Here is a 57671-nt window from a genome sequence, read left to right as displayed (position 1 = left end):
CACTTTGCGGGTCTGCCGCTTCCTCGCCATACCCGAATGCTACTCCGGTATGCACATGCGATGGATGCCCTCGCTGCGATGTCCGGAAATCGGCCCCCTGTTCGAGAGAGTTATCCGGCGATAGCCCGACGGACAGGCGGCTTACCACGCACTTGCTCGCCCAAAGATCGGAGGAGGCTCTCCACGGCAAGCAGGTGTTCATCGGCCGCTTGCAGCACCTCGAGGTCATCGTCCCCCTCGACCGCAGCTACAAGATTCCGCAACTCGACGCGCAGGTCGAACGCTTTCTCCCGCAGCGCACCCGCGAGGTCGTCGTCATTCGCCAGTGTGGGCGGCTCCATCTCCTCAAGCTCCTCGCCTTCGTCGATGTCCAGAGGTTCCACGTCAAGGGTTTCGGAGGCGACCGGCTCTACGTAGCGCACCGACCGCAACTGTGGGCGTCGCGGGAAGACCGCGTAGGCCCGTGCCCAGTACAGCAGTGTGTGTAGTGCTGGCGCCGGGTCCATCCGGCGCATGACCTCCATGCACACTAGGCGGCGACTCGCGTCCGGCCGCTGGTGGTGCAGCTGCGCCATCAGCGTCAGTGCCGCCGTACGAACGTCATCGGGCCACTTATCACGACTCACGCGAGCTCCCTTCGTCCGGAGAGATTGTGCGCGACGATTCGAGCTGTGTAGCGGTCCCGCGCCGCCCTGCCTCAGCGTGAACCGCCAACCACCGCCAGACAGCGGCGTTCTTTACCGCGGTAAAGAACGCCGGTTCGCGGCGGCCGAGCGGTTCAGCGAGTTGCCTGGAGTGCCGATAGGAGCTGGGTGAGCTGCCCTGCGTCAAGGTAGTCGCTTAGCGCCTCGGCCAGGATCGCCGGTTCTGGTTCAAACCGGCTCAGTGCCTTGACGATGCGCGGGGCGCTTGCTGGGCGGAGTTTGGGCCCTGGCTTCGGGGCGTCAGCCCTCTCTTGGTTCTTCCCGGCGTTTTCCTGCTCAGCATGCCACCGAGCGACCTGTTCCTCCCAGGGAACCTGGGCGAGGCCTCGGGCAACTCGTACCGCAAGTTCACCGGCGCGCAGCGCCTCCTGCAGTTCGGGAGCGAGTTTCAGTAGCGAACGCGCGCTGATCGGCTTGGTGGCCGGGCTCTGGCTGAGTGGCCGCGCACCGCGCACCGATCGGCTGCGGGCGGGGTTGATCCTCTGGGGCGGTTGGTTGCTCGGTACCGGCCTGGTCTTCAGCTACATGAGCGGCATCATCCACCCGTATTACACGGTGGCCCTGGCGCCGGGCGTCGCCGGTGTCGCCGCGATCGCGGTGACGCAACTGTGGCGGCGGCGCGGGCACGTGGCGGCCAGGATCACCTTGGCACTGCTGTCGGCGGTCACCGGCGCCTGGGCCTTCGTTCTGCTGAACCGCACGCCGGACTGGCTGCCGTGGCTGCGCTGGACGGTAGTGGCCGCGACGGCGATCGCCGCGGTGGCGCTGCTGGTCGGCACGCACCGGTCGCGCCGGATCGCCGTCGCGATCGCGGCCACGGCGTTGCTCGCCGGATTCGCCGGGTCGACGGCCTACGCGGTCGAAACGGTCACCCACGCGCACAGCGGCGGCATCCCCACCTCCGGACCCGCGCAGGCGGGTTCCATGGGCGGGCCCGGTGCGGGCGGAGCCGGTGGCCCGGGCCGGGGAGCGGACGACGGCCGCGCCGAGGCCACCGGCGGAGCGTCCGGGGCCGGCCGCGCGACTCCCACCGGCAGCGAACTGCCCACCGGGGACATGGCCGCCGACGGCGGCGTGCCGACCGGTGCCGGGGCACCCGCGGGCGGCGCTCCCGGAGGCGGTGGACCGGGCGGCAGCGCCGACAACGCCGAGCTGAACGCTTTGCTGGAGAACACCGACAGCCGGTGGTCGGCGGCGAGCATCGGCTCGGGCACCGCGTCGAGCCTGGAATTGCGCACCGGCACGTCGGTGATCGCGATCGGCGGCTTCAGCGGCGGCGACGACGCGCCGACGTTGGCTCGGTTCCAGCAGTACGTGGCCGATGGGGAGGTGCACTGGTTCATCGCGCAGGGGCAGGGCATGCGGCCCGGCTCCGGGGACGAGAAGTCGGCCGCGGACGAGATCACCGAATGGGTGAAGGCGCACTACACCGCGAAGACGGTCGGCAACGTCACGGTCTACGACCTGACCGCACCCACCAGCTGACGATTCCGATCCCCGCCGACGGAGTATCGCCGCGTCGCACGACGCGGCGATACTCCGTTCGCGTGTCCGCGCCCGCGCGGCTCCCAGTAAATACCCAGCTTGCTCGCAGGTCGCTCCGTGCCTGCGGCGTAATCATGGGATCATGACCGGCACCGAACCCGAAGCCCGCGTCCTCATCGTGGACGACGAACCGATGATCATCGAGCTGCTCGCCGTGAGCCTGCGGTTCCAGGGCTTCGAGGTGGCCACCGCGGTCAGCGGAACCGACGCGCTGGACCGCGTGCGCACCTTCCGGCCGGACGCACTCGTCGTCGACGTGATGATGCCGGGCATGGACGGGTTCGGGATGCTGCGGCGACTGCGCGCCGACGGGGTCGACGCCCCCGTGCTCTTCCTGACCGCGCGCGACGACGTCGACGACAAGCTCACCGGCCTCACCCTCGGCGCGGACGACTACGTGACCAAGCCGTTCAGCCTCGAGGAGGTCATCGCTCGGCTCCGAGTCATCTTGCGCCGCAGCGGAATACAGTCCATCCAGGAGGACGCCAGCCGGATGACGGTCGGCGACCTGGTGCTCGACGACGACAGCCACGAGGTGTGGAAAGCGGGCGCGCCGGTGTCGCTGTCGCCGACCGAGTTCACCCTGCTGCGGTACTTCATGGTCAACGCGGGCAAGGTGCTGAGCAAGCCGAAGATCCTCGACCACGTCTGGCGCTACGACTTCGGCGGCGACGCGGGCGTGGTCGAGTCGTATGTGTCGTACCTGCGGCGCAAGATCGACACCTCCGAACCGAAGCTGCTGCACACGCTGCGTGGCGTGGGATACGTGCTGCGCGAACCGCAGGTGAGCCGGACGTGAGCGCACGGGAGAAACTCGCGCGGCGAGTGTCGGCGGTCCCGCTGCGGATAGGGCTGGTGATCGTGCTGCTGCTGTTGACCGCGGCGGCGTTGTTCGCGTCGGGCGCGGCGGTGACCTCGGCGCTGAGCCGATCGCTCACCCAGCGCACCGACGAGCAGCTCTACGACGCGGCACGGCAGTGGGCGGAGCCGCGTCCGATGCGCCAAGTGACCACCGGCGACGGTCGCGTGCAATGGCTTCCGGCCGATCTTCCGGCCCTGCCGGTGCAGCCGAGGTCGGCGGGCGAGCAGCCGCGCCGGTTCTTCGAACTGCGTACCGGCGCCGACGGGCAGGTGTATCAGGACCTACCGGGCGCCAACAGCGCCGCGGGCAACCCGGATCTCAGCGGCGCGAAAGCCCACACCCCGCAGACGGTGGGTTCCGCGGACGGTTCCTCGGTGCGCTGGCGCGTACTGACCACCACCAACCAGTACGGCTCGACCACCATCGGCCTGCCGCTCACCGACAACCAGGAGACGGTATCGCGGCTGATCTTCTTCGAGATCGGCACGGGGTCGGCGGCACTGCTTGCCCTCGGCGCCGTCGGCTACCTGGTCATCCGGCGCAGCCTGCGGCCCTTGCGCGAGGTGGAGCAGACCGCGGCGGCGATCGCAGGCGGCGACCTGCACCGGCGGGTCCCGGTGCGCGGCGTCGACACCGAGGTCGATCATCTGGCGCGGTCGTTGAACGAGATGCTCGCGCAGATCCAGCACGGCGTGGCCGCCACCGAGGCCTCGGAGGAAGCGGCCCGCCGCTCGGAGACGCGGATGCGCCGCTTCGTCGCGGACGCCAGCCACGAATTGCGCACGCCGCTGACCACGATCCGCGGTTTCGCCGAGCTGTACCGTCAGGGCGCCAGCAGCGACGCGGGGATGGTGGTCGGCCGGATCGAGGCCGAGGCCGAGCGGATGGGTCTGCTGGTCGAAGATCTGCTGTTGCTGGCGCGACTGGATGAGAAACGCCCGCTGGAGCGCAAACCCGTCGACCTGCTCGCCCTCGCCGGCGACGCCGTGCACAACGCCAGGGCCATCGCCGCCCGCCAGAAACCCTCGCCCGACGCGCCGGATCGCCCGATCACACTGGCAGTCGGCGACGGCGAGGGAACCATGGACGTCATCGGCGACGAGGCCCGCCTGCGCCAGATACTGAGCAACCTGCTCGGCAACGCCCTGACCCACACCCCGCGGGAAACGCCGATCACGGTGCGGCTCACGGCCGCCCCCGATCGTGTCCGGGTCGACGTGATCGATGCGGGCCCCGGCCTGTCTCCTGAGGCCGCCGCCCGGGCGTTCGAACGCTTCTATCGCGCGGACGCCTCACGCACTCGCACCAGCGGCGGCACCGGCCTCGGTCTGTCCATCGTCCAAGCCCTGGTGACGGCCCACGGCGGACGGGTGTCGGTCGACAGCGAACCGGGCAGCGGTGCGACCTTCACCGTGGTGTTGCCTCGGGAACCCGCCGATACGCGCTCCGTAGGTGAGCGCATGCCAGCGCAGTAGAGCCGCCGCGAAGGAGGCTTCCGCACCGAACCTCACCGCTCACCTGGCGTAACCGTCGAACACCGGTCGGCTTCCCGTGGACGCGCGGGCAGCCACCGGCTGGGAGAGCCCGGGTTCAACGCGTCCCAGCGGCGCTCGTCCGGATCGAGTCGGCACAGCCCGCGCAGCACGACCCGCGCCGGAATCGAATGCTGCTTGCTTCGAGAAATCTTGTCGGCGCAATCGCACAAAGTAACGCGGTGGGTCGCGAACCCGAGGGCACACCGCTCAGCGGGACGCGGGCCGGAAGATGTCGTCGAGCGGAGTTCCCGAGGTCGAGGTAGCGCCTTCTTCGGCGAACCACTCCCAGCGCATCACCCGGGCGAGCACCGGCGTCGGCATGCGGAGTAGCGCCTTCGCGATGGCCGCGAAGCGGCTGGAGCCCTCGATGATGGACCGGTGGGCGGCCAGAGCGGTCTTGCGGCGGGCGGCTTGGGCGGAGACGTCGATTCGATGGGTGATCGCCGAACGTGGACTGTAGAACGAGTCGAGCACCGATAAGTCGTAGCGGAAAGGAAGTCCCAGCCGCGTCAGCGAACGCACGAGACGTGCGTAACCATCGCGGGGCAGGGTGGCGTCCAGAACGCGCGCTACCCCGGCGAATTCGGCCGCGCGTTTACCCACTTCGTGCACGCGGATGTGGTCGCGGTGGCCGTACCCTCCGTTGCGGTCGTAGCTGAGCAGGATCTCCGTGTTCTCCTCGCGCAGGATCGCGGCCAGCCGACGCGCCGCGTCCTCGGGGTCCGCGCGGGCGAATCGCATCCGGTCGGGTGGGTCTGCGTACAGCACCGGGCCGTGCCCGCTGTCGGCGTAACCGAGGTGCGCTACGCGGTGCACGCCGAGGGCGGCGGCGCTCGCCTCCAACTCATCGAGCCGCAGCGCCTTCCGGCCGTCGAGATCGGCCATATGGCCGTCGGTGGCCACCACGATGACGGTCCGGTGCCCGGCGGCCGACAGTTCGGCCAGCGTCCCGCCGGTCAGCAGCGTCTCGTCGTCGGGATGCGCGTGGAATGCCACAACGGTCGCCATCGCACCAGTGTGCCAAAGACATTCACAGCAGATCCCTGGCCAGCCTGGTCGCGCCGACGAGCATGTACCCGCCGGTCAGGGCGACCAGTGCGACCGCGGTCGGCCGGGGAACGTCGCCACGCAGGACGCGCACCCCGCCGTGTGTCGTGTCGAGGATGTCCACCAGCAACGCCAAGCGCTGCCAGCGCGGCAGCTCCTCGGCGGGCGCGGTGAGATACCCGAGGCCGAGCGCGATCGCCCGCGCGCCGAAGATCCGGGTCATGTAGTCGAGTTCGGGCGTGGGCCGCACGCCGAGCGCCGTGGTCAGCGTCCGCGGGGCCACGAGCGCGGCCGAGCCGAGCGCGACCCGGCCGAGCGCCAAGCCGCGCAGCGCACCGGTCAGTGCGGAGCGGTTTCGCCGCGTGCTGTTCGTCACCATGCTCCCGAGCCTCGCCCACAACGCCGATCAGGTCGATTACCAGCGAGGTAATCGACCTGATCGGCGGCGTGTCGAAAGACTCAGGGCAGCGGGACCCACCGCGGCCTTCACCACCTTGGACTTCAACGCCTTCATACTCGTTCTCCTTGGTATCGGCCCGTGGGGCCATCGGCCGGACTTCGACCGCGAGAAAGATCCTCGGCCCGGGATCTCGAGGGAGCCCGATACTGCGCTGGGAAATAGCTGACAACCGGATCGACATCTCCAGCGAATTCACAGCTTCGACAGCGTTCCCCGGCCGGGCTCGGACGCGATGATGGTTCGGGACCCAGACCCGGCCAGCGGCGCCCTCGTCACGGCCTACTCTGAGATCTTCCGCCAGCCACCCCCAGGAGAGGACATTCGTGAAGCTTCTCGTTACCGGCGGCGCCGGCTACATCGGCAGCGTCGTCGCGCATCAACTCGTCGACACGGGCCATGAAGTGGTGATTCTCGACGACCTGTCCACCGGCTTCCCGGCGAACCTTCCGCCGCGCGCGACGTTCCACGAGCTGTCGATCCACCGCGTCGCCGACGTGCTCACCCCGGCGGCGGGCTTCGACGGCGTGCTGCACTTCGCCGCCAAGATCGAGGTCGCCGAATCGGTCGCGAATCCGGAGAAGTACTGGTGGAACAACATCGAAGGCTCGCTCGCCCTGTTGCGCGCCGTTCGCGCCGCGGGCACCCCGCGCCTGATCTTCTCCAGCACCGGGTCGATGTACACCGGCGACGGCAGCACACCCTTCGACGAAAGCGCCGAGGTGCGTCCGGCCAACCCGTACGCGGCGACCAAGGCGACGGTGGACCTGATGATCGCGGGCGAGTGCGGCGCGAGCGAACTCGGCGCGGCGTCGCTGCGCTACTTCAACGCATCCGGCGCCGTCGTCACCGGTGACACACACCTGGGCGAGCGGCACGAGCCGGAGTCGCACCTGATCCCGATCCTGCTGCAAGCCGCTGCGGGACAACGCGATTCGTTCACCCTCTACGGCACCGACCACCCGACGCCGGACGGCACCTGCATCCGCGACTATGTGCATGTGGCCGATCTGGCCGCCGCGCACCTGCTGGCGCTGGAGGCCATCCGTCCCGGCGAATACGAGGTGTACAACCTCGGCAACGGCAGCGGGTACTCCAACCGGCAGGTGCTCGACACGGTGCGCGAAGTCACCGGACGCGACTTCCCGGTCCACTACGGCCCGCGCAGGCCGGGTGACCCGGCCGTCTGCGTGGCCGCGAGCGGCAAGGCGGGGACCCGGCTCGGCTGGAAGCCACAGCGCCCCGACCTCGCCGACATCGTCTCCGACGCATGGGACTTCCACCGGTCGGTGCACGGCGACTGATCGACCGGGAGAACGATCCGGCGAATCTCCGTGATTCCCGGGCAACCCTCGTCGGCAGGCCCGGAAACACGAGCCGCTCAGAGGATGAGCAGGATCAGCGCCTTCTGCAGGGTGTCCACGATGCGGCCGATGGTGATCGCGATTTCGACGGTGCCCATGACAGGCCCCTTTCCTCGGACATGGCAAATCCTCGACACATCAATTCAAACGCGCGCGAACGGGATTCGCCAAGCTCACGCGGGAACGTATGTGGTCGAGGCGGCTTGATTCGCGTGTCCTCGCTCTTCGAATCATCTGTGTCGCGGCACCGGTCGCGACCGCGAGGCGGAACGTCGCCGCAGACCTTTCGATCGACCGTCAGGAGCACCTGTGACATCGTCGCAACCGTTGGCCCGGAGACACTCGCACGACTGTTCTCGGCGTGCGGCGGATACGGTCGGGCGAGCCGCGGCGATGCTCGACATGCTCCCCGTCGTTCCCGACGCGGTACACGCTCGGCTCTCGACACTCGCCGAGGACATCGCGTGCGAGCTGCCCGGCGAGCCGGACTGCGATCTCACCCGCGCCTTGCGCGATGTCGTGGTCCACCTCGCGACGACAGCCGAGCTCGCCCACCGGCACCGCGTGACGGCGCTCGCGGACGAACTCGCCGAGATCATCGGCATCGTCCAGGAATGCGGGCGGAACACGGCCCGATCGTTCGCGGCACCGTGGAATCCGGTCGGGGCGGCGCGCTATCGCGCCGAGATCCGGTGGCTCGCGAGCGACGCCGACGACGCGTTCCGCCGCTTGTTCGCACGGTGGTACTTCGACATCGACGATCTGACCGCGATCGCCGGGATGCGGGAGGTCGGCGACGAACTGGAGAACGTGATCAGAGCCTTCGAGTCGGTCGCCGACGCCGTGCTCGTCGTGCAGCCGCCGAACGAGCTGTCCGGGTGACTCGGCCGCACTACATCCCGACGACGTCGATGATCGGCGCCGGATAGTCCGCCGGATCGACGTTTTCCCGCCACGGTCGGTGGATGCGCGCGCCGGGTAGGTGCGCCAGCTCCGGAATCCAGCGCCGGACGTACGCGCCGTCCGGGTCGTAGCGCTGCGCCTGGCGCAGCGGATTGAGCACCCGGTTCGGCCTGGTGTCGGTCCCCGTACCCGCGACCCATTGCCAATTGAGCTGGTTGTTCGCCAGATCGCCGTCCACCAGCCAGCGCAGGAAGTGCTCCGCTCCGACCCGCCAGTCGACCCGCAGCGACTTGGTCAGGAAACTGGCCGTGATCAGGCGTGCCCGGTTGTGCATCCAGCCTTCCGCGCGCAACTGCCGCATGCCCGCGTCCACGACCGGGTGCCCCGTGTGCCCGTCCCGCCAGGCGTCGACCGCCTGCTGGTCGTCGCGCCAGCGGATCGGGCGGGGGCGGTAGTCCGACCAGGCCGCGGACGGGCGGGCGGCCAGCAACTGGTGGTAGAAGTCGCGCCAGGCCAGCTGCCTGGCGAACGCGTGGCCGCCCTCGGTCGACATGTCGACCCGGTGCGCCAGCTCCACCGGAGACAAGCAGCCGAAATGGAGGTAGGGCGACAGCCGTGAGGTGGCGTCGGCGGCGAGGTCGTCGTTGTCGCGCGCGTAGTGTTCCACCGGCCCGGACAACCAGTCGCGCAGGATCTTCCGGCCCGTCGTCTCACCGCCCACCGTGAGCTGCGGCGACATCGGAGCCGCGCACAGCTCAGCCGCGTCCGGCAGCGGCAGGCCGGACACCCGCGGCACCGTGAGGTTACGCGGCTTGCCCAGCGGCTTGCGCTGTGGCGCCTCGGACCAGCGCCGGAAATACGGGGTGAAGACCGCGAAGTGGTCGCGACCAGTGGCGGGCAACAGCGTCTCCGGATCGGCGGCGGTGACGGTGGCGGGATGCGTGTGCAGCAGGCAGTCGCGGCGGGAGAGAAGCTCGCGCAGCGCGCGTTCCCGCCGGCGGCTGTAGCCGCTGACGTCGGCGGCGACGTGCACGCGCGCGGCGCGCACCTGCGCCGCCAAGCGATCGACCTCCGCGGCCACGTCACCGCGGCGCAGGACCAGGCCGCCGCCGATGGCGCGCAGTTCGTCGTCCAACTCGGCGAGGGCGGCGGCGAGGAACCCGGCGCGGTTGGGCGCGGCGAAGCGGCCGGAGAGGATGGCGTCGTCGAGCACGAAAAGCGGCACCACCGCGGCGCTCTCCCGGTGCGCTGCGGTCAGCACCGGATTGTCTCGCACCCGCAGGTCGCGGGTGAACAAAGCGATCGTGACAGTCACCGCGCACGCTCCCGCCATGCGGCACGAATGGTCATTCTCGAGCCTCCTTCGGACGGTGCGGTCGTGCTCGGCGCCCATGAGGGCCGCGCCGGGACGGCATCGGGCGGCTCAGCCATACCGCGCGACGCGACCCTCGCGAGCGCCGAACACGCCGGTTCACCCCGCGCAGAGCGGGACGATGCGCGACTCACCGCCTGTCGTCGGTGAGGTCAGATACAGGCAGGTGTTCTGGCCCGCGGCGGTGATCGCCGCGCGCACCTGCTGCCACGCAACGGCCTCCAGCGACGCCGCGCGAGCCAGGACGAATCCGGACGCCCGGCTCGGGTCGGTGACCACCGCCCACGAATAGTCCGGGCCGAGCGCGGTGACGATGTAATTGGTCGGCCCGTCCAAGGCGTCTTGGGTCGGCACGCTGGGGAAGCTGACGTGCAGTTGCGCCCCGGTCTCCCGATCGTTGACCACCGCGGTGCCGTTGATCTCGTTCTGCGTGTTCGCCCACGTGGTGCAGGTGTTGCGCACCGCGATGTTCCCCTGCGGATCGAGTGCGTAGTTCGCTTGCGTGTCCCGCGCGCAGGCGAGGTTGAAGTACTGCGGGATGGCGGCGAGTTGACGCCACGTGCCCAGATACCGCTCCAGTTCGAGGCGCGGCACCGGCGCGGGCCCGGCGACCTGACCGGGCTCCCCGGAGGCGCCGCCCGCCGCCAGCGCCGTGACGGACAGGGCCGACACCGCCGCGACGAGCAGGCGGGTGGACGTACGCAGCAGATTGCGACGGTGCACGCTAACTCCTCGGAAATCGGCGACGCTAACCACACTAGCATAGAACGATGCATAATTGATGCAAACAGCTCTTCCCGGAGGATCGATGACACCGCGGACAGCGCCCCGTCTCCCGGCGACAGCCCGCCGGCTCACGCGCGACCGTCCGGCCCGGGATCGAGGCTGACGTGGCGCCACCGCGCGGACCCGTCGACCGGCCGGGTGGAACGAATGTCGCCGGCGGCGGGCAGAATAGTGCGATGCCCGCCGGTCCCGTCCCCGTGTCCGACGCGGCCGGATACACGGTGCGCGCGGTCGCCGAACGCCTCGGTATCCCGACCGCGACGCTGCGCAGCTGGAACCGCCGCTACGACATCGGCCCGCCGCAGCACCGCCCGGGCAAGCACCGCCTGTACACCGAGGCCGACATCGCCATGCTCGAGCGGATGCTGACCCTGATCCGCGCGGGCGCGAGCCCGGCGGGTGCGGCCGCCGCGGTGCGCGGGCCCGCGCCCACCCTCGGGCGCCGCGAATCGTTGCTGGAGGCGGCCTTCGCGTTGGACACCACCGCGGTCTCCGATCGGATCGAAGCGCATGTCCGCGCGTTCGGCGTGGTGGACACCTGGGATCTGCTGTGCCGACCGGCTTTCGCCGACATCGTCGACCGCCAGCTCAGCGGAGAGGGCTGCATCGATGTGGAGCACTTGCTGTCCTGGTGCGTGATCTCGGTGCTGCACCGGACGAACCCGCCGTCGGCGCCCGTCGGCACGACGCCAGTGGTACTCGCCTGCACCAGCGGGGAAACGCATTCGCTTCCGCTGGAGGTGCTGCGCGCGACCCTCGCCGAACGCGGCGTGGGGGCGCGGATGCTCGGCGCCGACGTGCCCGCCGCCGCGCTCGCCGACACCTTGGCCCGGTTCGAAAACCCCGCCGCCGTGCTGCTGTGGTCGCAGCAGGAGTCCACCGCGCTGACCTCCGCGGTGCGCGCGTGCCTCGACGCGGGGGCCCGAGTCCTGGTCGGCGGCCCCGGCTGGGAGGCGGTCTTCCTCCCCGACGGCGTGGAACGTGTCGGCAGCCTGCTCGACGCCGCCGACCTGCTCGCCTGAGGTGCGTCGAGATACGCCGGAACGGAACACTCGCTGCGAATCGTTCTCCGGCGCAGATCATGTGGGAGCCGATCGACGACTGACGCCACCGATCCTTCTCCCACTACTCGATGCAGAATTGATGCATTACCGAGGAGGCATATCGCTGTCGCAGCGCCACAGTAGGAAGACGGGCGATGATCGAGCACACGCACCGCCGTCCCAGCTGTCGCCACTCGTCGGCAGCGATGCGCCGTAACACCATTCGGCCCTCGTCTGCAACGCCTCGCGTCGGCTGCGGCCACCGACCGGAGGCGCACTCGCCCATGAACGACATCCGGCCGGACCCAGAACCGCCTCAGGCGTCCCCTCGGTGTCGCCGAGGTCAGTCCACGGGCCTGCCGAGCAGGTGCCGCAGCGCCGGTTCCAGGGCCGGGGTACGGAACGGGTGACCGGCTTCGGTCAGCCGCGCGGGCACGACACGCTGGCTGGCCGAAGCCACTTCCCGATTCCCTTCGCTCCCCAGTAGCAGCGCCGGACCGAACCCTGGCACCGGGAACAGTGCGGGCCGATGCAACACGCTCGCGAGGACCGCAGTGTACTCCGCGTTCCGAACGGGTTGCGGGGCAACCGCATTGACCGCGCCGGACAAGCTGGTGTCCCACAGCGCCCGGTGGTAGACGTCGATCAGGTCATCGATCCCGATCCACGACAGCCACTGCCGACCGTCACCGATGCGCCCGCCCAGCCCGGCCGTGAACAACGGGCGCAACAGCCGCAGCGTGCCGCCGCGCGGGGACTGCACGATTCCGGTGCGCACGCGCACCACCCGCACCCCCGCCTCCGCGGCGGGCGCCGTCGCCGCCTCCCAGCCTTCGACCACGTCGGCGAGGAAGCCCGCACCGCGCGCCGACTGCTCGGTCAGCGCCTCGTCGCCCCGGTCGGCGCCGTAGTAGCCGATCGCGGAAGCGCTCACGAACACCGGCACCGCCGCCCGGGCCGCCACTTCGGCGAGTGCGCGGGTCGGTCCGATCCGGCTGTCGGCGATGGCTCGCTTGTGCCCCTCGGTGAACCTGCCCGCGATGGAAGCGCCCGCCAGATGCACCACCGCGTCCACGCCGTCGAGCAGATCCGGCGCGGGATCGGCGGTGGCCCATTGTCTTTCGTCCGCGGCGCGTGGTGCATGCCGGACCAGCCGCACCACGCGATGCCCGCCGGCGGACAGGAACGCGGCCAGTGCCGAACCGACCGTGCCGGATGCTCCGGTCACCGCGACGGTCTTCGACACGAACCCCGCCCCCGCCGCCCGCGCGTGGGCCGCGAGATCGTCGGCGAGCTGCCGGTGACGGTAGGCGAACATGGGGCGCAGCACCGCGGCGGGCACCGGCGCGTCCACCCGGTCCACCACCCGGGTGCGCGTCTCGTCGACGACCTCGAAATCGTGGGTGTGCCGCCACGGCAGCAGGCCGGCGGGCAGCGACCCGATTCCGTCGACGGTCACCGCGTCGACGAATCGGCGCGGCGGGTCGTACTCACGAGGATCGTGCCGGGCCACCCAGCGCAGGCCGCCGGGCAGTCCGAGCACCGCCCGCCCGTCGCGGAGCGAGTCCGATTCGGCGCGGGGCGACACCGGCTGCCAGGGCGGCGCCAGACGGGTCATGGCGCCGGGGCGCGCGTGCCAGGCGAACACCTCGGACCGGGGTAGATCGATGACGCTCGCGTACTCGATACCCATGACCCGACTGTAGCCCGAAATCGCCCAGCCGCAGCGTTTTCGCATCGTTTTAGCCAAACTCTCCGAAAAAACACAGGACACTACCCGCAAGCAGTTGGTCCGATGCAGTCCAGCTGGCTCGATAGCTTCGCGAGCAGCGCAGGGCCCCGGTGGATCAGTCCATCGAGTTCCCTTGTCGTGCGGAGGCGACCGGCGCGGACACACCGTAACGCGACGCCAAAACTAGAACTTGTTCTACCATGTGTCGAGTCCCGCTCACGTCGACGGAGGTTCTGCCATGCCGCTGGATCACTCGAGCGCAGCGTTGCTGACGGCCGTCGAGGCTTCGCCGCTCGCGGTCGCCGCGCACGACAAGTCCGCGTGGGTCGGCCTGTTCGCCCAGGACGCGGAGGTCAACGACCCGGTGGGCTCGCGCCCGCACGTCGGCCGCGCCGCCATCGAACGCTTCTACGACACCTTCATCGGGCCGAACACCATCGCGTTCCGGGTCGACCGCGACCTGGTCCATCCGCCGACGGTGCTGCGCGACCTGACCATCGTCACCACCATGTCGACCGGCGCCACCGTCTCGGTCCCGATGCATCTGCGCTACCGGCTGGTGGAACAGGACGGCGTCTGGAAGATCGCCTACCTGGCCGCGCACTGGGAGCTGGCGGGCATGATCTGGCAGCTGTTGCGCACCGGGTTGCCCGGGCTCGCCGCCGCGTTGAAGCTCGGACCGCAGTTGATCGTCAACCAGGGCGTCGGCGGGGCGCTGGGCATGCTGCGAGCGCTCGGCGGCGTGGGTCGTCGCGGAAAGCGAGCTACCACAAGGCTTTTCGCCGCCGCGGCGAGCACCGACCTCAGCCGCGTGCGCGAGCTGCTCGGGCAGCGGGTCGACATCGAACTGCCCGCGGGCACACCGGTGTCGGTGGAGGAGTTCACGAATCGAGCGCGCAACATGCGCTGGAGCAAGGTGATCGCCGCCGGACGCACCGTCACGGCGAGTGTGCGGCTCGGCGCGGTACCGGGAGTCGCGGTCGTGGAGTTCGCGACCGATGGCGATGGCATCGCGAGTCTGCGGTTCTATCTCGATTCCGTCTGATCCGAGCTCACGTCATCCGCCGGTCTCGAGCGGCACCGATGACGCCGGTAGCCGGACGGCTCGTGCCGCCCGGCTACCCGCCACCGGTCGATCAGGACGCGAGCCGCACGGCTGGGACGTGCTCCTCGGCGCGGACCGGCGGCTCGATCGAGGCAGGCGGTGCGGGGTGCTCGGTCCAGCCGGGCGGGCCGAAGACGTACCCGAGCCGCCCGCGCCAGGTGCTCGCGCCGCGCACGTCGCGGATCAGCGCCGCCAGTTCGTGGTAGTTGACCTTCAACGGATTGTCGGTGCCGATGTTCTTGGTGAGGCCGTAGCGGACCGGTTCGGACTCGGCGGCGAAGCTGCCGAACATGCGATCCCAGATGATGAGGATGCCGCCGTAGTTCTTGTCGATGTAGGGCTTGTTCGACCCGTGGTGCACGCGGTGGTGCGACGGGGTGTTGAACAGGAACTCGATCGGGCGCGGCAGCGTCTCGACCCGCTGGGTGTGGATCGGGAACTGGTAGAGCAGCCCGATGCCCTGCAACAGGAAGATCATCCAGGCCGGGAAGCCGAGCAGCGCCGCGGGCACCCACGCCAGTCCACGCAGGATGTTGGGAATCGGATGCAGCCAGGAGAGGCGCAGCGCGGTGGAGAGGTTGAAGTGCTCGCTGGAGTGGTGCACGTTGTGCGCGGTCCACATCAGCCGGACCCGGTGATCGGCCCGGTGCGCCCAGTAGTAGCAGAGATCCGTCACAATCACGCCGAGCACCCAGACCCACCACGATCGCGGCGACAGGTGCAGCGGCGTGAGCGCCGCGGCGACTACGACCGCCGAGAACGGCACCAGATGCTGCATCAGCGGCCTGACCAGCCTGCCCAACGTGAACGTCGTCACGTTGGATGCGGTGTCGCGGGCCGATCCGCCGTTGCCGGATCGGTCGGGATCACGGCGGTAGGCGATCCACTCGATCAGCATGAGCGCCGCGAATGCTGGGATGGCGTAGGTCAGCAACTCGAACTCCACACGGCCCATGGGTACTCCTTCTTCGTCTGCCGTCGCTCCCCGACGCTACGGGCTCGGGCCTGGGAAAACATCGCGCCGACGAGGGACTTCGCGTCCCCCGCACGGGGGACGCGGGCGCGGCCGCACCGGGGCAGAGTTGTCGTCCGTGCGGCGTCTTCGGACGGGGCCCGATCATTAGGATCACTTTCAGGGCTCGGCACCGGAACCGAATGGAGGCGGTGACGAACTGGTGGACGTGAGCAGGTCGCTGGCTCGCCAGTCGGTGGTGGTCGCCGTGGTGGCCGCCGCCATCGACGCGGTGGTGCTCGGTCTGTGCGGCGTGTTCGCGGTGGCGCCGTGGCAGACGGTCGCCGCGGTCACGGCGATCGTCGCCGCCGATCTCGCCTTGGCCGCGCCGCCCCGGACGGCGGGCGTGGTCGCGGCGGTACAAGTGCTCGTCCGTCTCCTGGCCGCGCTGCTGCTGTACCGGCACGGATTCCCGGTGCGATTCGCCGACGTCGGGTTTCTGGTGGCCGGATATCGCGCGGGGGCATGGCTCGCCGGGCCGACTTCCGTGCTCACCATGCTGCTGCTGTGCGCGGGAGTCGCGGGAGCGCACCTGTTCACCGACAGCGCCGCGGCGCACGACTGGCGGCTGTTGCTCGCCGCGACCGTCTCCGCGGGCTGCGTACCGTGGCTGGTCGGCCGCTACACGGCGGCGCGCGGCGCCTACATCGCCGATCTGGAGCAGCGCGCCCGATTGCGGCAGCAGGAGCACCGGACGGCCGTTGAGCGAGCGGTCACCGAGGAGCGGGCAGCCATCGCCCGCGACCTGCACGACGTGATCTCGCATCACGTCAGCGCCATCGGCATCCACGCGGGCGCGGCGCGGCTGGCCCTCGGCGGCACGGCGAGCGAGGCCGCCGCCCGGTCGCTGTCCGCGGTGGAGTCCAGCAGCCGGGCCGCGATGGTCGATCTGCGCCGCCAGCTCGACCTGCTGCACGGCCACGAGGACGAGGGGCAGCGCCAGCCGGGACTGGCCGACATCGACGGGCTGATCGAGCACGTCCGCGCGGCCGGGCTGGACGTCGAGACAAGCGTGCGCGGCGAGGCGGTGCAACTGCCGGATTCGCTGAACATCACGCTGTACCGCATCGTGCAGGAGATGCTGACCAACGCGCTGCGGCACGGAGACGGTACGCACGCGCGACTGGAGGTGGAGTACCTGCCCAAGCGGGTGGTGCTGCGCGCGACCAATCCCCTCGCCCCCGAACCGGTCACCGCGGACACCTCGGTACCGCGTGGCCTCAACGGAATCCGCCGCCGCGCCGAGCTGTTCGACGGCGACCTGGACTGCGGCCGCGACGCCACGCACTGGCACACCACGGTGTCGGTGCCGATCGGAGGATCGTGAACCTGCCCATCCGCGTCCTGATCGCCGACGACCACAGCATGTTCCGCTCCGGCCTGCGCGCCGTCGTCGACAGTCAGCCGGATCTGGATTGCGTCGCCGAGGTGAGCGACGGCCGCGCCGCGATCAGCGAGACCGCCCGGGTACGACCGGATGTCGCGATCCTCGACGTCCGGATGCCGAAACTGGACGGGCTCGCCGCCACCGCCGCGATCGTGGCCGCGGGCGGCACGCACGTCCTTGTGCTCACCACCTACGACAGCGAAGCCAACCTGTATCGCGCCCTGCAGGCGGGCGCGAGCGGGTTCCTGCTGAAGAGCCTGCCGCCGGAAGAACTGGTCGCGGCCATCCGGATCGCGGCGCGCGGAGACGCGCTGATCGACCCGTCGATGACCCGCCGTCTGGTCTCCCGCTTCGCGAACACGCTCGCACCGCCGCGCACCCCACCGGAGGTCCATCAGCTCACCGCCCGCGAACTGGAGGTGCTGCTGTTGCTCGCCGACGCGCGCAGCAATGCCGAGATCGCCGCGCAGCTCGGCGTCGGCGAGGAGACGGTGAAGACCCACGTCTCCCGCATCCTGGCCAAACTCGGGGTCCGCGATCGCATCCACGCCGTGGTCTACGCCCATCAGCACGGTCTGGTGTCGCCCGAATCGGCGCGCACCGACTGACCCGGGTATACCGACCGTGGCCTGAACCTCGACGAATCGCCGCATCCGTCGGCACGAGCGTCGTTCACGAGTCGTGTCGACCGGGCCCTACGCTCCCTCGCCGCGAGCTGCGGAGCCCGTCGACACTCCCGCCGAAACCACGATTGCTGCGGCGGCGACAACCGAGCGCGGCGGCTCGGTTGTCGCCGCCGGACAACTCACGCGCCGGTCGGCGGCTCCCCGACGGTCGTCGTCGGATCGATGACGCCGAAGACTTCACCCTGTGGCCCCTGGACGAGGCCCATGCGGCCGAAAGGACTGTCGTCGGGTCCGGACATGACCGTGGCGCCGAGATCGCGCGCCTTGACGAGCGCGTCGTCGGTGTTGCCGACCTGGAACCAGACCAGCCAATACGACGGGTTGTCACCCGGCATCTTCGTCGAGTCGTTGATGCCGCCGACGGGGTCCCCGCCCTGCGGCAAGCTGAAGGTGGAGTAGACGAAATTCTCGCCGTCGCCGATTTCGGAGTACTGCCAGCCGAACACATCGGCGTAGAACTCCTGGGCCTTCTTGTAGTCGCTGGTGTGCAGTTCGTTCCAGCAGTAGGCGCCGTGCTCGTTGTACACCCCCGCGCCGCTGTGGGCCTTGGCCTCCCAGATCCCGAAGACCGCGCCGGTGGGGTCGGCGCCGACGACCATGCGGCCGACATCGAGCACGTCGAACGGTTGCATCATCAGCGAACCGCCCGCGGCGGTCACCTTCTCCGCGATGGCGTCGGCGCTGTCGGCGGCGAAGTAGGTGGTCCACACCGACGGCATCGGCATGCCTTCCGGCTTGGGTCCGATGCCCGCGGCCGCGCGGCCGTTGCGCATCGCCATCAGATATCCCCCCGCTTCGGGCGGGCTGTCCTGGATCTCCCAGCCGAAGAGTGCGCCATAGAATTCGCGGGCCCGCGCCGGGTCGTCGACCTGGCAGTCGACCCAGCACGGTGTTCCCTGCGGCCAGCTTCCGTCATGAGTGGGCATTGCGGGTGCCTCCTGATACGGGTTGCCGAGTGTGCGGCCGAGACAGCCGGCACACGGCTAGTCAACCATCAGCATTCCGTTGGAGTGGGCCGATTCAGCAGAGACTCCGGTCCTGTTCGCGAGCCTGAAACCAGGCGAAAGACCTCCTACACAGATCAGTCCCCGGTAGTCTCGTCGTTTCCGTGATCCTCAGTCGTCGCTGAGTCTCCGGTTTTTTCGACTGGCTTGCCGGGGGCCTAGCCGGATCCTGGGTCGGTGTCTTCACTGCCTACCGACGTCTCAGCTGACAGTGCGCTCACCTACCGGTGCTCCGGTGTAATGAATAGTTTCCTCCACATTTTCCGCTAGTCAAGAGGGTCGGCAGCGCCAATTCCAAGAGCCGGCGCGACCCTCTTCGCCGCGCCACAGGCATCCTTCAGCAAATCGATCTCGACGTGTACGCTCGGTATCCGAACCATGCGATTGTGACTGGGGTCACACCCCGTCGTCCGACTGCACCCGCCTGCTGGGCGGGCCGTCCCGTTGGAGTTTCCATGGCGCTCGTTCCCACTCCAGTTCCGACGAGGGAAGGCGTGCGCGAGCACACCCGCCGCAACCGCCCCGCCGTGGACCCCGGATCCGTCACTTCGGAGACATGATGAGCGCACCGAACCGATTCGACGAGTTGCAGCATCGCGTCGCGGACCTCGCACCGGTGTTTCGCGAGCCGCTGGACTCGCCCTACGAGATCTCGAACGCGTTGTTCGCCGCCCTCCGGCACGTTCTGCACGACGTAGGCGGCCAGCCGGACACTCCGGTCGAGTACCGGGAGAAGGAGGAAGAGGCCTGGGAGATGAGCACGTACGTCACCTGCGAATGCCTCGGCTGGCGCGGCGTATGGAACTCCGAGGAACGCAGGCGAGCGGAGAACGACCTCGGCGCGACGCTGTACTTCGGTCTCCCCTACTACGCACGCTGGGCGACCGTCGCGGCGAAGACGTTGGTCGCCAAGGGATTGATCACCCCCGACGAACTGTCGGACAAGCTGGACGAAGTACGCGCACGAATGGAGGCGCGCAGATGAGCAGGAGGTACCGGATCGGCGACCGCGTGCGCGTCCGCGACGCCACGTCGATGTTCCACACCCGCACCCAGGCCTACACCCGCGGGCACACCGGCGTCGTCGTCGAGTACCGGCCGGAGTGGATCATCCCGGAGGACGAGGCATGGGGACGGGACGACGGTCGCGTCGAGCCGTTCTACGTCGTGCGATTCCGCCAGAAGGATTTATGGCCCAAATACACCGGCTTCGACGTCGACACCTTGGAGACGGAGGTCTCCGAGCGCTGGCTCGAGCCCGCGGAGGAGGATGCCCAGTGAGCCGGACCCACGATCACGACGCACACGCGCCGATCCGGACCAGCGAGCAGATCAGCGAATTCGAGGTGCTCGAGACGGCGGTGCGGGAACTGGCCATCGAGAAGGGGCTGTTCTCCCGGGAAGACCACCGCAGGTTCGCCGAGTGGGCCGAATCGGTGGGTCCGCACGGCGGGTCGAAGCTGGTCGCCAAGGCGTGGACCGACCCCGAGTTCAAGGCCCGTCTGCTCGCCGACGGCACCGAGACGTGCAAGGAGATCGGCATCGACTGGCGCGATCCGACCGGATCGGGGACGCCGAGCGACTACACCTACTTCTACGTGCTGGAGAACACGCCCGAAGTGCACAACGTCATCGTGTGCACGCTGTGCTCGTGCTATCCGCGACCGGTGCTCGGGATGTCCCCGGACTGGTATCGCACGCCCAACTACCGTCGCCGCCTGGTGCGCTGGCCCCGCGAAGTGCTCGCCGAATTCGGCTTGCACTTCCCGCCTGACGTCGAGATCCGGGTGCACGACTCCAACCAGAAATCGCGCTTCATGGTGATGCCGATGCGCCCAGAGGGAACCGAGGGCTGGACCGAGGAACAGCTGGCCGCCATCGTCACCCGGGACACGATGATCGGCGTGGCGCTGCCCCAGGCCGACTGGACCGCACAGCAGCCACCGAACCGAGTCGACGCCGCCGCCGAGAAGGAGGGCCGCCCGTGACGAGCGGTCCGTACGAAGTCCTGCTGAAGACCTTGAACCCCGCGTCGCACCGAGAGACCTCGCTGCCCGAGCTCGACGGCAAACCCGACCCGTGGGAGTCCAGCATGCAGGCCACGTGCGAATGCCTCTCGTGGCGCGGCGCGTTCGACAACCTGGAACGCCGCCACGCCGAGGACGCACTGGGCGAGACGATCTATCGCGACTTCCCGGTACGCACCCGCTCGGTCGTCGTCACGGCGCACACCCTGATGGATCGCGGCGTGATCAGCCCGGACGAATTACGCGACCGCATGGACGCGGTCCGCGAGCGGTTGCACCGGCAGTAGACGCGCGCGCAGACCAGAACAACGTAAAACGGCTCCGGAACCACTGGTTCCGGAGCCGTTTCCCTAGTAGCGGGGACAGGATTTGAACCTGCGACCTCTGGGTTATGAGCCCAGCGAGCTACCGAGCTGCTCCACCCCGCGTCGGTGAACACAACATTACACATGGGTTCGCAGAGTCTGCAAATCGCCAGCTCAGAGGCGGTTTCGACGAGGTGAACAGACCGCACGACAGGGACATCCGCCCGCCACCGAACTCGGGAACCATCCCGCAGCAATCACGACGCCGCACATTTCCGCACCGCGCCCACAAGATTCACCACCGAAAACCCATTTCAAACGTGATCTACTTCACCATATCGGGGTGATCTCACTCACATAACGATGCGATAACTTCGCATGGAATCCGCGTGTTGACGACGTTTCCCACCTGGTAAAACTCGCATATTCGAGTTATTCGAATCATGCAATTCCGGCGTTATCAAGATGTGATCTGCTGAGAATTCTTCGTTACCGTCACTCCACGGCCCGGATCATCCGAGACGGGCTAGAACTCGAACCGCCGAACACCGGTGACCCTGTCCCGCGGCTCGAGGATCCCCGACGACCTGGGGACAGGGACACGGCAGAAAGCACGATCGCCGTGTCGGCGGGCGCAGGGAGGGAAACGACCATGACTGAGAACCGGAAGATCAGCACCCGCGCCATCGGCTTCGCCGCCATCACCGGCGCTCTTGTTGCCGTCCCGTTCGCATTCTCCACCGCTTCCGCCTCCGCGGCCACCCACGACTGGGACGGCGTCGCGCAGTGCGAGAGCGGTGGCAACTGGGGGATCAACACCGGAAACGGCTACTACGGTGGCCTGCAGTTCTCGCAGAGCACCTGGGCCGCCAACGGCGGCAAGGGCTCGGCCCACACCGCCAGCAAGGCGGAGCAGATTCGCGTGGCGGAGAACGTGCTCGCCACCCAGGGCCCCGGCGCGTGGCCGGTGTGCGGCCGGTACCTGCGCCAGGGCACCTCCGAGCCCGAGACGCTGGCCCCGGCGGAGGAACTTCCCGCCGTGCCCGAGCCCGCCCAGCCCGCCGTGAGCGCCACGCAGTCCGTGGTGGAGAAGGCCAAGTCCGCCGCGGACGAGCTGGCCGAGCAGTACGGCCTGAAGGGACAGTTCGAGCAGATCTTGAGCCAGAACAGCGCGCTGATCGACTCCCTCGGTCGCTGACACCTCCCGCGCCGAAAGAAAGACGCCGCCATCGCGATGATGGCGGCGTCTTTCTTCGTGCCGGTCCTATCCGGCGGCACTACTCAGCGACCGGCGTCCTGATACGCCTTGACCGCGGCGTCCAGCTCGTCCAGCGCACGGCCGAAGTCCTGGAAGTTCCCGCTGCGCATGGCGTTACGCACGTTCTCGATCTTGCGGTTGAGTTCGGCCGCCGCGGCGTCCTTGGCGGCGGCCGAGCCCGTCGCCGGTGGCGGAACCGAGGCCGGCGGCGGAGCCGAGGCGTTACTGGTCCCGTTGTTGCCCTGCTCGGCGGGGACCGGAGTGGTGCCAGGCTTGGGCCTGGTGCCCGAGTCACCGCCGAACGGCGTGGCCAGCGCGCCCGCACCGGGGATCACCTGGTTCAGCGCGTCCGCCAAGGTCGAGGCGTAGCCCACCTTGACGTTGCCCGCCTCGTCGCGATAGCTCACCAGCACCCGCAGCAGCTGCGGGAAGGTCGCCGTGTTCGGCCCGGTGTTGCGTTCGTTGTAGAACGGCTCCACATAGAGGATGCCGCCGTCCGCGACCGGCAAGGTCAGCAGATTGCCATATTTGATCTTGTTGGAATTGGACAGCAGCGTTTTCTCGCGGGACACCTCCGGCGAGGTCGTCATCCGGTTCTGCGTCTGCTGCGGACCCAATGTCTGTGTGTCCGTTGGCAATCGAAGAATCGTGAATTTCCCGTAGCCGTCCGGGTCGGAACGCACCGAGATATAGGCCGCGAGATAAGGCCGGTTGTAGCCGGTCATCGCACTGGTCAAATTGAACGTCGGCTTGTTCGTTTTCGGGTCGCCCAGCAGCACGTAATACGGCGGCTGGTTGGCGGTGGTCCCGCCCTCGGTGGTCGGGTCGGCGGGAACCGACCAGAAAGCGTTGTTGGTGAAGAATTCTCGAGGATCGTCCACGTGATACTTCGACAGCATCTCGCGCTGCACCTTGAACAGATCCTCCGGGTAGCGGAAGTGTGCCCGCAGTTCCGGCGAGATCTCGCTCTCCGGCTTCACCGCGCCCGGGAATACCCCGCGCCACGCCTTCAGCACCGGGTCCGAGGAGTCCACCTCGTAGAGCGTGACGCTGCCGTCGTACGCGTCGACGGTCGCCTTCACCGAGTTGCGGATATAGCTGACCGCCTTACGCGGCAGCAGCCGCCCGGTCTTCTTGTCGATGCTGTCCTCCAGCGCGCCCTCCAGCGAGGTGGTCTGCGCGTACGGGTAGTTGTCCAGCGTGGTGTAGGCGTCCACGATCCAGACGATCCGTCCGCCGACCACCGCGGGGTAGGCGTTGCCGTCGGTGGTCAGCCAGGGCGCGACCTTCTGCACCCGCTCGCGCGGGCTGCGGTTGAAGATGATCTTCGAGTCGTCGCCGATGGCCGAGGAGAAAAGGATGTTGCGCTCGGCGTACTTGGCCGCGAAGGCGAGGCGGTTGAACCAGTTGCTGATCGGCACGCCGCCCTTGCCGGTGTAGGTGTATTGGGCGGTGTCGGAGTCGTATTCGCGCGGACGCTGGCCGTCCATCGCGCCGACGATCGCGTAGTCCGGGTTCGCCTGCGAGATCAGCTCGCCGAAGTAGACGCGCGGCTGGTCCACCTTGATCCGCTGCTTGTCCGCCGGCGTGAACAGATCGCTCACCATGAAGATCGGATAACCGCCGTCGCCACTGCCCCCCGCGGCGTTCGGATCGTCCGACGGCGGCTTGTTGACCCGGTTGGCCGGGGCGGCGACGAAGCCGTTGCCGTGGGTGTACACGGTGTGGCGGTTGATCCAGTCGGTCTGGTTGCCGCTCAGCGCCGCGGGCGAGAGCTCCCTGGCGGCGACGATGTAGTCCTGGACGTCACCGTCGAGGTTGTAGCGGTCGATGTCCAGCGACTCCGGGAAGCCGTAGAAGTTCTTCAGCTGGCGCAGCTGCGTGAAGGTGGGCGAGAGGATGTTCGGGTCGAGCAGCCTGGCGTTGCCGATGGTCGCGGCGTCGACCGGCACCTCGAGCGGGCTCTTGCTGCTCTCGCCTTTGTAGTCCTTGTAATCGATCCTGTCGTCGGTGATGCCGAACGCCTGCCTGGTGGCGGCGATGTTGCGTTCGATGTACTCGCTCTCCTTGTCCGCGGCGTTCGGACGCACCGAGAACTGTTCGACCACCAGCGGCCACACCGCGCCGACCAGGATCGAGGACAGCACCAGCAGCGCGGCGGCCATCGCGGGCACCCGAAGATCGCGCAGCACGATGCCCGCAAAGAAGGCCAGCGCGCAGATCACCGCGATGGACAGCAGGATCAGCTTGGCGGGCAGCACCGCGTTGATGTCGGTGTACGAACCGCCGGTAAAGGTGGGTTCCTTGCGGCTGCTGGAAAGCAGTTCGTAGCGGTCGAACCAGTAGGCGATCGCCTTGAGCAGGACGAAGATCCCGGCCAGCAGGGCGAGCTGGATGCGCGCGGGGCGGGTGAGCGTGCCCTCGCGGCCGGTCAGCCGCAGGCCGCCGAAGACGTAGTGGGTGACCAGGCTGGCGAAGAACGCGATCACCACCGCGACGAACAGCCAGTTCAGCACCATCCGGTAGAAGGGCAGGTCGAAGGCGTAGAAGCCGACGTCGAGACCGAACTCCGGATCCTTCTCGCCGAACGATCCGCCGTTGAGGAACAGCTGCACCGTCACCCAGTTCGACTGCGCCACCAGACCCGACAGCAGGCCGAGCAGCACCGGGATGCCGACGCCGAACAGCCGCAGCCTGCTCATCACGGTGGTGCGGTAGCGCGCGATCGGATCGTTCGGGCCCGCCACCGGCACGAACACCGGCCTGGTGCGGTAGGCCAGCAGCAGCGCCAGCCAGACCACCAGGCCGACGAAGGCCGCCACGACGAGGAACAGCAGCACCCTGGTCCGCAGCACGGTGAGATACACGTTGCGGAAGCCGACCTCGCCGAACCACAGCCAATTCGTGTAGGTGTCCGTCAACCGCGGCCCGAGCAGCAGTAACGCCGCTAGGACGATGGCCGCCACCAGCAGCACACGGCTGCGTCGGGACAGCGAAGGTAAGCCGGTGGGGGGCCGCATGCCCACGATGCCACTCTCCAAGGTCCGGCGACGCTCGCACCGATACGCTCGGCCGATGCGCCGCAGTCCGATCTTGCGGGTGGTCCTTCCGGACCGTCTCGGCCCACTCTACGGAAATCGGACACCATGCAGCTGGCAGGGTTGCGCTTGCCGCGCCGGGGAATCGATCGCCCGGGGTTTCCGGCTGTCCGCGCCCGCGGTTTGATTGGATGTTCGCGTGACCCCAGACCTGCACGCCGAACTCGTCCTTGCCCGATCCGTCCGGGAGGTGGCGGAATTCGTCGATGCCGAGGGGTGGGGCCGTCCCCCGCAGATGTTCGCCCTGGTGCCGACCGCGGAGCTGGTCGCGGCGCAGCCGGAACTGGAGGATCAGCTCGACGAGGGCGACGAGCTGACGCCGGTCGCCCAGGAGGCTTTCCCGGACGACATCACCGGCGGCTCGATCGCCCTGGACGAATTCCTGGCCACCACCACCTGGCCCCCCGCCGTCCGCGGTTGCGTGCTGGTGCAGGAGATCGTGGTGCTCCCGCCCGACGCCGAATCGACGCTCGACGACGCGCTCGCCCCGCTGCTGGCCGACCACGATGCCGCCGACGCGGCCGCGCGCGCCGCCGCCGAGGCGCACCCGGAGCGCAGGGAGGCCCGGTTGTTCGCCGCCGTGCTGCGCGACGGCGCGTCGCTGTGCCTGTTGCAGCTGCGCCCCGAGGACGACGCGGACGATTTCGGCGACCTCGACCTGCGCACCTACCCCAATCTGGCGCCGAACCTCGTCGAAGCTCTGCATCACACGCTGGAGTGAAGCGCTGACGCTCCGGTGCGGCACGGCCCGGCCCGATCGCGGTTCAACGGTCGGGCGCGCGGCGTTCTTCGGTCGGGATCACCAGCCGCTGTGCAGTCCGGGCGAGTCGCGCAGCTTCCGTTGCGGGTTGTCGACCGGCCGAACGATCCGGCTCACCCGCAGCCGACCGGTTCCTTGCCGGTGTTGATCTCGTTGAGCGACTGCACCGCGCCGGTGAGGTTCTCCACGCGCACCAGCCGCAGGCCGTCGGGAATCCGCTGTTTGGCCTCGTCGCAGTTGGCCGCGGGAACCATAAAGGTCTCCGCGCCCGCGTCCCGCGCGGCCATCATCTTGTACTGGATGCCGCCGATCGGCCCCACCTTGCCGTCCTGATCGATGGTTCCGGTGCCCGCGACGAACTTGCCGCCGTCCAGTTCGCCGGGGGTGAGCTTGTCGATCAGGGCCAGGCTGAACATCAGGCCCGCCGAGGGGCCTCCGATGTCGGCGAGATTGAACGCGACCTCCAGCGGCGGCCGGGCGCCCTCGCCCGGCGTCACGCCGAGGTAGCCCTTGGCCGGATCGCCGGGGCGGGCGCCGAGCACGATCGACGCGGTCTGCTCGGCGTTGTCGCGCCGGAACACCACGGTGAGCGTGCTGCCGGGCGCCTGGGACGAGACCGCGGTCACGACATCCTTGGGTGTCGTCACAGGCGTGCCGTTGATGCTGATCAACTCGTCACCCGCACGCAGCGCGTCGTGAGCGGGCCCGTCGTCGGACACCTTGCGCAGCAGCACGACCGTGGGCAGGTTCAGGTAGTGCAGGGCGGCGACCTCGGCGTTGCCCTCCGAGTCCTTGAAGTCCTCCTGGTTGGACTTGTCGATCTCCTCGCGCGACACGCCGGGCGGGTAGACCTCCGAGCGCGGCACCAGGCCGTGCTTGCCGCTGGCCCAGAAGCCGAACGCCTCGAAGATGCTCAGCCCGTCGCGCACCGACACCGTGGTCATGTTGAGATGGCCCGTGGTCGGATCGACCTCGGTGCCCCGCACATCGACGACGTCCTTGCCGTCCACCGTGCCGAGGGTGTTGAAGGTGGGGCCGGGCCCGAGTGCGACGAACGGCACAGTCAGCACGCTGCCGACGACACCGAGCACGAGCACCGGGATCAGGGCGGCCACCAGGGTGAGGATCCGACGATTCACCTGGACCACAGTAATGACAGCCCGCGGCGTGAGTGGGCGGAGGCGGTCATTTCGCCCGGGCGCGCCGCCTCCGGTTTCGCGCCGCGCGAACACAGGGACGCTGTGCTACACGCGTAACGTGAAGAGCATGAACGACCTCCCCTTCGGATTCTCGAACCGCGACGACGACGATCGCGAGCGCGGTGACGAGCCGAGCGGTCCCGGCCCGAGCGACCCGTTCGGTTTCGGTATCGGTGGGTCCGGCGCGGGCGGATTCGACCCGGCGCAACTCGGCCAGATGCTGACCTCGCTCGGCCAGATGCTCAGCGGCATGGGACAACCGGGCTCGGCGCAGGCCGGGCCGGTGAACTACGACGTCGCCAAGCGGCTGGCCCGCCAGCAGCTCGGCCCGACCGTCGCCCCGGTGAGCTCGGGCGCCGCGAGCGCGGTGACCGACGCCGCGCGCCTCGCCGAACTCTGGCTCGACGGCGCAACCACCCTGCCCGCGGGCGCCGCCAAGACGGCCGCGTGGACCGCCAACGACTGGATCGAGCAGACCCTGCCCACCTGGCAGCGGCTGTGCGACCCGGTCGCCGAGCAGATTTCGGGCATGTGGACCGCGGCGCTGCCGGAAGAGGCCAGGCAGTTCGCCGCGCCGATGGTCGGCATGCTGGGACAGATGGGCGGCCTGGCCTTCGGATCGCAGCTCGGCCAAGCGCTCGGCCAGCTCGCCAAAGAGGTACTGACCTCCACCGACATCGGCCTTCCGCTCGGCCCCACCGGCACCGCGGCGCTGCTGCCCACGGCGATCTCGGAGTTCAGTGCCGGACTCGAGCAGCCGGAAAGCGAGATCCTGGTGTTCCTCGCCGCGCGGGAAGCCGCCCACCAGCGGCTGTTCGCGCACGTGCCGTGGCTGCGCCAGCAGGTACTCGGCGCGGTCGAGGACTACGCGCGCGGCATCCGGATGGACTTCTCCGCGATGGAGCAGGCCGCGCAGAACATCGACCCGATGTCGCTGACCGACCCGTCGAAGCTCGAGGAGATCCTGGCCCAGGGCACGTTCGAGCCGCAGACCACGCCCGAGCAGAAGCAGGCGCTGGAACGGCTGGAAACGCTGCTGGCGCTCATCGAGGGCTGGGTGCAGGTGGTCGTCGCCGACGCCGTGGGCGACCGCTTGCCCGGTGCGGGCGCGCTGGCTGAGACGCTGCGCAGGCGGCGCGCTACCGGCGGTCCCGCGGAGCAGACCTTCGCCACGCTGGTCGGCCTGGAATTGCGGCCGCGCAAGCTGCGCGAGGCGGCGGCGCGGTGGCGCAGGCTCACCACCGACGCGGGCATGACCGCCCGCGACCGCGTGTGGGCACACCCCGACCTGCTGCCGGACTCCGACGATCTGGACTCCCCCGCAGGCTTCATCGACTCGGTCATCGGCGGCGGCGCCACCGTGTTCGACGATCCGCTCGCGCAACTGGCCGAAACCGAGGCTCGTGAGCGAGCAGCACGCGAGCAAAAGGACGACGACACCGGGCCTGACCTGGGCAAAGAGGGCGGCGAATCCTCCTGATCCAGGCTGTGGATGACGCGAAATCCTGTGGATAACCGAGGATTTCGCCACGGGCCGTACCCCGCGGGGTTCACATACTGATGACATGACAACGATGTGTCGTGGTCCTCGATTGCGTCCGCGGGTTACCGTCCTGGTCCGCCCGACCGGCGTCGTCCAACTCGGGTGCGATCCGGAAACCGCCGTGGTGCTCGATCCGGAAGGCATGAACGCCGAGACCGTCGTCACCTTCCTCCGCCTGCTCGACGGTCTGCGCACCAAGCCGCAGATCATCTGGCGCGCCGGAGAATGCGGTATCGATGCCGAACGCGCCGTGGCATTGCTCACGCTGGTCGATGAAGCCGGACTGCTGGACCACCCGGAGGACCGGGCCGCTCACGTGCGAACAGTGCGAGTGCACGGCCTCGGGCCGCTGTCGGACGCGGTGTCGGCCGGCTTGCGGGCGCTCGGTATGCGGCCGAGCCGTTCCCGGGACTACCCCACCGGTACGGCGACGGCGCGGTCCTGGGGTGCGGACCTCGTGGTGCTCGCCGACACGCTGATGCCCGACCCCCGGCTGGTGAGTGATCTAGTGCTGCATCAGATCCCGCATCTTTCACTGCGCATCCGCGACAGCAAGGGCGTCATCGGTCCCTTGGTGTTGCCTGGCGTCACCAGCTGCCTGCGCTGCGCGGACCTGATCCGCGCACAGAACGACACCGACTGGCCACACCTCGCTGCCCAACTACTCGGCCGCATCGGCCACGCCTCCCCCGCCGGAATCGCCGCCACCACGGCAATAGCCCTCGCCGAACTCGAAACGATCATCGACTGCTCACCCCGACGAACCCCCGCCACCTTGAACGCCACGCTGGAACTGGACCTGGACTCCCACACCCTCGATCGCCGCCGATGGGACCGCCATCCCGACTGCGGGTGCGTGCACCTTTCCGCAGCGCACGGCGTCGGAATACAGCCGTGATGCCTCCGCCCAGGAACTCATCTGGCGACCTGAGCACGAACCGCATCGGTCCATCCCACCGACGGCGACGTCGGTCACTGACTCCGCACCGTGGGCGGGCGCGGGACAAGATCACCTTCGCCGCGCTGGACTGGCGGCCGGACACCTCGCTGAAGCTGATCTGCCTGGATGATCCCAGCCATCTCGAACGCGACTCTCGAACTGAATTCGGATTCACACCCTCGGTCGGCGCGGACGGGACCGGTACCCCGCTGCATGTGCGCACTCGTTTCCGCAGGTCATGGGCACTGAAGCCGATGGTGATCAAGATTGCCGTGGCCGACCGGCCGGTCCGTCCGCCATGATGGGTACGTGTCTGAGATCGTGCGCCGTCGCTCGTCCCGCAACGCCAAGTTGGCCAAGATTCCACTCGGCATAGCCGGGCGGGCGGCCGTGGGGTTCGGCAAGAAGCTCGCCGGAGGCGACAAGTCGGAGATCAACGCGCAGCTCAATCAGAAGGCCGCGGAGCAGCTGTTCACGGTGCTCGGCGAGCTCAAGGGCGGCGCGATGAAGTTCGGGCAGGCGCTCAGCGTGATGGAGGCCGCGGTCCCCGAGGAGTTCGGCGAGCACTATCGCGAGGCGCTCACCAAGCTGCAGGCCGCCGCGCCGCCGATGCCGGCCGCGACCGTCCACCGCGTGCTCGACCAGCAGCTCGGCACCCAGTGGCGGACCCGCTTCCGCGAGTTCGACGATGCCCCGGCCGCGTCGGCCAGCATCGGGCAGGTGCACCGGGCGGTGTGGTCGGACGGGCGCACCGTCGCGGTGAAGGTGCAGTACCCCGGCGCCGACGAGGCGCTACGCGCCGACCTCAAAACCCTGTCCCGCATGTCCGGCCTGGTCGCTTCCGTGATCCCCGGCGCGGACGTGAAGCCGATTCTCGCCGAGATCACCGAGCGCACCGAAGAGGAGCTGGACTACCGCAACGAAGCCGCCAACCAGCGCGCGTTCGCCAAGGGCTTCGACGGGCACGCCGAGATCGTGGTGCCGAAGGTGGTGGCGAGCGCGCCGAAGGTGATCGTCACCGAATGGCTCGACGGCGTCCCCGTCTCCACGATCATCAAGCAGGGCGCCGAGGATCCGGAGGGCACCCGTGCGCTGCGCAATCGCGTCGCGGGGTTGATGGGCCGGTTCCACTTCTCCTCCCCGGAGGTGGTCGGGCTCCTGCACGCCGACCCGCACCCGGGCAATTTCATGATGCTGCCCGACGGCAAGTTGGCGGTCATCGATTTCGGCGCGTGCGCGCCGATGCCCGAGGGTTTTCCCCCGGTTCTGGGCCGAATGCTGGCCCTTGCGGTCGAGGAGCGCTTCGCCGAACTCACCGAACTGCTGTACGACCACGGCTGGGTGATCCCCGGCCGAGTGGTCACCCACCAGGAGATCGCCGACTACCTGCGGCCGTTCACCGACCCGATCCAGGCCGACTCGTTCCATTTCACCCGCAGGTGGATGCAGCGGGTGGCGGGCAAGGCTTCGGAGATCTCCAGCCCGGAAATGAAAACCGCACGCGCACTGCAACTTCCGGCGCAATACGTGATGATCTTCCGGGTACTCGGCGGCTCGGTCGGCATCCTGGCGCAACTCGACGCCGAACTGCCGTTCATGCAATTGGTCCGCACCTGGATGCCCGGCTTCATCGAGGAACGCACCGCCTCCTGAGCAGAACCCCTCAGAATCGGTCGAATCGATAGCCCCCGGGGCTGAACCGCCCAACTAAAAAAGAAACTTCACGCCGCTCCCGCCCCCTCGGGTGCGAGTCTTACGAGCACCGTTCGCGGCCCGTCTCGCGGCCGAGTGACCGAAGCGCATGCGACGCAGTCGCGAGTCTCGGTCGCTCGGACGTGAGACTTCCCGGGGCCGCGAACACGCAGCGCCGCAGGCGCTGCAAAACCAACACAGCAGTCGCGAGTCTCGGTCGCTCGGCCGCGAGACTTCCCGGGGCCGCGAACACGCAGCGCCGCAGGCGCTGCAAAACCAACACAGCAGTCGCGAGTCTCGGTCGCTCGGCCGCGAGACTTCCCGGGGCCGCGAACACGCAGCGCCGCAGGCGCTGCAAATCAAACACAGCCGCCCACCAGACAACGGTGGGCGGCTGGTTTGCTTTCTCGTTCGTTGGCTCGGCCCGTGCCGGGACCGACCGAATCGAGCACATCGACCGGAGGGAGGGAAGTCACTCCCCGGCTCATGCCGGGACCGCGACCTTGCGCGGACGACCACGGGGACGCTTGCGGGCGATCACGACACCCTGGTCGAAGATCTCACCGCCCCAAACACCCCACGGCTCACGACGATCCATGGCGGCGCTCAGGCAGCCTTTGCGGATCGGGCAGGTCGCGCACAGCGCCTTGGCCTGCTCCAACTGGACCGGGCTCTCGGCGAACCAGAGGTCCGGGTCTCCAGCACGGCAGGGCAGGACCTTGGTGATCTCCTGGGTCCGAGTAGGCGACGCCACGGTTCGGCATGTCACGTCAGTAGTGGCCTGCGGCCAACCCTGTGCGGTGAACACGTCGTTCTCCTTCAGCTCGTTTGCAGCGGTTCGTTTGTTGTGGCGAAACCGGTGCCGGTCGGCTGAAGGGCCGGAGAATACTGGCCACGGTTTCGCTGTCTTGCGATCCGTGGCCAGGAGGTCGGGGAGGAGTTCCCTACCTAGGTCGACATCTGTGTCGAGTCCTGTTCACGGTCGCTGGGTGTGCGGTGCGGAGGCGTGCTGCCCGCGGATCCGCCGGCTCGAAGCCGACTTCGTCCGCGAAGACACCGACTGCTGCCTCGACAGCCGTCGGGTGCCAGCCCGCGCTGGGCTTGCCCTGAATCTGGGTGCGGTTCGACGCATGCATGGCAATGCAATTCACTTGCGTGCCGGACATGCCGAACGCACCGATTCCGGACAGACCGATCCCCTGCAAGGCGAGGATCCCCCGGGAGGCCGCCATGGGCGCATAGACCGCAACGCCACTGGCGCCGAAGTTCATGATGTTGTCCATTGCTCTGCCTCCCTCCTGTACTCGTGGTGTGTCGGTAACTGTGCGCGCCGAGATGCCCTCCCGGTGCGTGAAATCCACCATAGGCAAGATCGTCGAGCGGAACAACCTATTTTCTACCTGCGGTTTTGTGATGTGGATCGAAGCCGGGACGCCACGATCGCGAGCACATCGGCGCCGAACTGGTCGATCTTCTTCGCACCGATGCCCGCGATCGCGGCCAGCGCGGCGTCGTCGGCGGGCTGTTGTTCGGCGATCGCGGTGAGCGTGGTGTCGGTGAACACGACGAATTCGCGCACCCGCAGCGCCTCCGCCTTCTCCGCACGCCAATCCCGCAGTGCGGCAAGCAATTCCGCGTCCAGCTCGGCCGGGCAACGGCGGCAGCGGCCGAGCATGGTCGCGTAGGTGCCGATCAGCGGTTTCGCGCAGACCCGGCAGGTCGGGCGGACACCGTTCGGGGCCGACGGCGGTGCCGCGATCCGCGAGGCGGGCGAATCATCCGGCACGAGACCGTTGAGGAAGCGCGAACGCCGCCTGCTGCGCCTGCCGCCCTCGTTCCTGGCCAGCGCCCAGGACAGCCGCAGATGTTCGCGCGCCCTGGTGACCCCGACGTAGAGCAACCGCCGTTCCTCCTCGAGCGCCGCCTCGTCGGCGACCGAGCCGTCGTCGGCGAGGACGTGCGCGATCGGCATGGTTCCGTCCGACAGCCCGACGAGGAACACCGCGTCCCACTCCAAGCCCTTGGCGGCGTGCAGGGAGGCCAGCGTGACGCCCTGCACCGTGGGTGGATGCCTGGCCTCGGCGCGAGTCGCGAGTTCGCGCAGCAGCCCGGTGAGGTCGAGCCGGTCGTCGTGGCCGACGAGTTCCTCGGTCAGCCGCACCAGCGCGCCCAGCGAGGTCCAACGTTCACGCGCCTGGGCGCCCGCGGGTTCCGTGGCGGTCAGGCCGAGCGGGGCGAGCACCGCACGGACCAGCGAGACCAGGGAGTTGCCGCTGCGCGCCTGGTCGGGCAGGTCGTCGCGGGCGGCGGCTTGCCGCAGTGCCTGCACGGCCTGCCTGACCTCGGCGCGCGCGAAGAAGCCCTCGCCGCCGCGCACCTGGTAGGGGATACCGCGCTCGGTGAGCGCCTGCTCGTAGCTCTCCGAGTGGGCGTTGATCCGATAGAGCACGGCGATCTCGGCGGCCGGTGTGCCCGCCGCGACGAGCCGGCCGATCGCCTCGGCCACCGCCGCGGCCTCCGCCGGCGCGTCGTCGTATTCGGCGAACACCGGCTCAGGCCCGTCGGCGCGCTGGCCGATCAGTTGCAGCCTGGTGCCCGCGATGCGCCCGCGCGCCGCTCCGATCACCCGATTGGCCAGCGAGACCACCTGCGGAGTCGACCGATAGTCGCGTTCCAGCCGGACGATCGTGGCGTCGGGGAAGCGCCGGGAGAAGTCCAGCAGGTAGCTCGGCGTGGCGCCGGTGAACGAATAGATGGTCTGGTTGGCGTCGCCGACGACGGTCAGGTCGTCACGGTCGCCGAGCCAAGCGTCGAGCACGCGCTGTTGCAGCGGCGTGACGTCCTGGTACTCGTCGACGACGAAACTGCGGTAGCGGCCGCGGAATTCGTCGGCCACCGCCGGATAGTCCTCCAGCGCTGCGGCTGTGTGCAGCAGCAGGTCGTCGAAATCCAGCAGCAGCCCGTCGGGCGTCGCCTTGAGCTTCTCGTAACCCGCGTAGACGTCCGCGACACGCAGTGCCTCGTAGGGCGTCTCGCGCCGCTGCTTCGCGACCGCCGCCGTGTAATCCTCCGGGGCGATGAGCGAGGCTTTCGCCCACTCGATTTCGCTCAGCAGGTCGCGCACGCTGTCGGTGGCCGTGGACAGCCCGGCCCGGTGCGCCGCCTGCGCGACGATCGGGAACTTGGCATCGATCAGCCGCCACGGCACGTCACCGACGATCTGCGGCCAGAAGTACTTCAGCTGCCGCAACGCCGCCGCGTGGAACGTCCGCGCCTGCACCTGGGTCGCTTCCCCGCCGAGACCGAGGGCCCGCAGCCGGGTCCGCAGTTCCCCAGCGGCCCTGGCGGTGAACGTCACCGCGAGCACCTGATCGGCTTTGACGTGCCCCTGCGCGATCTGATGCGCGATGCGATAGGTGATGGTCCTGGTCTTTCCGGTGCCCGCGCCCGCGAGCACGCACACCGGGCCGCGCGGTGCTCGCACGGCGGCGGCCTGCTCGGGATCGAGGTCTGCGAGGTCGAGAGCGGGCACGCGATCCATCATGACAGCGCCCACCGACACACAACCGGTCGCGGTCGGGGCAGCCGCTCGCCAGCAGACCGGCGCCGAGGCAAGAGACGGCATCGGCGCCGTAGCCCTGCGCCGCGCGCGACCGCCCCGTTGCACGCCTCGTCGCCGCTTCGGGCGGCCGGGGGCGTGGCGTTCAGCGGTCGCTCAGCAACCGCAGGGAACGAGCGAAGGGGGCGCTGTCTTGCGAGCCGAGCGGCGCGAAGAACTCCGCGTCGCATTCCTCCACCGCGACGATGGCCCGGTTCACCAGCGCCACGCCCGCTTCGGTGGCGACGAGGGCCTTCGCCCTGCGGTCGCTGGGGTGGTCGCGGCGTTCGATCAGGCCCTTCTGCGCCAGGGCGCGCAATACCTGAGAGGTCATCATCGGATCGGTGGCGGCGTATTCCGCCAGGTCACGCTGCCGGACCGGATCCTCGCGGCCGGCGGCGAGGTAGGTGAGCGAAGCCAGCAGCACGAATTGCACGTGGGTCAGGTCGAATGGAGCGAGCGCCGCCCGCTGTGCCGCCTGCCAGCGGTTGGTCACTTGCCACAGCAACAGCCCGGGACTTTCCTCTGCTGTGCGAAATCTGGAACGCAGTCTGCCGTCCCCCGCCTCGTGCATCGGCCTCCCTCACTCGTCGGTCATCGACCGCGCGATCAGCGCGTAGTCGTGCGGGCTGAGTTCTATCAGGCCACGACGCAGGATCATCCCCCAGTTCGGCACGCTGGTGAGGTCCAGCTCGTCACGCAGCGTATCGATCGGCGCCTCCCGCGCTTCGGCTCGGTAGCTGACCGAACGGCGCCACGGCCGGAAGCAGCCGCCGTCCTGCGGGCCGGCCTGCCAGGCCGGGTGGTCGTCGACGGTGCCGATCGCGGTGAACGAGCGCACCGGCGCTCCGGCCCGCATGCCCTCGCGCGGCGAGTAGTACACCAATCCGTCGCCCGGCCGCATGCGTTCCACCGCCGCGCGCTTGCCGTGGTTCGCCTGGGCGATGCCCAGCTCCACACCGCGCCGGACATGTTCCCTGGACACGACGGCCAGCCAGTACTTCGCGCTCGAACCGGTAGCACTCATGCCGGGACCCTCTCGGCGACGGCCACCAGTGCGTCCAGGTCGGGCTGCACGGATTTCGCCAGGTCGGCGCCCAGGATCTTGGTCCACAACAAGCGCAGCGGTCCGTCTATCGAGACCGTGACGGTGACCGTGGTGCGGTTCTCCGCGACGGCGACCTCGTGGGCGAAGGTGAGCCGCGCGCCGAACAGCTTCGAGACGTCGACGAACTCGCGATCGGTCAGACGCGCGACGACGAACCGGATCTTCGGGCCGCCTTTCGGCCGCAACGTCCCAGTGGCGCCCTCGGCGAACGGTCCGTCCAAGCGCACCCACTCGGTGTCGGTGTTCCACTCCGGCCAGGTGGCCATGTCGGCCCAGCGGGCGAAGAAGGCGGTCGGCGGCGCGCTGGAGGTGGCGTGCGCGGTGGCGATGATCGTCATACATTTAGTATGCGCGCATACTAAATGCCACGCAAGCCGGGAAATGGTTCGAGTTGGAACAGTGCGCGGACGTCCGGCGTTGCAGTGTCCGTGACTGACGCGAACCCCACCCTGACGATGTACTCGACCACCTGGTGCGGCTACTGCCGCAGGCTCAAGAAGCAGCTGGACGAGGCGGGCATCGGCTACGTCGAGATCGACATCGAGCAAGACCCGGCGTCGGCCGAATTCGTCGGCAGCGTGAACGGGGGCAACCACGTCGTGCCCACCGTGAAGTTCGCCGACGGTTCCACCGCGACGAACCCGTCGCTGGCGGCGGTCAAGCAGGTCCTCGCCGGTCTGTCCTGATCAGCCGCCGCGCGCGGGTCGGATCGGCCCGCGCGCTAGTCGATCGCGGCCCAGGATTCGATGATGGTGCGCGCGATGGAGATGGAGCCGGGCAGCAGCAACCGGGCGCCCCCGTCCCGGTTCGACCAGTCGCCCACCGCCAACGCTTCGCGCACCTGCGCGCGGGTGAACCAGTCGGCCTCGGCGATCTCACCATCGGTGAAGGTCAGCGGCTGTGTGGGATCGGCCACCGCGGCGAACCCGAGCATCAACGAGCGCGGGAACGGCCACGGCTGGCTGCCCAGGTAGGTGATCTCGCGCACGTCGAGGCCGACTTCCTCGCGCATCTCACGCTCCACGCAGCGCTCCAGCGACTCGCCCGCCTCCACGAACCCGGCCAGCAGCGAGAACAGCGACTTCGGCCAGCTGGCCTGGCGGGCGAGCAGCACCCGCTCCCCGCCGTCGTGGATCAGGCAGATCACCGCCGGATCGATGCGCGGGAACTCCTCGTAACCGCTCTCGGTGACGCGCGACCAGCCCGCCTTGGCCGACATGGTGACGGTGCCGTCCGCGCCGTGGAACCCCGCCTTGTCGTGCCAGTTCAGCAACGCGATCGCGGTCGAGAGCAACGCGGCGGTGCGGTCGTCGACGACGCCGCCGGCCAGCGCGCGCAGGTCGGTCAGCGCGCCCTCCAGCTCCGGATCACGCACCGCCCACAGATGGACGCCCTCCTCCACACCGAGGAACACCGCGTCCGGGCTCGGCTCGGCGGAGAACTCCACGGCCGGGTCCAAGATCAAAGCGTTTTCGTTGAAGCGCACCTGCCCGCGCCGGTTGATCCGCAGGAGTCTGGCCTCGGCCCAGCCCTCCTTCAGGGCCTGGGCATCACCTCGGATGTGCTCGGCCCGGTCGACGACAGAACGGGAGAGCAACGGAACGCTGTTGAGCTGGAATGCCGACACGGTTCGAGACTATCGCGCCGAAGCTGTGCGCCCGGTTCGCGCCTGGGTCACTTGCCCGCTCGGCGGATGTACAACAGCTTGTCGCCCGCCTCGACCGCGTCGACTTCCGGCTCGCCCACGCGGTAGAGCACCCCGTTGCGCACCACGCCGAGGACGATATCGCTCAGATGCCGTGGCGAGCCGCCGATCTCGGACGGCTCCACCTCGCGTTCGGCGACGGCGAAGCCCTCCTCCGGGGTGAGCAGGTCTTCCATCATCTCCACGACCGTGGGCGTGGTGGTCGCGATGCCGAGCAACCGGCCCGCCGTCTCCGAGGACACCACCACCGAGTTCGCGCCGGACTGGCGGACCAGGTGGGTGTTCTCCGCCTCCCGGATCGACACCACGATCTTGGCGGCCTTGTTCAGCTCCCGGGCGGTCAGCGTGACCAGCACGGCGGTGTCGTCGCGATTGGTGGCGACCACCACCGAGTCGGCGTGCTGCACACCGGCCAGTCGCAGCACGTCGGATTGGGTCGCCGAGCCGTGCACCGTGACCAGCCCGGCGTTCGCGGCCGCCTCCAAAGCGACCACGTCGGTGTCGACCACGACGATGTCGGCGGGCTGCACCCCGTCGCCGAGCATGGCGTCGATCGCGGTCCGCCCCTTGGTGCCGTATCCGACGACCACGGTGTGATTGCGCACGGTGTGCCTCCATCGCTGAATCTTGAAAGCCTGCCGGGAACGTTCGGTCAGCACGCCCAGCGTGGTTCCGACCAGGACGATCAGGAACAGGATGCGCAGTGGGGTGATGATGACGATGTTCGCCAGCCGCGCCTCGGGCGTCACCGGGTGGATGTCGCCGTATCCGGTGGTCGACAGCGACACCGTCGCGTAATAGAACGCGTCCAGGAACGACAGTTCGTTGCCCGAGTTGTCGTGGTAGCCGTCGCGTCCGAGGTAGACCACCAGCGCGGCCAGGAACAGCAGCGCCGTCGCGAACAGCACCCGTCTGGTCAGCGAAATCCACGGGCTGGTCTGCACTTCCGGGATGCGCAGCAGTCCGACCAGGGCGAAATCTGGCCTGCTGGCCAAGCCCAGGCTGCGCGCTCGGTCACCGAACACCGGGCACACCCGTCGTTTCGTCGCTCGTGTCGGTCATACCCGGTAATCCTTGTCCCTCCGGCACACCGGGGAGCCTACTGTGTTTGTTTTTCCAGCGCCTGCGGCGCTGGGTGTTCCGCTGCCCCTTTGTGGCTCGCGTGTGCGCGGCCGGGCCGCGAACGGCGGATGCTCGGTCTCGCTTCGCTCGAAAGACGTGGTGGGGGTGCGCTGGGCACGTCGGCATCGAAGCTCGCTATCAGGTGTACGCGGTTCGTAGTGGTCGGCTACAGAATTCGTAGTGGTCGGCTACAGAATCGGCCGCGCTGCCCCCGTCTCCTTCGTCGCGGCCCATCCGACGCCAGCCCGGCCGCGGACGCCCACACGATCGGTGTCGTTTCAGCCGACCCTGGTGCCTACTCATTCGAGCCCGGCTCGGTTCGCGGGCGGCGGCGGCAGACCGTCGAGTGGACCACCGGAGGCAAGCGCGGCGTGGGCGGTCGCTCGGTGCGAGCCGGGCTGGCTCGGCTCCGCAGTCGCGCGGTGGGGTTCGCGGCGCATTGGCCGACGTCCGCGCCGATCACGCTTGCTCGATCTCGGTGAGGTCGAAGGACGTGCCCGAGGCAGGGGCGGCGGTTCGGAGGTGCGGACCGACGGGTCCGCATCCAAGTGACCCGGGGTCGACGCGGAACGGCGCGGATGTAAGGGTGCCTGCATGGCAGAAAATACGCTGACGTCCGTGTCCGACGGTGGGCGGCGACCCGCGCTGGCCCTGGCCGCCCTGCTGTTCGGCTCCGGGGTGCTGCATTTCGTCCGGCCGAAGCCCTTCGATTCGATCGTGCCGCGCTTCCTGCCCGGACGCGCCCGCGACTACACCTACGCCTCCGGCGCGGCCGAGATCGGTGTCGCCGCCGCGCTCGCGGTCCCGCGCACCCGCGGCTTCGGCGGACGGCTGGCGGCGCTGCTGTTCATCGCGGTGTTCCCGGCCAACGTACAGTTCGCCGCCGACATGCTCGCCAGCGAGAAGGCGCCGCGGCTGGTGAAGATCGGCTCGGCGCTGCGGCTGCCGCTGCAGATCCCGCTCGTCACTCAGTCGCTGGCGGTGAGCCGGCGGGCGCGGCGTTCCTGATCAGCTCGGCCAGTTCGTCCGGACCGGCCAGGTTCGGGGGCGCGATGGTGCGGCCGGTGCGCACGTAGTGGAATGCGGCGCCGATCCGGGGCAGCATCTCGTGCTCGGGCCGTCCCTCGCGGGCGGCCATCAACCGCGCCCAGGCCAGGCGATAAACCGCCAGCTGCATGGCGACCGCCGGTTCCTCGGCGGCGCTCGGCTCGGCGCCGGTCTTCCAGTCGACCACGATCCAGCCGCCGCCGGGTTCGGCGAATACCGCGTCCATCCGGCCGCGGATCACGGTGCCCGCGATCGATGTCTCGAACGGGATCTCGACTTCGATCGGACTGCGATCGGCCCAACGCGAGTTCAGGAACGCCTCCTGCATCGCGCTCAGCTCGGCGTCCAGCCCCGCGTCGGCCGCGCCGCCGTCGGCCGCGCCCGGCAGTTCGTCCAGACCGAGCAGGCGGGTGGAGCCGAACCACCGCTGCACCCAGGCATGGAACGCGGTGCCCCGGCGAGCCAGTGGGTTCGGCGGGTAGGGCAACGGACGACGCAGGCGGGCGGCGAGCTTGGCCGGGTCGGCCCGCAGCTCGACCAGGGCGGTCGCCGCGATCTGTCCGGGTAGTTCCACCTCTTCGTCGGCGGCCGCGGCCGCGTGGTGTTCGGCGAGCAAGGCGTCGACGTCGGCGGCCCAGCCTTCCGGATCGGCGGGATCCGGCGCAAGGCGGGCGTCGTGCGGGCGGTACAGGTCCTCCGGCGGGGGCGGAGCGAAGCCGGTCGCGGCGAACGCCGGTTCGTCGGCGGACAGATACTCCTCCACCGGGTCCGGCGCCGAACCGAAATAGGGCTCGATATTCGCGTAGGGATCGGCGTATTCGATGGAACCGACCTCGAAGTCCCCCTCGAAATCGTCGGGCGGGTATTCGTCGTCTGGCGGATAGTAGGCCGACTCATCCGCGAACCCGAGCTCATCAGCAGGACGAGGAGTAGGCCGACTCATCCGCGAACCCGGCCCGTCACCGGGCCGGTAGTAGCCCGACTCATCCGCGAACCCCGGCTTGTCAGCGGGCCGGGTAGTAGGTCGATTCATCCGCGAACCCGACTCATCGCCGGGCGAATAGTAAGCCGACGGCTCATCGTCGGACCCGTAGTCTCCCGGCTCACGCTTGAACTCCGGCTCATCGCCGGGCAGGCCAGAAGCCGAATCGCCGGTGAGACCCAGCTTATCGCCAGGCCCGTAGTCTCCCGGCCCATGCTCGAACTCCCGCTCATCGCCGGGCAGGCCAGAAGCCGAATCGCCGGTGAGACCCAGCTCATCGCCAGGCCCGTAGTCTCCCGGCCCATGCTCGAACTCCCGCTCATCGCCGGGCGGACGAGAAGCCGAATCGCCGGTGAGACTCGGCTCATCACCCGGCCCGTAGTCGCCCGGTCGGTCCGCGAAACCCGGCTCGTCGACGTCCGGCGCGGACGGCATCTCGGTACGGGCGGACCTGGTTCTGCGGATCGAACCAGCAGCGCCGTGCGGCTCCGAGCCGTCGTGCCCGGTGGCGGCGGGACGGGCGCGCAAATTCGCCAGGGCAGCGCGGACCAGTGCCGCGCCTTGTTCGATGGGGTCGCGGCGGGCGCCGAGGGGGTCGCGCGGCCACTCGGCGGTCGCGGGGTTGTCGGTGAACGGGTTGACGGCGTCGGCGGCGGGCGGGTCGTCCCAGCGGTCGATCGCCAAGACGTCGCAGGCCGGGCTGCCGGGGTCCTGGTACGCGTGCTTCAACTCCAGCAGGAAATCCGAGGGGCCTTTCGGGGTGCTGCCGGTCTCCGCCCAGTAGTGGGCCGAAACCAATAGCACGCGCTCGGTTCTGGTGAGCGCGACGTAGAACAGGCGCCGTTCCTCATCGATCCGGCGGCGCTCCAGCGCATCCTTGTGCGCCTTGATCGCGCGGTCGAGGTCCGCGCGGTCGTACAAGTCGGTGAGCTCGAGCACCGGCACGCCCTCGGCCGCGTCGTCCTGCCTGCGGTCACCCCGCAGCGATGTGGGCAGCTCGGCGAGCGCGCCCAGCCACGTGCCGGTACCGACTTTGGACGGGAACACGCCCTCCACCACGTGCGGGACCGCGACGATCTCCCACTCCAGGCCTTTCGCCGCGTGCACGGTCAGCACCTGCACCCGGTCCTTGGCGACCTCGACCTCGCCCGGCTCCAGCCCGTTCTCGACCTCCTCCGCGGCGGCGAGGAACGCGAGCAGTCCGCCGAGCGAGGCGCCGGTGTCCGCGGCGTACCCGGCCACCACCTCGGCGAACGCGTCCAGATGCTCGCGTCCGGCCCCGGTGCCCGCCATGGCTCGCCGGGTCTGGGTCTCCACACCGACGCCGATGGTGCGCTCGACATCGGCGACCAGTTCCGCCAACGGCTGACCGCTGCGTTCGCGCAACGCGGCCAGCTCCCGGCCCAGCGCCTCGATGCGGGCGAACCCGGCGGGTGAATACCGCTCGGGCGGACCGGGATCGGCGATCGCGTCGGCCAGCCCGGCCTGTTCGGCGGGTTCCGGCGCCACTTCGCGCAGCGCCTCGTCCAGCGCGGCGCGGTCGGCGATCTCGGTTTGCCCCTCCGATCCGGGACGCCGGATGGACAGGTCCCTGGCGCGGCGGGCGAGCGCGGCGATGTCGGCGACCCCGACGCGCCAGCGCGCGCCGGTCAGCACACGCATGGCGGCGCTGCCCGCACCCGGTTCGGCGATCAACCGCAGGGTGGCGACGACGTCGGCGACCTCCGGTGTGGCGAGCAAGCCGCCGAGTCCGACGATCTCCACGGGAAGACCTTGTGCGCGAAGGGCTTCCGCGAGCGGCGCGGCATCGGCATTGCGGCGCACCAGTACGGCGGACGTGGGCGGCTGCTGCTGGGCCGCGTGCCGGGCAGCCCACTCCGCGGCGATTCGCTCGGCCACCCACTCCCGTTCGTCGGCGACGGTGCCGGTCAGCGCCAGCGCCACCACACCCGGCCCGGCGTCGGGCTTGGCGCGCAAGGCATCGACCGTCACCCCGCCGCTCTCGGACGCCTTGCGCCGCAATGGTTCCGCGACCAGATTCGCCAGTGCCAGCGCTTCCGGCGGATTGCGCCAGCTGGTCAGCAAGGACAACGTCGGGGCGGGCACGCCCGGCGCGCTGGGGAAGTCGGTGGCGAACCGGGGCAGGTTCGCCGCCGAAGCGCCACGCCAGCCGTAGATGGATTGCATCGGGTCGCCGACGGCGGTCACGGCTAGGCGCTGCGTTTCGCGCTGGCGCGAACGTTGGTCCGCACGCCTCGCCACGGCGTGCGGGTCGTGTGCACCGGCGAACCGCGGTTGTCCTTCGACGTCGTTCGCGTCGACGCGCGGCGACCGCGTGCCCTGCGCGGGGTCAGCGGGAAGCGCGTCGGTGGTCGATGACGACCCGGACCCGGTTTCCGGCAGTGTGTCCGAACCCGCCATGACGCTCTCCTGCGCACCGGGCAGCGCCGCCCTCTGCGCGACTGTGTGAACGCCCGCGGGTGACGAAGCATCGTCGCCGCGACGATCGCCCGGAGGAACATCGAGCGGGGTCGCGGGCTGCCGTGTCTCCTCCCCCGGCGCGCCGCCGAACAAGGCGGCGAGGAGGACCCGCTGCGCGTGGCCGGTGTCCTGGTACTCGTCGAGCAGGACCAAGCGGAAACGGGCGCGTTCGGCGGCGGCGACCTCTGGGTGCTCGGCCGCCAACCGTGCGGCGAGGGACATCTGCGCGCCGAAGTCCAGTGCGCCCCGTCGGCGCAATGCCTCGGCGAGCTCGTGCACCAGCGGTAGCAGCGCTACCCGTTCCCGCTGCACTTGCACGATGTTCAGCAGGGTCTGGCTCGGCCCGCCCCGCTGCCGCGGGCCCGGGGGCAGCGTGTACACCAGCTTCGCCAGTTCGGTGTGCGCCTCGGCCAGTTCCTCCGGCTCGACCAGGTGCTCGGCCAGCTGTCCGGACAGCGCGAGCACCGCCTCGGTGACCGATACCGGGGTGCGATCGGTCTCCAGATCGCCGTCCCAGGTGTGCACCACCTGGTGGGCGAGTTGCCAGAGCTGGGTCGCGGTCAACAGGGTCGCCGACGGTTCCACCGGCAGCAGCAGGCCGTGTTCGGTGAGCAACCTGCCCGCGTACGAGTGGTAGGTGCTGATCTCCGGTTCCGCGCCGGTCAGCTGGGCGCGCAGGCGGCCGCTCGGGTCCAGTTCGCGCAGCAGCGGCGCACCGGCGAGCCGGGCCAGCCTGGTCCGGATCCGGGCGGTCAGCTGTTGGGCGGCTTTGCGGGTGAAGGTCAGCCCGAGCACTTCGTCCGGCAGCACGAGCCCGTTGGCGACCATCCACACCACCCGGGCGGCCATCGTCTCGGTCTTGCCCGCGCCCGCGCCCGCGACCACGAGGGTGGGGCCCGGCGGCGCCGCGATCACGGCGGCCTGTTCGTCGGTCGGCGGCGGCAGGCCGAGCGCCTGCGCCAGCTGGTGCGGCGTCACCCCGCCCGTCACGGCGGCGCCCCGGCGACCGGCCGCGGCGGGACCGAGAGCGCGCTCACTCGTCGGTCACCTGCCTCCCGCTGTCCTGCACGGGGCAGCTGCCCGCGACCGCGCAGTGGCGGCATCCGTCGTTGCGCATGGCGAGGTAGCTGGGGCCCTGAGTGGACGACGCGGCCTGGTGGATCGTGTCGCGCCAGTGCTCGAGCGCCTCGGCGTCCAGCGGAGGCTGCATGCGCTGAGTGGCGCCCTCCGCCTTGCTCGGCTTGGCGACGTACACCAATCGCGCCCCGCCGGGTTCGCCCGCCGAACCGGTCGCGGGCTCCGGCTCGGCCGAACCGGATTCCTCCGGTGCGTCGAGAGCGCCCGCGGCGGCGGCCACCTGGTAGGTCGCCAGCTGCGCGTGATCGACGGCGGCCTGCTTGGTGACCGGCGACTTGCCGGTCTTCACGTCGACGATGACGAAACGGCCTTGCGCGTCTCGCTCCAGCCGATCGACGCGGCCCCGGATCCGTACGGCGCGTTCGTCTTCCGTGCGCGCGGGCAGCACGCAGTCCACCGGCACCTCGACCCCCGCCTGGGTGAGTTCGCCGCGAGTGTTGCGTACCCAGGCCGAGAAGGTCTCCAGCATCGCCTCGGTGCGGCGCAACTCCTGCCGGGAATGCCAGCCGGTCCCCGGATCCACCGCTCGCCAAGCGCGATCCAATGCGGCGCGCACCTGTTCCTCTGGCACTTTGCCCGCCAGCGCCTGCACGAGCGTGTGCACCAGATTGCCCTTGACGGCGTGCGGGTTGTCGCCGTCAGTGCCGCCGTTGCGTTCCAGCGCCCAGCGCAGCGGGCAGGTGCGCAGCAATTCGACGGTGGAGGGCGACAGCGCGACCGCGCCGTCGTCCTCGGTCCACAGCGGTCGCCGCGAGCTGAGTTCGGTGGTGCCGTACCAGTCGTCGGGGTGCGTTCCCCGGACGCCCGCGTCCGCCAGCCGCGCGAGCTGGTGCGCGGCTCGGCGCCTGCGTTCCGGGTCGGCATCCGGATCGCAAACCACGCCGCGCAATTCCGCGACCAGCGAGTGCATCACCAGGGCGCGGCCGGGGTCGGCCACCGGGAGCGCACCGGGCTCGCCGTCATCGTCGTGTCCGAGCAGTTCGGCGAGAAAGCGCGACGGCACCAGATCGCGTTCGCCCGCGACCGATTCCACCGCGGTGACCAGCAGCGACCGCCGGGCCCGGCTGCACGCGACGAGCAGCAACCTGCGCTCCTCGGCGAGGATCGGCGCCGCACGGCTCACCCGCTCCCCCGCATCGGACACCCCGGCGGTGAGATCGACCAGGTCCTCGGTGTGCAGGAGGGTGCCGCGAGTGCGTGGGTCGGGCCAAATCCCTTCCTGGACGGCGGCGACGGCGACCACATCCCATTCCCGTCCCGCTGCGGCGTGCGCGCTCAGCAGCGCCACCGCTTCGCCCGGCAGCGTGCGCGGCGCCGCGTCCTGTGGAATCTCCTGCTGCGTCAGATATTCCACGAACCCTTCGATGCTCGCGCGCGGCAACCGGTCGACATAGGCGGCGGCCGCGTCGAACAACGCGACCGCGGCGTCCAGATCACGATCGGCCTGCATGCCGACCGCGCCGCCGCGCTCGGACTGCGCCACCCAGCGCCGTTCCAGCCGAGAACCGGTCCACAGCGCCCACAGCACGTCCTCCAGGCCCGCCCCGCGCCCGCGCACCTTGCGCGCCCGGCGCAGCGCGTCCAGCACCCGGCGCAGCGGCGCGGCCTCGACCTCGGTGAGCCGGTCCAGGATGGCGGGATCGCCGGTCCCGATCAGCAGATCACGCAACATCAGTGCGGAGGGGCGGTCGATGTCCGAGTCGCGGTCGGGCGGCGAATCGTCGCCCGCGTCCGATGTTTTCGCCCCCGTGCGCACCGATTCCAGCACCGCGCGCCGGATGCCGCGACGCAACCGGCGCAAGGCGATCTGGTCCGCGCCGCCGAGCGGCCCGGACAGCAGATCGAGGGCGTCCTCCGGCTCGAAGGCCGGTTCCGCGCCCCGTTGCGCCTGCTCTCCCGCCAGGACCGCGCGCAGCGAGAGCAGCATCCAGGCCGCGCCGCGCCTGCGCGCCAGCGGCGTGTCCAGCGCGGGCTGCCGCACCGGCACGCCCGCGGCGAGGAGGGCGCGGCGCAGCGGCGCCAGCGACAGCGGCACCGAACGGACGATCACCGCCATCCGCGACCACGGCACCCCGCCGGTGAGATGCGCGCGGCGCAAGTGGTCGGCGATGAGCGCGGCCTCTTTCGCCGGCGTGGCCAGCACCCGCACGCGCACCTCGGTGCCGTCCTCCCGCGGGCCGGTGTCTTCCGGCACGGGGATGCGCTGCGGCGCACTACCCGGCAGTCGTGCGGCGATCCGGGCGACCGCCAGCTCCACCTGACCGCTGAACCGATGGTTGTCGCGCAACACGACCCGCCGCTCGGGTGGCACATCGAGTTCGGCGACGAATCGCGCGTCGGCGCCGCGGAAGGCGAAGACGGCTTGGTCGGGATCGCCCGCGATAACCGTGGTCCTGGCGCTGCGCCCGATCGCCCGCACCAGGATCGCCGCCTGCGGGTCCAGATGCTGCGCGTCGTCGACCAGCAGGTATCGGATCCTGGCGCGTTCGGCGGCAAGCAGATTCGGGTCGGCGGCCAGCGCGTCCAGCGCCGCGCCGACGAGTTCGGCGGCGTCCAGCGCGGGCGCGGTCGCCTCCGGCGCGTCGACGCCCACCGACCAGCGCAGCAGCATCGTCTGCTCGTAGCGGAGGGCGAACCTGCCCGCCGCCACCCATTCGGGCTTGGCGTGCTCACGGCCGAGGCGCACCAGGTCCTCCGGCCCGATGCCGCGTTCGGTGGCCCGGAGCATGAGATCGCGCAACTGTTCGGCGAACCCGCCGAGCGCGAGCGCGGGCCGCAACCGCTCCGGCCACAATCCATGCGCGCCCTCGGCCATGTCCGCCAGATCGCCGCGCAGCATCTCGCGCACGACGGCGTCCTGTTCGGCTCCGGTCAGCAGACGCGGCGGCGGGTTGCCGTGCGCCATCGCGTGCCTGCGCAGCACGGAGAAGGCATACGAGTGCAGGGTGCGCACCAAGGGTTCTCGTGTGGCGCCGGGCACACCGCCCTCCGCACCGGGGCCCGGGCCGCTCAGCCGCGTGGTGATGGCGTCTCGCACAGCGCCCGCGGCCTGTTTCGAATGGGCCAGTACCAGCACCGATTCCGGGTCGGCTCCGGCCGCGACGCGCCCGGCGGCGAGGTCGACCAGCAGGGCGGTCTTACCCGTGCCCGGCCCGCCGAGCACCTGCCATGGCCGCCATCCCGGACGCGCGGGACCGGCCTCGGCCGCGGCGTCCAGCAGCACGCGAACGTCGGCGCCCCAGTCTCGCGGCCGGGGCGCCACCACGTTCCGGCGAACCAGTCGCACCGCGCCATCCGATCGCACCACGCGGGCTATTGCAACAGACACGACCGACACGCCGGTACACGCCTCCGCCCGACCGGCGCTGCGGCCGATCACGGCGCAGGTCAGAATGGACCGGTGTCTGCTCTGAATGTCCACCGGTTCGGTCCGACGACGGGACCGGTGGTGCTCGCCCTGCACGGTGTGACCGGTCATGGCAAACGCTGGGAGGACCTGGCGACCCGGCATCTGCCCGACGTACGGGTGCTCGCACCGGATCTGCGCGGGCACGGCCGCTCGACCTCGCTGCCGCCGTGGAACTTCGAGACCATCGTCGAGGACCTTGTCGAATTGGTCACCGCCGAGGCGGACGGCCCGGTCGTGGTCGTCGCGCACTCCTTCGGCGGCGCGTGCGCGCTGCACCTGGCCCATCGGCATCCCGAACTGGTGCGCACACTGGTGCTGCTCGATCCGGCGATCGCGCTGGAGCCGGAATGGCTCAACGAGATCGCGCTGTCCACCCTGGTCTCGGCCGACTACGACAGCGTCGACCGCGCGCGCCAGGACAAACTCGACACCGGTTGGGGCGATGTGGAGCCGCGATTGCTGGAAGCCGAACTCGACGAACACCTGATGCCAACCGCCGACGGGCGCTTCGGCTGGCGGATGAGCCTGCCCGCGATCAACTCCTACTGGGGGCAGTTGGCCCGCCACTGGGTGCTTCCGCCCGCCGACCTGCCGACCGTGCTGGTGCAGGCGATGAAAGTGCACCCGCCGTTCGTCACGCCGGAGTTCCGCGCGGCGCTCACCGAGCACATGGGCGCGGGCCTGACCGTGCTCGAATGGAACTGCGATCACATGGTCGCCCAGGCGTATCCGGCCCAGACCGGCGAACTCGTGCGCTCGGTGCTCTGAGCCGATGCCGACCACCGACGCCCAGATCGAGCAGGTGCGCGCCCTGGTGGCGGCGGTTCCGCCCGGCCGGGTGGTCACCTACGGCGACATCGCGGCGGCCGCCGGTATGTCCACGCCGCGCACGGTGGGCTGGATCATGCGCACCGACTCGGCCGATCTGCCCTGGCATCGGGTGCTCGGCGCGAGCGGCCGTCCCGCCGCCCACCTGGCTCATCGCCAGCTGCGCCTGCTGGCCGAAGAGGGCGTGCCGATCCGGGACGGACGCGTCGACCTGCGCGCCGCACGCTTCGCGCTGCCCGATCTCCCCGGCGACTGAGCGCCGCTTTCCGAAATTCCTCCGTGCCGCAATGGCGGCCAGTACCGTTGATCCATGCCCACCCGCCTGGCATGTGTCGTGTTCGACGCCGACCGGCCGCGTCCGGTCGCGGATTTCTGGGCCGAACTGCTGGGCTGGAGTGTCACCCTCGACCGCCCCGACGAGGTGAACGTGGCGGCTCCCGACGCCGACGGCGGCGACCTGGCGCTCACCTTCCTGCCCGCGATGCGGGCCAAGGTCGGCAAGAATCGCCTGCACCTCGATCTGGCCACTCGCTCGCTGGACCACCAGCGCACCCAGGTGGACCGGGCGCTGGCCTTGGGTGCGCGCTCGATCAACATCGGGCAGGGCGCGGTGCCGTGGGCGGTGCTCGCCGATCCGGAGGGCAACGAGTTCTGCGTGCTCGAACCGAGGGAGGAGTACGTGGACACCGGAGCCGTCGCGGCGGTCGTGGTCGACACGCGCGATCCGCAGCGCCTGGCCGAATTCTGGTCGACCGCCACCGGCTGGCCGTCCATGCGGCGCGGCGAGCGGCTGGCCGGATTACGCGCACCGACCGGACTGGGCTCCTGGCTGGAGTTCGTGCGCACGCCCGACGCGGGGTCGGGCCGGACCAGACTGCGCCTGGATCTCACCTCGTTCCCGGCCGACGACCGGGCCGCCGAGGTGGCCCGGCTGCACGCGGCGGGCGCCACCTCCATCGACCGCGGCGCCCCGGCTCCCGAGCGCGATACCGACCTCGTGCTCGCCGACCCGGAGCTCAACGAGTTCCGGCTGCTGCCACCGGCCCGCTTCTGGTCGAACGCCTGATCGGCGCCGTCCGCTCCCCGGCTTCCCCGCGGTGACGAATTAGCATGGCCGCCATGGTGTACCTGACTCCGGGTCGTGGCGTGTGACGGCCGCCGACGCGATCGTGCTCGCGGGCGGCCGGGCCAGCCGGATGGGCGGCGTGGACAAACCGGCCATCGTCATCGGCGGCCGTTCCATGCTCGAAGTGGCGCTCGCCGCTGTCGCCTCGTGCGCGCAGACGGTGGTGGTCGGACCGCACCGCCCCGAGTTGGCGCCGGAGATCACGCAGGTTCGCGAGGTGCCGCCCGGATCGGGTCCGGTGGCGGCGATCGACACGGGGCTGCGGGCCCTCGGCTCCGCCGCCCCGCTGGTCGTGGTGCTCGCCGCCGACCTTCCGTTCCTGTCGCCGTTGGCGATCGCCGAACTCATCCGGCACGCCACCGAATCGGGAGCGGACGCGGTGTTCGCGGCCGACGAGTCGGGTCGGCCGCAATACCTGCTCGGGGTGTGGCGGCGTTCCGCGCTGGCGGCCGCGCTTGACGAGCTCGACGCGCTGATCAATCAGCCGATGAAGGCGCTCGTGCCCGCAGCAGCCGGGATCATCCCGCTCCCCGGCGTCGGCGACTGCGACACCGAAGAGGAGGTGCGACAGGCCAGAGCGGCGGTGGACGCGCCACGACAGCAACCGCCGCTCGAACTCGGCGACGCGCGAAACCTGCTGCGCGCCAGACTTTCCCGGCTTACCGCGTACGAAGCCGACCTGTGTTCGGTGATCGGGGCCGCGCTCGCGGGCCCACTGACGGCCGCCGGGCCGCTGCCTCGCTTCGACGTCTCGGCGATGGACGGTTACGCGGTGGCGGGCGACGGGCCGTGGCGCCTGCGCCGCGACGTCGGCTTCGCGGGCGGACGGCGTCCGGTGGGGCTGCTGCCGGGCGAGGCGGTGCGCATCGCCACGGGCGCGCACGTCCCCGACGGCACCACGGGCGTGCTGCGCGACGAGTTCGTGCACGTCGCCGACGAAACGCTGTACCGCCTGCCGGACACGCCGCTGCGCGACGACATCCGCCGCCGCGGCGAGGACCGGGCGGCCGGTGATCCGGTCGCGCCGGAGGGGGCGCCGGTCACCGCGGCGCTGGTCTCCGCGGCCGCGAGCGTCGAGGTCACCGCCGCGCCGGTGCGCGGCCCGGTCCGCGCGCACGTCGTCATGACCGGTGACGAGATCCGCAGCGAAGGTCCGCTGCAGGCGGGGCAGACCCGCGACTCGATCGGCCCGGTCCTGCCGGAACTGCTGGCCGGTTACGGCATTCGCACCACCGATCGGGTGCACCTGCGCGACACTCCGCACGGATTCGACGAGGTCCTGGCCGTCGCGCCGGATTGCGACCTGCTGGTGATCGTCGGCGCGACCGGCGGCGGGGCGGCCGACCAGCTCCGTGCCGCCCTGACCCGCGCCGGAGCCGAGATCGTGGTGCCGCGGCTGCGGCTGCGGCCTGGCGGTTCCACCGTCGTCGCCCGACTCACCTCCGGCACCACGGTGCTCGGCCTGCCGGGCAACCCGTTCGCCGCCGTCGCGACGCTCATGGCGCTGGCACCCGCGATCGTCGAGGGCCGCACCGGCGCGCTCCCCACCCGCCCGCTGCGCGGACCGCTGCACAACGCCGCCGAGATCGCCGGACAGGCGACGCGCATCGTTCCGGCTCGCGCCGCCGAGGAAGGCGGATGGATCGGCGACCCGGTCGTCCGGACGGCACATCTGGGCGGCCTGATCGACCGCGACGGCCTGGTGGTCGTCCCGCCCGATGCCGGGGACGGCGCGATCGTCGAATTCCTGCCGCTGCGCTGAACCCTTCGGCCTGCGGGTGCGTCGTGGACCGAACGAAACCGGTTGCGGCCCTTGGCTTCAGCGAGATTCAGTGGGCGCGGAATACGGGGGTGCGCCGATGCTCGGCCGACGTCGATCCGAAGTCTCTGCGGTGCAGCGGGTTTCGTTGTCACGGGAACCTGCACGCGCGCTCCTTTGCGGCAGCGGAATCGAATGCGATATACGTCGGCGGAGCGATCAACGAGGCAAATAAAACGAACGCCTTACCGTCGTTTCCATCCACCCATCCCGCCTCGACCTGGCCGGAAGAAAAAGTCGAACTGAACTGGATTCATTACTGAATGCAGGGCTCAATAGCGCTCTTACCAGCGGAAACGTAACAAGAGAGCCGCTCGGAGCCATATTTTTCATTTCCTCTTCCACAGGCCATTCCCGCTCGCTATCGTGTGTTCGTTAGGCGAATATCAATCCCCCGGAAAGGACCGAGTGGAGATGACTGAAAAGTCGAAGAAAACGCCTAGGAAAATGCCGAAGCAGATGCCGAGGCAGCAGCAGCAACAGCGCCAAGAGCAGGACGTCCGCGAGGGCGCTGACATGGAAGGCCGTCGGGGCAACCGGTCCGAGATGCCCGACCGGCGCGGCGAGCAGGAGCGCCGCCGCTAGCTGATCTGCGCCACCCGCGCCGCCGGCCCCACCTCCTCCCGGGACCGGCGGCCGCGGTCGTTTCGAGGCCCCCGTGCTTACCCCGGAGGTAATTGCCACCCCGCGCGAGGCGGACCTACCGTCGGTTCGACGCCATCTCCGGCGTCGTCGAACGAAGGAATCCACACGCCATGTCCGCCTATGGCTTCGCCCATCTCCGCAGTCGCAGGCCGCATCCCGACATCCTCGAATACCTGGAGCGCATCCAGGCCACCTTGGACCCGTTCGGCGGCCGCTTCGTCATCCACGGGTCCCCTGCCGAGGTCGTGGAAGGCGACTGGCCCGGCAGTATGGTGCTGATCGAGTTCCCCGGGATGGCCGAGGCGCGGGAGTGGTATCACTCGCCCGCTTATCAGGAGATCCTGCCGCTGCGCGCCGATCACATCGACGGCGACCTGCTGCTCATCGAGGGCGTCGGCCCCGACTACGACCCGCGCGAACGCGCCGCGAAATTGCGCGCCGAGGCGGCCTGACGCGATTTCGGCTCGCCGTCCGGCGTCCGATACCGTTGACCAGGCACGACCCGGTTCGACGCGAAGGATGCGCCTGATGGACGACAGCTCACTGGTCTGGGACGACGGCACGCTCGTCACCATCGACCAGCGCGGACTGCCGCACGAGGTGCGTGAGCTGCGGCTGAGCACCGTCGACCAGGTCATCGACGCGATCAAGACGCTGGCCATTCGCGGCGCGCCCGCCATCGGCATCGCGGGCGCGTTCGGCGTCGTCCTCGCCACCGCCGCGCACACCGTAGGCGGCGTGGTGGACGAGACCGCGGCGCAGGCCGAGGCGGACCGGCTCGCGGCGGCGCGACCGACGGCGGTCAACCTGGCCTGGGCGGTGCGGCGGGTCCGGGCGAAGGTGGGCCGGGGCGCCGACGCGGTCCTCGCCGAGACCCTCGACATGCTGGCCGAAGACGGCCGGGGCAACCGGGCCGCCGCCACCAACGCCGCCGACCTGGTGCAGCGCCTCTGTCCGGACCGGCCGCTGCGCGTGCTCACCCATTGCAACACCGGACGGCTCGCGACCAGCGCGTTCGGCACCGCCATCGGCACGCTGCGGGTGCTGTCCGAGCGCGGCGCTATCGAGCAGGTGCTGGTGGACGAGACCCGCCCGCTGCTGCAAGGCGCCCGCCTGACCACGTGGGAACTGGCCGAGGCGGGCATCCCGCACCGGCTGACCATCGACTCCGCCGCCGCCTGGGCGATGGCGACCGGCCAGGTCGACTGCGTGCTGGTCGGCGCCGACCGGGTCACCGCCAACGGCGACGTCGCCAACAAGATCGGCACCTACGGTCTCGCGCTCGCCGCCCGTCATCACGGCATCCCGTTCGTCGTGGTGGCCCCGGAGTCGACCCGCGACCTTGCGATGGCCACCGGCCGGGAGATCGTGGTGGAGGAACGCGCGGCGGCCGAGGTGACCGGATTCGGCGGTGTGGCAACGGCTCCCGCGCACACTCGGGTCTTCAACCCGGCCTTCGACGTCACGCCCGCCGATTTGGTGACCGCGGTGGTCACCGAAGAGGGTGTGGTGCACCGGTCCGATCGGTCGCCCGGCGCGGAAATCGCGGACCTCGCCCGCGAGCTGTACCGGCGCGGCTGGATGCCGGGTACGGCGGGCAATATCTCCGTGCGCACCGGCGCCACCGCCGTGGTCACCGGGAGCGGGCTGTCCAAAGGGGAGCTCACCGAGCGCGACATGGTCACCGTGCGCGTCGCGGACTCCGCGCCCGTGGCCGATCAGGGGCGCAAACCCTCCGCGGAGACGACGATCCACACCGCCGTCTACCGGACCCGTCCGGCGCAAGCGGTCGTGCACATCCATCCGCCGTTCGCCACAGCACTGGCCACCCGCTCGGCGACGCCGGGAACGCTCGGCACGCTGCGGATCACCGACTACGAGTTGATCAAGGGACTCGGTGGCGGCGATCCGGCCGTCGCGGACATCCCGGTCTTCCCGAACTGGCCCGAGGTGCCGCGCATCGGGGCCGATATCGAGCGCTATCTCCTCGACCACCCCGACGCGCTTCCGGTCCTGGTCATCGCCGGGCACGGGATCACCGCGTGGGGCGATGATCTCGCCCGGGCGCGTGATCGCGCCGAATGCCTGGAAGCATTGTGTGAGCTGGTGTGCCGCACCGGTAGTCCGGCGGCGTTCGGCCAGCGCGACGATTTTCTCGAGATTGGACTGACATGACCCTGCTGCAGGTGATGGCCGCCGGCGACGCGGCCGACGTGCGCGTACGCACCAGCGACGACGAGACGATCGGCACCGAGCTGGCGAAGCACGGCATCACGTTCGGCCGCTGGCCGGTGGTGGAGAACGCCGCGTCGGTGCCGTCGGAGGAGTTGCTCGCGCACTACGAGACGAACGTCGCCGAACTGAACGAGACCGGGCGCTACAAGCACATCGACATCGCCCGCATCCACCCCGACGACGCCGACCCGCAGTGGCCGGAGATCGCCAAGGGCGCCCGCGGGAAGTTCCTCGACGAGCACCGCCACGCCGAAGACGAGGTGCGCTTCTTCGCCGCCGGGCGCGGTTGCTTCTACCTGCACCTGGGCGAGGAGGTTCTCGCGGTGGTCTGCGAAGGCGGCGATCTGCTCTCGGTTCCGGCGGGCACGCTGCACTGGTTCGACATGGGCGAGCGGCCCGACTTCATCGCCATCCGCTTCTTCGAGGAGGAGGACGGCTGGGTCGGCGACTTCACCGGCGACAAGATCAGCGCGGGCTTCCCCACCCTCGACGAGCTGCTCACCGCGCCGTGATCGACGCCGTCGTCGTCGATATCGAGGGCACCACCAGCCCCACCGCCGCGGTCCGCGAAGACCTGTACGGCTACACCCGCGAGCGGCTTCCGGAGTGGCTGGCCGAGAACAGCTCCGCGGCCGCGGCGCCCGTGCTGGCCGCGACCAGGCAGCTGGCCGGGCGGCCGGACGCGGACCCGGCCGAAGTCGCCGCGATCCTGCGCGGGTGGCTCGACACCGACGTCAAGGCCGAGCCTTTGAAGACCGTGCAGGGCCTGATCTGCGCGGAGGGTTTCCGCAGCGGCGCACTGCACGGCGAGTTCTTCCCCGACGTGCCACCGGCCCTTGCCGCGTGGCACGCCGCGGGTCTCGCGCTGTACGTGTACTCCTCGGGATCGATTCGCAACCAGCAGGATTGGTTCGCCTTCGCCCGCGGAGGCAGCCTGTCCGGCCTGATCAGCGGGTACTTCGATCTGTCGACGGCGGGCGGAAAACGCGAGTCATCCTCCTACGACAAGATCGCGGGTGCGATCGGCACACCGGCCGAGCGGATCTTGTTCCTGTCCGATCACCCGGACGAGCTGGATGCCGCCCTCGCCGCCGGGTGGCGAGTCGTCGGGCTGGCCCGTCCCGGCGAGCCCAATCCACCACGACCGCCGCACCGCTGGGTCGACACGTTCGCCGACATCGACCCCGCCGACCAGGTCTGATTACGCAGATAACCTCCTCGGAACCGCGACCACTTTCGGCCGGATCGACCGAGCCGCGCGTCGGTCCGTATGCCGATGTCGATTCCGACCACCGTGGGCCGCGTTGCGAGAGGACGGCGTACCGCGAGTCGGCAGCCGTTCCACCACCGCACGGCCGATCCGTCGTCCACCGCCGGTTGTCACGAGCGACAGTGTCATCCGGCAGGTGGTAGCCGGACCGGCGACGCCACCCGGACCCGGTCGAAGCGACAGCGGATCGGGCGGAGCATGGAGCACAGTGCAATTGATCGGCAGCGGGCGAATTTTCAGCGAATTGTGATTGCGATTACCATATATTGCCACCGAGCCGCGAGCGAAAGTCGCCGGGGCACTTGAAAAATGCGCCACGGAAGACCGATCCAATGTGTTAACAAATGTAAAGCACTGGAGAACCCGCCGTTTCCAAAGCATCACCGCCATGCGTGCGGACGGCCTCCTCGGATCCGATTTTGTCCAGTTCAGAGCCGTTTGCCCCTGGTCGGCCCACCGGATGCCGCCCGATAGCACCGCGCTACCGTGACCGTGACGTTGCGCCGATCTCACAACTCACCACCCTCCCGAATGGGCTGTGAGAAAGAGGTTTGGTCAGCCGTGCGTGCCTCTTTACAGTCGGAACATCAACCCGACCGCACAGCTCGAAGGGGACGTCGTGGTTAATTCGCGTACCCAGGGTCATACACCCTCCGCCCCGGCCACCGACGCCGGGGACGCGCTCCTGCGGCTGGGGAAATATTTCCACCGGGGCGAGATATCGTCCGATCGGCGGACGCTGCACAAGGTCGGCGGTCGCAGCGCCGACGAGTTCTACCGAGATCGCTGGTCGCACGACAAGGTAGTGCGTTCCACGCACGGCGTGAACTGCACCGGGTCCTGTTCGTGGAAGATCTACGTCAAAGACGGTGTGATCACCTGGGAGTCGCAGCAGACCGACTACCCCTCCGTGGGCTCGGACAAGCCGGAGTACGAGCCGCGCGGCTGCCCGCGCGGCGCGTCGTTCTCCTGGTACACCTATTCGCCCGCCCGGGTGCGCTACCCGTACGTGCGGGGCACGTTGCTGGAGCTGTACCGGGAAGCCAAGTCCCGGCTCAAGGACCCGGTGCTGGCCTGGGGCGAGATCGTCGAAGACCCCGAGAAGGCGCGCAGCTACAAGGCCGCGCGGGGCAAGGGCGGGTTCGTCCGCGCCGAATGGTGGGAGGCAGCCGAGATCGCCGCTGCCGCACACGTTTACACGATCAAGCAGTACGGCCCGGACCGGGTGGCCGGGTTCTCGCCGATCCCCGCCATGTCGATGGTCAGCCATGCCGTCGGCGCCCGCTTCATCTCTCTGCTCGGCGGCTCCATGCTGTCGTTCTACGACTGGTATGCCGACTTGCCGGTGGCCTCGCCGCAGGTGTTCGGCGACCAGACCGACGTGCCGGAGTCCGCGGACTGGTTCGACGCGGGCTATCTGATCATGTGGGGCTCGAACGTGCCGGTCACCCGGACGCCGGACGCGCACTACATGACCGAGGCCCGCTACCGGGGCCAGAAGGTGGTCGTGGTCTCCCCCGACTACGCCGACAACACCAAATTCGCCGACGAGTGGGTGCCCGCGCGTCCCGGCACCGACGCCGCGCTGGCCATGGCGATGGGCCACGTGGTGCTCAAGGAGTTCTTCGTCGAGAAGTCGACGCCGCGATTCCTCGACTACATCAAGCGCTACACCGATCTGCCGTACCTGATCACGCTGGACGAGCGCGACGGGGCCTACCTGCCCGGCAAGTTCCTCACCGCCGCCGACCTGGGCCGCACCGGCGAGGGCGTGGAGTTCCAGACGGTGCTGC

General features: G+C 69.7%; 52 protein-coding genes and 1 tRNA gene (2 of these 53 cut by a window edge). 31 read left to right on the top strand and 22 right to left on the bottom strand.

Going from position 1 to position 57671, the window contains the following annotated elements:
• Together ACWEO7_RS07500 and ACWEO7_RS07495 are read right to left on the bottom strand one after the other, a co-directional pair.
• Positions 1-30: the 5' end (the start) of a hypothetical protein gene (locus tag ACWEO7_RS07500; protein ID WP_452421610.1), read on the bottom strand. 246 nt of this gene lie to the left of the window's left edge; only the first 30 of its 276 coding nucleotides appear in the window; it begins with the start codon at positions 28-30; its stop codon lies beyond the left edge, outside the window.
• 80 nt (positions 31-110) lie between these two features.
• Positions 111-626: a hypothetical protein gene (locus tag ACWEO7_RS07495; RefSeq protein ID WP_452421608.1), complete on the bottom strand. Its 516-nt coding sequence runs from the start codon at positions 624-626 to the stop codon at positions 111-113.
• Positions 627-1121: 495 nt separating this feature from the next.
• On the opposite strand from ACWEO7_RS07495, the gene ACWEO7_RS07490 reads away from it, so the two are divergent.
• The 3 genes from ACWEO7_RS07490 to ACWEO7_RS07480 all read left to right on the top strand — a co-directional run bounded on the left by ACWEO7_RS07490 (position 1122) and on the right by ACWEO7_RS07480 (position 4586).
• On the top strand, positions 1122-2189 hold the full coding sequence (locus tag ACWEO7_RS07490) for a hypothetical protein (RefSeq protein ID WP_452421606.1): 1068 nt from the start codon (positions 1122-1124) through the stop codon (positions 2187-2189).
• Positions 2190-2331: 142 nt separating this feature from the next.
• Complete coding sequence (locus ACWEO7_RS07485; protein ID WP_452421605.1) at positions 2332-3048, top strand: response regulator transcription factor; 717 nt, start codon at positions 2332-2334, stop codon at positions 3046-3048.
• Positions 3045-4586 (top strand): sensor histidine kinase, encoded by a 1542-nt coding sequence (locus ACWEO7_RS07480; protein ID WP_452421603.1) that lies wholly within the window; start codon positions 3045-3047, stop codon positions 4584-4586. The genes ACWEO7_RS07485 and ACWEO7_RS07480 overlap by 4 nt, the downstream gene beginning before the upstream one ends.
• A 267-nt stretch (positions 4587-4853) precedes the next feature.
• Here the strand turns inward: ACWEO7_RS07480 and ACWEO7_RS07475 are convergent, their stop codons facing one another.
• Complete coding sequence (locus tag ACWEO7_RS07475; protein WP_452421602.1) at positions 4854-5654, bottom strand: PIG-L deacetylase family protein; 801 nt, start codon at positions 5652-5654, stop codon at positions 4854-4856.
• Between the two features lie 22 nt (positions 5655-5676).
• Entirely contained in the window at positions 5677-6072 is a 396-nt protein-coding gene (locus tag ACWEO7_RS07470) for a hypothetical protein (protein WP_452421600.1), read from the bottom strand.
• Between the two features lie 404 nt (positions 6073-6476).
• Between ACWEO7_RS07470 and galE the strand changes: the two genes are divergently transcribed.
• Positions 6477-7454, top strand: coding sequence for a UDP-glucose 4-epimerase GalE (galE, locus tag ACWEO7_RS07465; protein WP_452421598.1), 978 nt, complete (start codon positions 6477-6479; stop codon positions 7452-7454).
• A 453-nt stretch (positions 7455-7907) separates the two neighbouring features.
• Positions 7908-8396 carry a hypothetical protein gene (locus tag ACWEO7_RS07460; protein ID WP_452421596.1) on the top strand — a complete coding sequence of 163 codons (489 nt, stop codon included), beginning with the start codon at positions 7908-7910 and terminating at the stop codon, positions 8394-8396.
• Positions 8397-8406: 10 nt separating this feature from the next.
• On the opposite strand, the gene ACWEO7_RS07455 is transcribed toward ACWEO7_RS07460, so the two are convergent.
• Complete coding sequence (locus ACWEO7_RS07455) at positions 8407-9732, bottom strand: cryptochrome/photolyase family protein (protein WP_452421594.1); 1326 nt, start codon at positions 9730-9732, stop codon at positions 8407-8409.
• Positions 9733-9888: 156 nt separating this feature from the next.
• On the bottom strand, positions 9889-10512 hold the full coding sequence (locus tag ACWEO7_RS07450; RefSeq protein WP_452421592.1) for a lipocalin family protein: 624 nt from the start codon (positions 10510-10512) through the stop codon (positions 9889-9891).
• A 239-nt stretch (positions 10513-10751) separates the two neighbouring features.
• Here ACWEO7_RS07450 and ACWEO7_RS07445 point away from each other — a divergent pair, with 239 nt between their 5' ends.
• Positions 10752-11597, top strand: a complete 846-nt coding sequence (locus ACWEO7_RS07445; protein ID WP_452421590.1) for a MerR family transcriptional regulator — start codon at positions 10752-10754, stop codon at positions 11595-11597.
• Positions 11598-11961: 364 nt separating this feature from the next.
• On the opposite strand, the gene ACWEO7_RS07440 is transcribed toward ACWEO7_RS07445, so the two are convergent.
• Entirely contained in the window at positions 11962-13311 is a 1350-nt protein-coding gene (locus ACWEO7_RS07440) for a TIGR01777 family oxidoreductase (protein WP_452421588.1), read from the bottom strand.
• 277 nt (positions 13312-13588) lie between these two features.
• Here ACWEO7_RS07440 and ACWEO7_RS07435 point away from each other — a divergent pair, with 277 nt between their 5' ends.
• Entirely contained in the window at positions 13589-14395 is an 807-nt protein-coding gene (locus ACWEO7_RS07435; protein ID WP_452421586.1) for a nuclear transport factor 2 family protein, read from the top strand.
• 91 nt (positions 14396-14486) lie between these two features.
• Here the strand turns inward: ACWEO7_RS07435 and ACWEO7_RS07430 are convergent, their stop codons facing one another.
• Positions 14487-15410 (bottom strand): sterol desaturase family protein, encoded by a 924-nt coding sequence (locus ACWEO7_RS07430; protein WP_452421584.1) that lies wholly within the window; start codon positions 15408-15410, stop codon positions 14487-14489.
• Between the two features lie 220 nt (positions 15411-15630).
• Here ACWEO7_RS07430 and ACWEO7_RS07425 point away from each other — a divergent pair, with 220 nt between their 5' ends.
• Both ACWEO7_RS07425 and ACWEO7_RS07420 read left to right on the top strand, forming a co-directional pair.
• The gene (locus tag ACWEO7_RS07425) at positions 15631-16794 is read left to right on the top strand and encodes a sensor histidine kinase (RefSeq protein WP_452421582.1); all 1164 of its coding nucleotides are present in this window, start codon (positions 15631-15633) and stop codon (positions 16792-16794) included.
• Complete coding sequence (locus ACWEO7_RS07420) at positions 16791-17462, top strand: response regulator (RefSeq protein WP_452421580.1); 672 nt, start codon at positions 16791-16793, stop codon at positions 17460-17462. Before ACWEO7_RS07425 ends, ACWEO7_RS07420 begins: the two co-directional genes overlap by 4 nt.
• A gap of 197 nt (positions 17463-17659) precedes the next feature.
• Here ACWEO7_RS07420 and ACWEO7_RS07415 read toward each other — a convergent pair whose 3' ends face one another.
• Positions 17660-18466 carry a VOC family protein gene (locus ACWEO7_RS07415; protein ID WP_452421578.1) on the bottom strand — a complete coding sequence of 269 codons (807 nt, stop codon included), beginning with the start codon at positions 18464-18466 and terminating at the stop codon, positions 17660-17662.
• Between the two features lie 637 nt (positions 18467-19103).
• Here ACWEO7_RS07415 and ACWEO7_RS07410 point away from each other — a divergent pair.
• From ACWEO7_RS07410 to ACWEO7_RS07395, 4 genes are read left to right on the top strand one after another with little or no spacing between them, the layout of a single operon-like run.
• Positions 19104-19529, top strand: a complete 426-nt coding sequence (locus ACWEO7_RS07410) for a hypothetical protein (protein WP_452421576.1) — start codon at positions 19104-19106, stop codon at positions 19527-19529.
• Complete coding sequence (locus ACWEO7_RS07405; protein WP_357882612.1) at positions 19526-19825, top strand: SH3-like domain-containing protein; 300 nt, start codon at positions 19526-19528, stop codon at positions 19823-19825. The genes ACWEO7_RS07410 and ACWEO7_RS07405 overlap by 4 nt, the downstream gene beginning before the upstream one ends.
• Entirely contained in the window at positions 19822-20532 is a 711-nt protein-coding gene (gene scnC, locus ACWEO7_RS07400) for a thiocyanate hydrolase subunit gamma (RefSeq protein ID WP_452421574.1), read from the top strand. The genes ACWEO7_RS07405 and scnC overlap by 4 nt, the downstream gene beginning before the upstream one ends.
• The gene (locus ACWEO7_RS07395) at positions 20529-20858 is read left to right on the top strand and encodes a ScnB (RefSeq protein WP_452421572.1); all 330 of its coding nucleotides are present in this window, start codon (positions 20529-20531) and stop codon (positions 20856-20858) included. The genes scnC and ACWEO7_RS07395 overlap by 4 nt, the downstream gene beginning before the upstream one ends.
• A 67-nt stretch (positions 20859-20925) precedes the next feature.
• Here the strand turns inward: ACWEO7_RS07395 and ACWEO7_RS07390 are convergent.
• A tRNA-Met gene (locus tag ACWEO7_RS07390) sits at positions 20926-20999 on the bottom strand.
• 529 nt (positions 21000-21528) lie between these two features.
• Between ACWEO7_RS07390 and ACWEO7_RS07385 the strand changes: the two genes are divergently transcribed.
• The gene (locus ACWEO7_RS07385; RefSeq protein ID WP_452421570.1) at positions 21529-22074 is read left to right on the top strand and encodes a transglycosylase family protein; all 546 of its coding nucleotides are present in this window, start codon (positions 21529-21531) and stop codon (positions 22072-22074) included.
• A gap of 83 nt (positions 22075-22157) precedes the next feature.
• Here ACWEO7_RS07385 and ACWEO7_RS07380 read toward each other — a convergent pair whose 3' ends face one another.
• Positions 22158-25160: a UPF0182 family protein gene (locus tag ACWEO7_RS07380; protein ID WP_452421568.1), complete on the bottom strand. Its 3003-nt coding sequence runs from the start codon at positions 25158-25160 to the stop codon at positions 22158-22160.
• Positions 25161-25371: 211 nt separating this feature from the next.
• Between ACWEO7_RS07380 and ACWEO7_RS07375 the strand changes: the two genes are divergently transcribed.
• Positions 25372-25953 carry a PPA1309 family protein gene (locus tag ACWEO7_RS07375; RefSeq protein ID WP_452421566.1) on the top strand — a complete coding sequence of 194 codons (582 nt, stop codon included), beginning with the start codon at positions 25372-25374 and terminating at the stop codon, positions 25951-25953.
• A gap of 152 nt (positions 25954-26105) precedes the next feature.
• On the opposite strand, the gene ACWEO7_RS07370 is transcribed toward ACWEO7_RS07375, so the two are convergent.
• Positions 26106-27131, bottom strand: a complete 1026-nt coding sequence (locus ACWEO7_RS07370; RefSeq protein ID WP_452421564.1) for a YlbL family protein — start codon at positions 27129-27131, stop codon at positions 26106-26108.
• 127 nt (positions 27132-27258) lie between these two features.
• Here ACWEO7_RS07370 and ACWEO7_RS07365 point away from each other — a divergent pair, with 127 nt between their 5' ends.
• The 3 genes from ACWEO7_RS07365 to ACWEO7_RS07355 all read left to right on the top strand — a co-directional run bounded on the left by ACWEO7_RS07365 (position 27259) and on the right by ACWEO7_RS07355 (position 31327).
• The gene (locus ACWEO7_RS07365; RefSeq protein ID WP_452421562.1) at positions 27259-28671 is read left to right on the top strand and encodes a zinc-dependent metalloprotease; all 1413 of its coding nucleotides are present in this window, start codon (positions 27259-27261) and stop codon (positions 28669-28671) included.
• 85 nt (positions 28672-28756) lie between these two features.
• Positions 28757-29632, top strand: coding sequence for a hypothetical protein (locus tag ACWEO7_RS07360; protein ID WP_452421561.1), 876 nt, complete (start codon positions 28757-28759; stop codon positions 29630-29632).
• A gap of 351 nt (positions 29633-29983) precedes the next feature.
• On the top strand, positions 29984-31327 hold the full coding sequence (locus ACWEO7_RS07355; protein ID WP_452421559.1) for an ABC1 kinase family protein: 1344 nt from the start codon (positions 29984-29986) through the stop codon (positions 31325-31327).
• Between the two features lie 523 nt (positions 31328-31850).
• Here the strand turns inward: ACWEO7_RS07355 and ACWEO7_RS07350 are convergent.
• From ACWEO7_RS07350 to ACWEO7_RS07325, 6 genes are all read right to left on the bottom strand, one after another.
• Positions 31851-32174, bottom strand: a complete 324-nt coding sequence (locus ACWEO7_RS07350) for a WhiB family transcriptional regulator (protein WP_450026517.1) — start codon at positions 32172-32174, stop codon at positions 31851-31853.
• A gap of 136 nt (positions 32175-32310) precedes the next feature.
• Positions 32311-32649 (bottom strand): hypothetical protein, encoded by a 339-nt coding sequence (locus ACWEO7_RS07345; protein WP_379256122.1) that lies wholly within the window; start codon positions 32647-32649, stop codon positions 32311-32313.
• 113 nt (positions 32650-32762) lie between these two features.
• Positions 32763-34910 carry an ATP-dependent DNA helicase UvrD2 gene (locus ACWEO7_RS07340; RefSeq protein ID WP_452421556.1) on the bottom strand — a complete coding sequence of 716 codons (2148 nt, stop codon included), beginning with the start codon at positions 34908-34910 and terminating at the stop codon, positions 32763-32765.
• A gap of 160 nt (positions 34911-35070) precedes the next feature.
• Positions 35071-35538 (bottom strand): MarR family winged helix-turn-helix transcriptional regulator, encoded by a 468-nt coding sequence (locus ACWEO7_RS07335; RefSeq protein WP_452421555.1) that lies wholly within the window; start codon positions 35536-35538, stop codon positions 35071-35073.
• A gap of 9 nt (positions 35539-35547) precedes the next feature.
• Positions 35548-35991: an EVE domain-containing protein gene (locus tag ACWEO7_RS07330; protein WP_452421553.1), complete on the bottom strand. Its 444-nt coding sequence runs from the start codon at positions 35989-35991 to the stop codon at positions 35548-35550.
• Positions 35988-36410: an SRPBCC family protein gene (locus ACWEO7_RS07325; RefSeq protein ID WP_452421551.1), complete on the bottom strand. Its 423-nt coding sequence runs from the start codon at positions 36408-36410 to the stop codon at positions 35988-35990. Before ACWEO7_RS07325 ends, ACWEO7_RS07330 begins: the two co-directional genes overlap by 4 nt.
• A gap of 117 nt (positions 36411-36527) precedes the next feature.
• Here ACWEO7_RS07325 and ACWEO7_RS07320 point away from each other — a divergent pair, with 117 nt between their 5' ends.
• Complete coding sequence (locus ACWEO7_RS07320; protein WP_379256129.1) at positions 36528-36758, top strand: mycoredoxin; 231 nt, start codon at positions 36528-36530, stop codon at positions 36756-36758.
• A gap of 35 nt (positions 36759-36793) precedes the next feature.
• Here ACWEO7_RS07320 and nudC read toward each other — a convergent pair whose 3' ends face one another.
• Both nudC and ACWEO7_RS07310 read right to left on the bottom strand, forming a co-directional pair.
• The gene (gene nudC / locus ACWEO7_RS07315) at positions 36794-37699 is read right to left on the bottom strand and encodes an NAD(+) diphosphatase (RefSeq protein WP_452421549.1); all 906 of its coding nucleotides are present in this window, start codon (positions 37697-37699) and stop codon (positions 36794-36796) included.
• 47 nt (positions 37700-37746) lie between these two features.
• Complete coding sequence (locus ACWEO7_RS07310) at positions 37747-38802, bottom strand: potassium channel family protein (protein ID WP_452421547.1); 1056 nt, start codon at positions 38800-38802, stop codon at positions 37747-37749.
• A gap of 691 nt (positions 38803-39493) precedes the next feature.
• Here ACWEO7_RS07310 and ACWEO7_RS07305 point away from each other — a divergent pair.
• A complete protein-coding gene (locus ACWEO7_RS07305; protein ID WP_355079710.1) occupies positions 39494-39907 on the top strand; it encodes a DoxX family protein in 414 nt (137 codons plus the stop codon).
• Here the strand turns inward: ACWEO7_RS07305 and ACWEO7_RS07300 are convergent.
• Both ACWEO7_RS07300 and ACWEO7_RS07295 read right to left on the bottom strand, forming a co-directional pair.
• Positions 39864-44399: a UvrD-helicase domain-containing protein gene (locus ACWEO7_RS07300; RefSeq protein WP_452421545.1), complete on the bottom strand. Its 4536-nt coding sequence runs from the start codon at positions 44397-44399 to the stop codon at positions 39864-39866. The genes ACWEO7_RS07305 and ACWEO7_RS07300 overlap by 44 nt on opposite strands.
• Positions 44400-44442: 43 nt before the next feature.
• Positions 44443-47874, bottom strand: coding sequence for an ATP-dependent helicase (locus ACWEO7_RS07295; protein WP_452421543.1), 3432 nt, complete (start codon positions 47872-47874; stop codon positions 44443-44445).
• Positions 47875-47946: 72 nt separating this feature from the next.
• On the opposite strand from ACWEO7_RS07295, the gene ACWEO7_RS07290 reads away from it, so the two are divergent.
• From ACWEO7_RS07290 to ACWEO7_RS07240, 11 genes are all read left to right on the top strand, one after another.
• The gene (locus ACWEO7_RS07290) at positions 47947-48723 is read left to right on the top strand and encodes an alpha/beta hydrolase (protein WP_452421541.1); all 777 of its coding nucleotides are present in this window, start codon (positions 47947-47949) and stop codon (positions 48721-48723) included.
• 4 nt (positions 48724-48727) lie between these two features.
• Positions 48728-49039 (top strand): MGMT family protein, encoded by a 312-nt coding sequence (locus tag ACWEO7_RS07285; protein WP_452421539.1) that lies wholly within the window; start codon positions 48728-48730, stop codon positions 49037-49039.
• A gap of 54 nt (positions 49040-49093) precedes the next feature.
• Positions 49094-49849 (top strand): VOC family protein, encoded by a 756-nt coding sequence (locus tag ACWEO7_RS07280; protein WP_452421537.1) that lies wholly within the window; start codon positions 49094-49096, stop codon positions 49847-49849.
• An 82-nt stretch (positions 49850-49931) separates the two neighbouring features.
• A complete protein-coding gene (locus ACWEO7_RS07275; RefSeq protein WP_452421535.1) occupies positions 49932-51671 on the top strand; it encodes an NTP transferase domain-containing protein in 1740 nt (579 codons plus the stop codon).
• Positions 51672-51694: 23 nt separating this feature from the next.
• Entirely contained in the window at positions 51695-51991 is a 297-nt protein-coding gene (locus tag ACWEO7_RS07270; RefSeq protein ID WP_452421533.1) for a hypothetical protein, read from the top strand.
• 151 nt (positions 51992-52142) lie between these two features.
• On the top strand, positions 52143-52313 hold the full coding sequence (locus ACWEO7_RS07265; protein WP_452421531.1) for a hypothetical protein: 171 nt from the start codon (positions 52143-52145) through the stop codon (positions 52311-52313).
• Between the two features lie 170 nt (positions 52314-52483).
• A complete protein-coding gene (locus ACWEO7_RS07260) occupies positions 52484-52825 on the top strand; it encodes a DUF1330 domain-containing protein (RefSeq protein WP_452421529.1) in 342 nt (113 codons plus the stop codon).
• 76 nt (positions 52826-52901) lie between these two features.
• Positions 52902-54548, top strand: coding sequence for an S-methyl-5-thioribose-1-phosphate isomerase (mtnA, locus tag ACWEO7_RS07255; protein WP_452421527.1), 1647 nt, complete (start codon positions 52902-52904; stop codon positions 54546-54548).
• Positions 54545-55120, top strand: a complete 576-nt coding sequence (locus ACWEO7_RS07250; RefSeq protein ID WP_452421525.1) for a 1,2-dihydroxy-3-keto-5-methylthiopentene dioxygenase — start codon at positions 54545-54547, stop codon at positions 55118-55120. The genes mtnA and ACWEO7_RS07250 overlap by 4 nt, the downstream gene beginning before the upstream one ends.
• Positions 55117-55809, top strand: coding sequence for an acireductone synthase (mtnC, locus tag ACWEO7_RS07245; RefSeq protein WP_452421523.1), 693 nt, complete (start codon positions 55117-55119; stop codon positions 55807-55809). The genes ACWEO7_RS07250 and mtnC overlap by 4 nt, the downstream gene beginning before the upstream one ends.
• A 688-nt stretch (positions 55810-56497) precedes the next feature.
• Positions 56498-57671, top strand: the start of a protein-coding gene (locus ACWEO7_RS07240) for a nitrate reductase subunit alpha (protein WP_452421521.1). It continues 2537 nt past the right edge of the window; 1174 of the gene's 3711 nt are visible here — the first part of the coding sequence; it begins with the start codon at positions 56498-56500; its stop codon lies off the right edge, out of view.

This window comes from Nocardia sp. NPDC004260 (assembly GCF_053603155.1).
The sequence above is the reverse complement of the archived record's forward strand: the minus strand, read 5'-3'. Positions and strand labels throughout refer to the sequence as shown.

Excerpts from the sequence above, each read along its gene's own strand:
- ACWEO7_RS07470 (WP_452421600.1), bottom strand. The coding sequence starts at position 6,072 with ATGGTGACGAACAGCACGCGGCGAAACCGCTCCGCACTGACCGGTGCG.
- ACWEO7_RS07415 (WP_452421578.1), bottom strand. The coding sequence starts at position 18,466 with ATGCCCACTCATGACGGAAGCTGGCCGCAGGGAACACCGTGCTGGGTC.
- ACWEO7_RS07265 (WP_452421531.1), top strand. The coding sequence starts at position 52,143 with ATGACTGAAAAGTCGAAGAAAACGCCTAGGAAAATGCCGAAGCAGATG.
- ACWEO7_RS07460 (WP_452421596.1), top strand. The coding sequence starts at position 7,908 with ATGCTCGACATGCTCCCCGTCGTTCCCGACGCGGTACACGCTCGGCTC.
- ACWEO7_RS07440 (WP_452421588.1), bottom strand. The coding sequence starts at position 13,311 with ATGGGTATCGAGTACGCGAGCGTCATCGATCTACCCCGGTCCGAGGTG.
- ACWEO7_RS07305 (WP_355079710.1), top strand. The coding sequence starts at position 39,494 with ATGGCAGAAAATACGCTGACGTCCGTGTCCGACGGTGGGCGGCGACCC.
- ACWEO7_RS07430 (WP_452421584.1), bottom strand. The coding sequence starts at position 15,410 with ATGGGCCGTGTGGAGTTCGAGTTGCTGACCTACGCCATCCCAGCATTC.
- ACWEO7_RS07410 (WP_452421576.1), top strand. The coding sequence starts at position 19,104 with ATGAGCGCACCGAACCGATTCGACGAGTTGCAGCATCGCGTCGCGGAC.
- ACWEO7_RS07360 (WP_452421561.1), top strand. The coding sequence starts at position 28,757 with ATGACAACGATGTGTCGTGGTCCTCGATTGCGTCCGCGGGTTACCGTC.
- ACWEO7_RS07335 (WP_452421555.1), bottom strand. The coding sequence starts at position 35,538 with ATGCACGAGGCGGGGGACGGCAGACTGCGTTCCAGATTTCGCACAGCA.
- ACWEO7_RS07280 (WP_452421537.1), top strand. The coding sequence starts at position 49,094 with ATGCCCACCCGCCTGGCATGTGTCGTGTTCGACGCCGACCGGCCGCGT.
- ACWEO7_RS07285 (WP_452421539.1), top strand. The coding sequence starts at position 48,728 with ATGCCGACCACCGACGCCCAGATCGAGCAGGTGCGCGCCCTGGTGGCG.
- ACWEO7_RS07485 (WP_452421605.1), top strand. The coding sequence starts at position 2,332 with ATGACCGGCACCGAACCCGAAGCCCGCGTCCTCATCGTGGACGACGAA.
- ACWEO7_RS07435 (WP_452421586.1), top strand. The coding sequence starts at position 13,589 with ATGCCGCTGGATCACTCGAGCGCAGCGTTGCTGACGGCCGTCGAGGCT.
- ACWEO7_RS07365 (WP_452421562.1), top strand. The coding sequence starts at position 27,259 with ATGAACGACCTCCCCTTCGGATTCTCGAACCGCGACGACGACGATCGC.
- ACWEO7_RS07340 (WP_452421556.1), bottom strand. The coding sequence starts at position 34,910 with ATGATGGATCGCGTGCCCGCTCTCGACCTCGCAGACCTCGATCCCGAG.
- ACWEO7_RS07445 (WP_452421590.1), top strand. The coding sequence starts at position 10,752 with ATGCCCGCCGGTCCCGTCCCCGTGTCCGACGCGGCCGGATACACGGTG.
- ACWEO7_RS07330 (WP_452421553.1), bottom strand. The coding sequence starts at position 35,991 with ATGAGTGCTACCGGTTCGAGCGCGAAGTACTGGCTGGCCGTCGTGTCC.
- ACWEO7_RS07260 (WP_452421529.1), top strand. The coding sequence starts at position 52,484 with ATGTCCGCCTATGGCTTCGCCCATCTCCGCAGTCGCAGGCCGCATCCC.
- ACWEO7_RS07345 (WP_379256122.1), bottom strand. The coding sequence starts at position 32,649 with ATGGACAACATCATGAACTTCGGCGCCAGTGGCGTTGCGGTCTATGCG.
- ACWEO7_RS07475 (WP_452421602.1), bottom strand. The coding sequence starts at position 5,654 with ATGGCGACCGTTGTGGCATTCCACGCGCATCCCGACGACGAGACGCTG.
- ACWEO7_RS07325 (WP_452421551.1), bottom strand. The coding sequence starts at position 36,410 with ATGACGATCATCGCCACCGCGCACGCCACCTCCAGCGCGCCGCCGACC.
- ACWEO7_RS07405 (WP_357882612.1), top strand. The coding sequence starts at position 19,526 with ATGAGCAGGAGGTACCGGATCGGCGACCGCGTGCGCGTCCGCGACGCC.
- ACWEO7_RS07385 (WP_452421570.1), top strand. The coding sequence starts at position 21,529 with ATGACTGAGAACCGGAAGATCAGCACCCGCGCCATCGGCTTCGCCGCC.
- ACWEO7_RS07250 (WP_452421525.1), top strand. The coding sequence starts at position 54,545 with ATGACCCTGCTGCAGGTGATGGCCGCCGGCGACGCGGCCGACGTGCGC.
- mtnA (WP_452421527.1), top strand. The coding sequence starts at position 52,902 with ATGGACGACAGCTCACTGGTCTGGGACGACGGCACGCTCGTCACCATC.
- ACWEO7_RS07320 (WP_379256129.1), top strand. The coding sequence starts at position 36,528 with ATGTACTCGACCACCTGGTGCGGCTACTGCCGCAGGCTCAAGAAGCAG.